Consider the following 55318-nt stretch of genomic DNA (forward strand, 5'->3'; position numbering starts at 1 on the left):
TTCCTGCAGAACGGCGCGGGCGCGGTACCGGGTCCATTCGACGCCTATCTGACCTACCGCGGCCTAAAGACCCTGTCGCTGCGCATGCAGCGGCACAGCGAGAACGGGGCCAAGGTGGCCGAGTTCCTGGCCGAGCATCCCGCGATCGAGGCGGTGCTCTACCCGGGCCTGCCCAGCCACCCCGGCCACGCCGTCGCCGCGCGCCAGATGTCCGGCTTCGGGGGGATGGTCTCAGCCCGGCTCAAGGACGGTCGGGATGCCGCCAAGCGACTGTGCGCGCGGACGGAGATCTTCATCCTCGCCGAGTCGCTGGGAGGCGTGGAGTCGCTGATCGAGCATCCCGGCGCCATGACGCACGCCTCGACTGCGGGTTCCCAGCTCGAAGTGCCCGATGACCTGGTCCGGCTGTCCGTCGGCATCGAGGACGTCGCCGACCTGCTCGGCGATCTGGAACAGGCCCTAGCCCAGCGTTGAGCGCAGCGCGGACGCGGTCACCGCGAGGTTGATCTCGGGCAGCCCCGTCGAGTATTCGTCGACCCAGCTTCCGCTGGCGATCTCGGTGGCCCGGGAGTGCACCCACCGCCAGCCGCGGTCGTTGAGGCTCAGCAGGACGCCGAGGCCGTCCGCGGCGTGCAGCACCGTGACGATGGCCGCCGTCGCGGGCGTGGGCGGACGCCGGTCGAACAGCGCCGCCAGCAGATCGGTGCGGGCCGACGCCACCCGATCGCGATGGAGCAGCGGCCAGGCGTAGACCGGTGTGAACCGCTTCGCCGGAAGCCGCACCCGACTGATCAGCCCCAACCGCTCCAGGCGCACGGCCAGGTTCTCCTGGACGTCCTTGCCGACCTTTGCGACCGCAAGAGCCGGTGTTAGCGGTTGCTGCGCGAGCAATCGAAACGCAGGTTCGACGACGGCATCCATCGGGCCGCTGCCGATCAGGGCGACGAGTCGACCCGGGGCGACCGCGTCACCCGGCGCCGACGGCCGGACTCGACAGGCGTACGCCAGGTCGAGCAGGGTGGCGGCCGCGAGCACGCGTTGCCGCCGGTCGCGGTCGAGAGCCGGTCGGGCCGACGCGTTGTCCAGCAGGAGGAGGAAGAGGTCTTCGGCGATCTGCGCCATGCACGGACCGTAGAGCACCCGGCCCCGTCACCCGCTACGAGTGGTAGGGCTCCGCGCTGATGAGCTCGACCTCGACGGTGCTGCCGTTGGGCACCACGTACGAGCGCTTGTCGCCGACCTTGGCGTCGATGATCGCGCCGCCGAGTGGGGACTTGGGGGAATAGACCTCGAGCTTGCCGTCGGTCACGCCCTCCTGGCGCGTCCCGATCAGGAACGTCTCGGTGTCTCCGCCGTCGATGAACTTGACCTTGACGACCGAGCCGGGGAGCGCCACGCCGGACTGCTTGGGGGCCTCGCCGACCTTGGCGTTGTTCAGCAACTCCTGGAGCTGGCGGATCCGGGCCTCTTGCTGACCCTGGTCCTCGCGGGCCTGGTGGTAGCCGCCGTTTTCGCGGAGATCGCCCTCTTCGCGACGGTCGTTGATCTCGGCCGCGATGATCGGGCGGTTGGCGATGAGCTGGTCGAGTTCGGCCTTCAGCCGGTCGAATGCCTCTTCGGTCAGCCAGGTGACCTGGGTATCGGTCATGTCGTCACGCTCCTGTCTTCGTCTCGCGTTGTCAGCGGGAAAGTCGTTCGTATTGCCGCGGTCGCAAGCGCTGAGGAGCGCATTAAAGCAGCAATACACGGCTCCGTCAGGAACCGTGTACGTGGTCCAGTCTAGCACCGCGAGGACGACCGGTTTTCATGTATTGGCTGTTCGGAGTTCTCCGGCTAGTTGCCCGACGGGACCCTCGGTCAAACTTCGTCAGGGCGCTACGAGGTAACTCGGCACGTCGGTGCCGCAGCCGTAGACGTCGCCGACGACCGGCTGTCGGGTCGCCTCCACCAGCGCCGTCACCTGCACGGTGTCCGCGGTCGAGGGCGGGACGAGGAGCTCGCGGCGCCCCACTTCGGCGCCGTCGACCGACCGGGCGCGGATGATGCACACCACCGGACGCGACGGGTCCCCGCGGGTAACGCTGATCGTGACCCGAACCGTGTCGGTGTCGACCAGTTCGTAGCCGCCGAGCTCACCCTTGACCTCGCTGGTGCCCAGTCGCTGGTAGGCCACCAGCGCGAGCGTCACGGCGGCCGCCACGATGGCGACCGTGAGGACCACCGCCAGCCGCCGGCGGGCGCGGCGGCTCAGCCGCTGCTGCCCGTAGCGGGAGGTGGGGCGCTCGATCACGAGTGGGGAAAGTCCGTCCTGGGGAAGGCCTGCGTGGGTCTGAGTTCGGATGGTTCGGCTAGGACTGGAACTATAGGGGCATCCGAAGTGGTTGAACCGTGACGACCATGGCTGAAGCGACCAGGTAAGGCATACGTGAGCGAACTGCGTTTGATGGCGGTCCACGCCCACCCCGACGACGAGTCGAGCAAGGGCGCGGCCACGATGGCGCGTTACGTCGACGAGGGCGTCCGCGTGAAGGTCGTGACGCTGACCGGTGGCGAGCGGGGCGACATCCTCAACCCGGCGATGGACCTGCCCGAGGTGCACGGCCGGATCCACGAGATCCGGATCGACGAGATGGCCCGGGCCGCCGAGATCCTCGGCGTCGAGCAGGAATGGCTCGGGTTCGTCGACTCCGGGCTGCCGGAGGGTGACCCGCTGCCGCCGCTTCCCGAGGGATGCTTCGCGCTGGTGCCGCTTGCCGAGGCGACCGAGCGGCTGGTCCGGTCGATCCGCGCGTTCAGACCGCACGTGCTGACCACCTACGACGAGAACGGCGGCTACCCGCACCCCGACCACATCCGTTGCCATGAGGTCTCGATGGCCGCGTACGAGGCGGCGGGCGACTACCGGCTGTTCCCGGACGCCGGCCAGCCGTGGACCGTGTCGAAGCTGTATTACAACCACGGGTTCCTGCGGAAGCGGATGCAGCTGTTCCAGGACGAGTTCGCCAAACACGGCGAGGTGGGTCCGTTCGAGAAGTGGCTCAAGGACTGGGATCCGGAGCTCGACGTCGTCGCCTCGCGGATCACCACCAGCGTCGAGTGCTCGAAGTACTTCGCCCAGCGGGACGACGCGCTTCGTGCGCACGCAACGCAGATCGATCCGAAGAGCTTCTTCTTCACGACGCCGATGGAGTGGCAGCAGCGGCTGTGGCCCACCGAGGAGTTCGAACTCGCCCGTTCCCGCGTGCCCGTGACGCTGCCCGAGGACGACCTGTTCGCCGGGATCGACTCGTGACCGACACGTTCCTCGTGCTCGCCGGCCTGCTCGCCGACGAGGCGCCGCGCGACACCGGACCCGACTTCGGCAAGGCCAGCCCGTTCGGCCTCGTCGTCGTGGTGGTCCTCCTGATCGGCACGTTCCTGCTGGTGTGGTCGATGAACAAGCACCTCAAACGACTTCCCGACTCGTTCGACCCCGAGCACCCCGAGCCCGACCAAGCCGTCGACGACGGCACCGTCGGTGAGCCTGGTGACCCGGGCCTGGCCACCGGTGGGCGTCCGGACGGTGGCGGCTAACACCCTGGGCGCGGCCACCAGCCCCTACCTGCGCCAGCACGCCGACAACCCGGTGCACTGGCAGCAGTGGACGCCGGAGGCGCTCGCCGAGGCCGCCGCCCGCGATGTGCCCATCCTGCTGTCGATCGGGTACGCGGCCTGCCACTGGTGCCACGTGATGGCGCACGAGTGCTTCGCCGACGACGACGTCGCGGCGGCGATGAACGATGGCTTCGTCTGCATCAAGGTCGACCGCGAGGAGCGCCCCGATCTCGACGCCGTCTACATGAACGCCACGGTCGCGCTGACCGGGCAGGGCGGCTGGCCGATGACGTGCTTCCTGACCCCGGACGGGCGACCGTTCTTCTGCGGCACGTACTACCCGAAGACTGGCTTCCTTCAATTGATGGACGCCGTCGTCGACACGTGGCGTCACCGCCGTGCCGAGGTCGAGCAGGCGTCCGACGACATCGCCGGCGAGCTGCGGTCGATGGCGGCCGGCCTGCCCGGTGGTGGGCCCGCGCTGGAACCCGCGGTGTGCGACCACGCGGTCGCGGGCGTGCTCGGGGACGAGGACGTCACCCGCGGGGGATTCGGTCGTGCACCGAAGTTTCCGCCGTCCGCGCTGCTGGAGGCCCTACTGCGGAACCACGAACGCACGGGTGCCGACGCGGTGCTCGCGACCGTGAAGCGGACGTGCGGCGCCATGGCCCGCGGCGGGATCTACGACCAACTCGCGGGCGGCTTCGCGCGCTACAGCGTCGACGATTCGTGGGTGGTGCCGCACTTCGAGAAGATGCTCTACGACAACGCCCTGTTGTTGCGGGTGTACGCCCACTGGGCCCGTCGCTCCGGAGAAGCGTTGGCGCGCAAGGTGACTGATGAGACCGCCGACTTCCTGCTGCGCGATCTCGGCGACGGTGACATGTTCACCTCGTCGCTGGACGCCGATGCCGACGGCATCGAGGGGCTCACCTACGCGTGGACCCCCGCACAGCTGCGCGAGGTGCTGGGCGATGACGACGGTGCCTGGGCGGCAGGACTCTTCGCGGTCACCGACACCGGGACGTTCGAGTCCGGCGCCTCGGTGCTGCAACTGCCCGTCGACCCCGACTCGCGGATGCGCTTCGACCGGGTGCGCACCGCGTTGTTGGCCGCCCGGCTCGAGCGACCGCAGCCCGGGCGCGACGACAAGGTGGTGACCGCCTGGAACGGGTTCGCAATCACCGCGCTCGCCGAGGCAGCCGTCGCCGTCGGTCGGCCTGAATTGCTCATCGCCGCAACGCATTGCGCGCGCTCGATCGTCGACCTGCACGTCGTCGACGGCCGGCTGCGGCGCGCGAGCCTCGGCGGCCGGGTCGGCGACAGTGCGGCCATCCTCGAGGACCATGCCGCGCTGGCGACCGCGCTGCTGACGCTGTACCAGTCGACCGGCGACGAGGAGTGGTTGACGACGGCGACCGGGCTGCTCGACATCGCCCTCGAGCACTTCGCCGATCCCGATCGAGACGGTCGCTGGTTCGATACCGCGGACGATGCCGAGCAGCTGATGGTGCGTCCGTCGGACCCGATCGACGGCGCCACCCCGTCGGGTGCGGCGTTGATCACCGAGGCGCTGACGCTCGGTGCGCATCTGGCGCCGGCCGATCGGGCTGCTGCCTACTCCGCGGCCGCCGCGGCGTCACTGGCCTCGGCGACGCCGATCCTGCTGAAGCTGCCACGCTCGGGCGGTCACTGGCTGGCCGTCGCGGAGGCCGCCGTCCGTGGGCCCATCCAGATCGCCGTGTCGTGTACGGACCCTGATTCGGAGTTGTTAACGGCGGCAAGGGTTCTCGCGCCGGGTGGGGCGATCGTCGTCGGGGGAGCAGTCGATTCCTCGGAGTTGCTGAGCGGGCGCGATCTGGTGGGTGGGCGTGACGCGGCGTACGTGTGCCGTGGCCACGTGTGTGACCTGCCGGTCACGACCGCCGGAGATCTCGCTGCCGCCCTGAGTGGCGCCGTGTAGCGTGCCGCTCATGCCGAGCGCCGAGCTGATCACGCAGACCGTCCACCGCTACCTGGAGCTCGTCGCCGACGGCCGCGTCGACGACATCGCGGAGTTGTACACCGACGATGCGACCGTCGAGGACCCGGTCGGCGGCGAGGTGCACATCGGTCGCCAGGCCATCCACGGCTTCTACGCCAACGCCCTGAACGGCAAGGCGGAGACGGAAGTGTCGACGCTGCGGGCGCTCGGCCACGAGGCGGCGTTCTTCTGGGCCTTGACGATCGATCTCGGAGAGGGCGGCAAGATCCGCATCGAGATCATTAGCACCATGTCGTTCGACAGCGAGGGGCACATCACCTCGATGAAGGCCTACTGGGGCCCGGACAACATCAGCCAGTCCTAGCCAGTCCTAGCGATTTCGGCGCGTAAACGTTCGCTCAGCGACGGTTAGCGCGCCGAGATCGCGCGGCGGATCTCGGCGATGACCCGCTCCGGATACTCCGTCAGGTCCAACCACGTGAAGCGGAGCACCAGCCACCCCGCCAGGGTGATGGCGTTCTGGCGCACTCGATCGCGGTGGAAGTCGTCTGAATCGCTGTGGAATGCCAGGCCATCGGTCTCCAGTGCGATTTGGGTTGCGGGGAAAGCGAAGTCGACGACGTAGCCGGCCACCGGATGGTTGGGTAGCCAACCCGTGATGCCCGCGTCCACGAGCAGCCGGAGCAGCAGCCGCTCCGCAGCCGAGCGCGCACCGTCCTCCGCGGCCTGCAACAGTTGGCGGGCGGCGGGCGATCCATACCGTCCCTTATTGCGGAGGTGCGCGGTCCACAGCGACGTCAGGTCTACGTGCCGCTGCAGCGCGGAGTCCATCAGCTTGGGCCCGCCTCCCCGTCGTACGGCGGCCTCGAGGACGGTCAGTTCGACAGCGGTCACGCGTAGGCGGCGCCGCTCGACGACGTCTGCCGTCTCGAGGTCGCGCCGTCGTACGCGGGATCCGGTGTGGCAACGACCGTGGCTGTTGCGGGGCACCGTCACCTCGACGACGTCGGGTGCGAACTTCGTGACTCCGAGCCACCACGCGGCGGCCAGACCGCTAGCTACGGCGTCCTCACCGTGACCCCACACCGCCGCCCGGATTCGCGAGGCGTCGGTGAACGGACGGTCGTCCACGAAGTAGACGCGTGGTGCGCACCGGCGCCAGCGGCCCTGCCGCACCCGCCGGCGAACGGCCTGATCGCTGAGCCCCGCACGGCGGGCCTGGGCCAGGGTGATGACGCCGTCGCTATCGCGTAAGTGGTTGGCGAGCACGAAGGAATTGACGTGTGCAACTCGTCAGCGGTTCCACCCAAGGCGGTTTTGGCGCGCACACCGTCGCTGAGCGAACGTATGCGCGCCGAAATCGCCTGGGGCTAGGTGCTGAAGACCGCGAACCACATCGCGATGTAGTGGCATAGCGCCGCGGCGGCCGTGCAGGCATGGAAGAATTCGTGGTGCCCGAAGGTCGTCGGCCACGGGTTGGGCCACTTGAGCGCGTAGAGCACGCCGCCGACGCTGTACAGCGCCCCGCCAACGATCAGCAGCACCAGCGCCGCCACCCCGGCGCCATGCATGATCGGCACGATGAAGAACGCTGCCACCCACCCGAGCAGCAGATACAGCGGTACCCCGACCCAAGCCGGCGCCGAGGGCCAGCACATCTTCAACAGCACGCCCGCCAGTGCGCCGCCCCAGACGATCCAGAACAACATCATGCCCTGATTCGCCGGCAGCGCCAGCAATGCAAACGGTGTGTAGCTGCCTGCGATGAAGACGAAGATCATCGAGTGGTCGAGGCGCTTCATCCACTTCCGGGCGTCCGGCGACGTCCAGGTCACGCGGTGATAGGTGGCGCTGACCGCGAACATCGCGACGATGGTGAACGCGTACAGCAGCGTGGCCAGTCCCGCGCGGGTGCCGACCAGCGCCCACGACACCGACACCAGGGCCGTCCCCGCCACGGCGGCGACCAGCGCCGAGTAGAGATGAATCCAGCCGCGGGCGCGTGGCCGACCGAAGTACTGCGCCACCGCCTCCGGCAGATCTTCTGCGTCTTGGCGCGTGGCGTCCGGCGGATCCGAGTCCGTCGTTTCAATCGAAGTAGCCATGTCGCCTCCGCTATCTGGCATGGGTTCCGCCCAACGCCACAGTAGTCTTGATCCTCGTGGAACTCATTCCCCCGCGACTGAAGGAACCGGCCTACCGGGTCTACGAAGCGCGGCTGCGTCACCAGTTGGCGCGATCGAAATCCCAACTGCCGAGGCACATCGCGGTGCTGTGCGACGGCAACCGGCGCTGGGCCCGTGACGAGGGTCACGCAGACGTGAGCTACGGCTACCTGATGGGTGCCGCGAAGATCGCCGAGATGCTCCGCTGGTGTCAGGAAGCCGGCGTCGAGATGGCGACGGTGTATCTCCTGTCGACCGAGAACCTGCAACGCGACCCCGTCGAGCTGGCATCGCTCATCGGCATCATCACCGACGTCGTCGAGGAGATCTGCGCGCCCGTCAACCATTGGAGCGTGCGGACGGTCGGCGACCTGGAGCTGCTCGGCGAGGAGTCGGCGCGACGCCTGCGCGACGCCGTCGAGAGCACTGTCGGCACCACGCCTGCGGGAGCCTTCCACGTCAACGTGGCGGTGGGATACGGCGGACGGCAGGAGATCGCCGACGCCGTGCGTGCCCTGCTGAGCAAGGAACTCGCCAACGGGGCGACGGCCGAGCAGCTCGTCGAATCGGTCACGGTCGACGCCATCTCCGAGAATCTCTACACATCCGGGCAACCCGACCCGGATCTGGTGATCAGGACCTCGGGCGAACAACGGCTCTCGGGTTTCCTGCTGTGGCAGAGCGCGTATTCGGAGATGTGGTTCACCGAAGCGCACTGGCCCGCCTTCCGCCGGGTGGACTTCCTGCGTGCCCTGCGCGACTACACGCTGCGCGATCGGCGCTACGGCAGCTAGCCCGCATGGAACACTGAACACATGGCTGCGATGTCCGCAGTGGTGTTCGCCTTGAGCTGGTGGCTCGGGCTGTACCTGCTGGCGCGCGATCCCCGAAAGCACGTGCTGCTGCTCGCCGCAATCGGGTTGACCAGTTTCGCCGCGGTGGTGGCCCTCGATGCCGTCCGCCACCTGGCTCCGTCGCTCGCGGACACGCTCAGCCGGGTCGAGGTATACCTCGTCGTCGTCCCCGGGGTGGCGTGGTTCGCGGTGCTGCTGGAGCTCTCGCGGCCCGGCGACACGTGGCGTAGCCGGGCCGGCGAGCTGCTGCTCGTCGTGGTCGTCGCAGCGCTGGCCTTGGCGGGCGCTGCGATGGCGGGGTCGGTCGACGGCCCGCTTCGCGCCGGCCACTGGGTGATGTTCGCGGTGATCTCGCTGGCGACCCTCGGGGCCATGGCCAAGGCGCTGACCGGCGATCGCAGGCCCCATTCGGTGACTGGTGTCGCGGTGGTCGCCACCCTGTTCTTCGCGCTCGGCAACGCCATCGTGGTGATCCCGCTGGGGCTGGTCCCGAGCTGGCTTGCGTTGGCGTCCACCGGTTTCGACGTGCTGCTGCTCGGGGTGGCGGTCGCGCTGTGGGATTCGTTCGACGAGGGGCAGGCGCTGCGCGCCGACATGTTGCGATCCTTCGCCGGCAGCGTTGTCGTCGCGGTGCTCTTCGGTGGTCAGGTGCTGGTCGGCATGGCGATCACCGACGAACGCGCCGCGCTGTCGGTGCTGCTGTTCACCAGCCTCGCCGTCGCCATCGGCATCAACGTCATGGCGGACCCGCTGGCGGGCCTGCTGGACCGGCTTGCGTTCTCCAACTCGCCGCGGCTGCGGGCCGACCGCGCGACGCTGCGTCGCACCGAGGCCGCGCTGCCACTGCGGTCGGCCAACCCCCTCGACGACGTCGACGACGAGACGTTCGTCCGGCTGACGCGTCGGGCGCTCGGGCATTACGGCGACCTGTCCAAGCTCGTCGCCAGCCCGCTGACGGCGCTGCCCCTCGTCGACGAGAGGCTGGCCCGCCGCGGGGCGCCCGATCAGCCGCTGGAACGGGCCAATGAGCTCAGGGCGCTGCTCGGCGACCGCATCGCGGCGTTGAGGCCCCGCGAGAGCGGCGACTTCGGCGTCACCGAGCAGTGGCGCCACTACAACTCGCTGTACTTCCCCTACGTCGTCGGGGTGCGGGCCTACGCCCAGAATGCGACGGCCGCAGGGCTCGATCCCGTCGCCAAGCAGGCGTGGCAGTGGTTCGTCACCGAGGTGCCGCAGCGCTCGCTGCACAACTGGCAGAACGCGGCCGCCCGCGTCATCGCGGCGGACCTCCGCGGCACGCCGGTGACGGCAGCCCGCCAACCGTCCTGAGCTGCCGCTGGCAGTGATTGGCAGCGATCGGCGTCGATCTGGCAGTGCTTGTCGAGCAGTGTCGTTGGTGTTCGACCACGACCTCAACGACGAGGAGCCCGCCATGACCGCCACGATCACGACCCGCCCGCTGTCCGACAGTTCGGACTCGCTGTTGCGCTTCGCCATGCGCACCGACGCCACTGTGTGCGCGGGTCTCGGACTGCTCGTGGCGATGGCCGCCGACCCGCTGTCTCGACTGTCGGGTCTCTCCGCCGAATCGGAGTGGATCGCGGGCGCCGCACTCGCCGCCTACGGGGTGGCCCTGTACGTGATGGCTGCGGCACCGTTCGTCCGTCACATCGGGGTCGGCGTCGTCGTCGCCAACGTGGTGTTCGCAGTCATCGCCATCGCGGTCGTTGTGGCCGGGGTCCTCCCGCTCACCGATGCGGGTGTCGCCATGATGCTCGCCGTCGTCGCCGCCACTCTCTGCGTGGCGTACGTCCAATACCTCGGAGTGCGCCGCCTGGCGTGACTCCCTGGAGAACCGGTGCGTGGTCGCCCGACGCAAGAGGTTACGGCGAGCGACCCACACCGCCCCTTCGAAAACCCCACCAGGAAGGAAGGTCTCGTGACCACTGTCAACGTTTCTGCCACCCGCACCGCCCCCAAGGACGCATTCCTGCGATTCGCGCTGCGGCTCGACGCCGTGGTCAGTGGCATCGTCGGCGTCGGGGGGCTCGCGCTGGCTCCCCGGATCGCCGAGATGTCGGGCACCACATCGGCGTTCGAGTATTCGCTGGCCGCCTTCTTCGTTGCCTACGGGATCGCCGTGTACGGCTTGTCACGGATGGCGCACGTCCGCACGATCGGCATCGTCATCGCCCTGGCCAACGCCGTCTTCACGCTGGCTGCCGTCGCGGCGGTCGTCGCGGGCATCTGGCCGCTGACGACCGTCGGGATCGTGCTGACGCTGGCGTGCGGCGTCTTCACACTGGTGATGGCGGACCTGCAGTATCTCGGCGTGCGCCGGATGAGCTAGAGCTTGCGCAGGCGGAGCCGGTTGATCGAATGGTCGGAATCCTTGCGCAGCACCAGGGTGGCGCGCGGCCGCGTCGGCAGGATGTTGTCGATCAGATTCGGCCGGTTGATCGAGTGCCAGATGTCGCGGGCCGCGAACACGGCCTGCTCGTCGGTCAGCGTCGAGTAGTGATGGAAGTGCGACTGCGGGTCGGCGAAGGCGCCGGCCCGCATCGCCAGGAAGCGTGAGACGTACCAGCCCTCGATGTCCTCGATGCGGGCGTCGACGTAGACCGAGAAGTCGAAGAGGTCCGACACCATCAGCGCCGGGCCGGTCTGCAACACGTTGAGGCCCTCGAGGATGAGGATGTCCGGGTGCTTGGTGACCATGTTCTCGCCGGGCACGATGTCGTACAACAGATGCGAGTAGACCGGCGCGCACACCTGATCCGATCCCGACTTCACCGCCGTCACGAATCGCATCAGTGCGCGGCGGTCGTAGCTCTCCGGAAAACCCTTGCGGTGCATCAGGTTTCGACGCAACAACTCCGCGTTCGAATAGAGGAAGCCGTCGGTGGTGACGAGATCGACGCGGGGGTGATGCTCCCAGCGGGCCAGCAGTGCCTGCAGGACGCGGGCCGTGGTCGACTTCCCGACCGCGACGCTGCCCGCGACGCCGATCACGAACGGCACCGGACGGTCGGGGTTCTGATGCGGCTCGCCAAGGAATTCGGCCGTGGTGGCGAAGAGTCGCTGACGGGCGGCGACCTGAAGGTGGATCAACCGCGCCAGCGGGAGGTAGACCTCCTCGACCTCCAGGAGATCGAGTTGCTCGCCGAGGCCGCGCAGACCCAGGAGTTCGTCCTCGGTCAGCTTCAACGGGGTCGACATGCGCAATGAACGCCACTGACTGCGGTCGAACTCGACGTAAGGACTCGGCTCGCTCGTCCGCGCCATGCATGCAGTCTTGCACCTACGGTTGACGCCATGGACAAGGGGATGGACGCCACCGCCGTCATTCGCGAGTATCTGCTTCTCGGTCTGAGGTTCGACCGGGTCGAGGAGGGTTACGTCGACTCGTTCACCGGGGACCCGGCGCTGCGGGCCGTCGTCGCGGCCGAGCCTGCCCCGGACCCCGCCGACCTCGCGAGACAGGCGGACCGGCTGATCGCCGAACTGCCCGGCGTCGACGGGCTGGATGCCCAGCGATCGGACTACGTCGCGGCACACCTGCGGGCGCTGGCATGCGCCGGCCGCAAGTTCGCGGGCGAGGACGTCGGCTTCGTCCAGGAGGTGCACGACTACTTCGACGTCGACATCGTCAAGGGTGATCCCGACACCTACCGCGAGGCACACCGCAAGCTCGACGATTCGCTCGGCGGCACGGGCGACTTGGCCGACCGGATGCAGGCCTACCGCAGTGGCGAGGAGATTCCACCGGAGCGGCTCGAGGAGTGCATCCACGCATTCTCGAGCGCCCTGCGCGACCGGGTCCGCGCCGACTTCGCGCTGCCGGACTCGGAGACGATCAACTACGAGATCGTCACAGACAAGCCATGGTCGGGCTTCAATTACTACGAGGGCGACTTCAGGTCGACGGTGGCCGTCAACGCCGACCTCAAGCAGCAGATGTCGGGCCTGCCGCGGCTGGTCGCCCACGAGTCGTATCCCGGTCATCACACCGAGCACTGCCGCAAGGAGGCCGGCCTCGTGCACCGCGATGGCCAGACCGAGCAGACGATCTTCCTGGTGAACACCCCTCAGTGCCTGATGGCCGAGGGGCTGGCCGATCTGGCGCTGTACGCGGCGATCGGGCCGAATTGGGGCGCCTGGGCGGCGGAGATCTACGCCGACCTCGGCCTGCGCTTCGACGGGGAACGCGCGGTGGCCGTCTCGCAGGCCGCGGCAGCGCTGGCCGACGTCCGGCAGGACGCGGCCCTGATGCTGCACGACGAGCACCGCGACGTCGACGAGGTCGCCGCCTACCTCCAGCGCTGGCAGCTCACCACCGAGGCGCGGGCCCGTCAGTCGCTGCGGTTCCTGTCGTCGCCGCTGTGGCGGGCCTACACCAGCACCTACGTCGAGGGTTACCGACTGTTGCGCGGTTGGCTCGATGCGCGCCCGGCGGAGATGTCGCTGACCGAACGGTTCGGAAGGTTGCTCGACGAGCCACTGGTGCCATCGGCTTTGCGCGCGTGACGGTAGCCGCCGACTGTGCGATTTCATCCGCGACGCGCCGCTTGCAGCGGATGAGTTCGCACACTCGCGGCGGTATCCGTGAGCAGGTGGGTGGCGGCGCAGATTACCCTGGGCACCATGACCGCTGACGCCGTGACCAACCCTGCTCCCGCACTCGGTGCCGAGTATGCCGAGACGGCGAGCGCCGCCTACGCCGCCGCCCTGAAGGTCATCGAATCCGTCGAACCGCGCATCGCCGACGCGACCCGCAAAGAGCTTGCCGACCAACGCGATTCGCTGAAGCTGATCGCCAGCGAGAACTACGCGTCACCGGCCGTGCTGCTGACCATGGGGACGTGGTTCTCCGACAAGTACGCCGAAGGCACCATCGGCCACCGCTTCTACGCCGCGTGCCAGAACGTCGACACCGTCGAGTCGCTGGCCGCCGAGCACGCCCGCGAGCTATTCGGAGCCCCCTACGCCTACGCGCAGCCGCACTCCGGGATCGACGCCAACCTCGTCGCGTTCTGGGCGATTCTGGCCACCCGGATCGAGGCCCCCGAGCTCGCCGAACTCGGCGCGAAGAACGTCAACGACCTGTCCGAGGCGGACTGGGAGAAGCTGCGCGCCAAGCTCGGCAACCAGCGGCTGATGGGCATGTCGCTCGACGCGGGCGGTCACCTGACCCACGGCTTCCGGCCCAACATCTCCGGCAAGATGTTCCACCAGCGCAGCTACGGCACCGATCCGGAGACGGGCTTGCTCGACTACGCCAAGGTCGCTGCCGCCGCGCGCGAGTTCAAGCCGCTCATCCTCGTCGCCGGTTACTCCGCGTACCCGCGCCGGGTGAACTTCGCGAAGATGCGCGAGATCGCCGATGAGGTCGGCGCCACCTTCATGGTCGACATGGCCCACTTCGCCGGCCTGGTCGCGGGCAAGGTGTTCACCGGCGACGAGGATCCGGTGCCGTTTGCGCACGTCACCACTACGACGACGCACAAGTCACTGCGCGGCCCGCGCGGCGGCCTGGTGCTGGCGACCGAGGAGTACTCGGCCGCGGTCGACAAGGGTTGTCCGATGGTGCTCGGCGGCCCCATGGCGCACGTCATGGCGGCCAAGGCCGTCGCGTTCGCCGAGGCTCGCCAGCCGTCGTTCCAGGAGTACGCGCAGCGCATCGCCGACAACGCGAAGGCGCTGGCCGACGGGTTCCTCCGGCGCGGGGCCCGCCTGGTCACCGGCGGCACCGACAACCACATCGTGCTGCTCGACGTCACGTCGTTCGGACTCACCGGCCGGCAGGCGGAGTCCGCGCTGCTCGACGCCGGCGTCGTCACCAACCGCAATTCGATTCCCGCCGACCCGAACGGGGCCTGGTACACGAGCGGAATCCGCTTCGGCACCCCGGCGCTGACCACCCGCGGCTTCGGTCCCGACGACTTCGACCGCGTGTCCGAACTCGTCGTCGACGTGCTGAAGAACACCCAGCCCGACGGGTCCTCGAAGGCGAAGTACGTCGTGGCCGACGGCACCACCGACCGCGTGCTGGCGGCGTCGAACGAGCTGCTCGCCGCGAACCCGCTGTACCCGGGCCTGACGCTGTAGCCCAGCGCACGGGAACGACACGCCGTTCCCCCCGATTTCAAGGAACGTGTGTCCAGAGGTTACAGTTAGTTTCATGGCAGACAAGCCCGTAGCCAACGCGCTGACCCTGGAGCTGGAACCGGTCGTAGAGCAGAATCTGTCGCGCCACATCGCGACCGAGGAGCTGTGGTACGCCCACGACTACGTGCCGTTCGAGAAGGGCGAGAACTTCGCCTTCCTCGGCGGCAAGGACTGGGACCCGTCGTCGGTCACGCTTCCCAAGCCCGTCACCGATGCCCTCGAGATCCTGCTCATCACGAAGGACAACCTCGCCGGGTACCACCGCGAGCTCGTCGAGCACTTCATCCTCGACGACAAGTGGGGTCGCTGGCTGGGTCGCTGGACCGCCGAGGAGCATCTCCACGCCGTCGCGCTGCGCAACTACCTGGTGGTCACCCGCGAGATCGATCCGGCGGCCAACGAGGACGTCCGCGTCGAGCACGTGATGAAGGGTTACCGCGCCGACTCGTTATCGCAGATCGAGACGCTGGTGTTCATGGCGTTCTTCGAGCGCGCCCACGCCGTGTTCTGCCGTAACCTCGCGACGCAGATCCCCGAGCCGGTGCTGCAGAAGATGGTCGGCCGCATCGCCAAGGACGAGGAACGTCACGAGGAGTTCTTCGCCAACCTCGTCGCGCACTGCCTGACCACGCAGCGGGACGAGACGATCGCCGCGATCACCAGCCGCGCCACCGCCCTCGAGCCGGTCGGCGCTGACATCGACGCCTATCAGGACAAGGTCCGAGTCGTGGCCGAGGCGGGCATCTTCGACGACGCCGCGCTGCGGAAGGTGATCTCCGATCGCCTCGCGGCCTGGGGTGTCGCGGACACTCCCGCATTGGCGGAGTTCGCCGCTCAGTAGTTAACCGAGTGGTCACATCTCGGCCACGGCGCGCCTGCGCGGCGCAATCCTCGCGACGGGGGTAGCGTCGTTTTCGATGGCTGACATGCTCTGCTATCCGGGCGGTACCCGTCGTTTCGACGAAGAGGGGGCCGGCCCCGGTCCTGGTACCGCGGTATTCCGCCGAGGGAGTTCGTGCGGTGCCGCACGGACCTAGGAGCGCCACGTGACCGATTCGTCCGTTCGGACCTATGTGTTGGACACCTCTGTGTTGCTGTCCGATCCCTGGGCGTGCAGCCGCTTCGCCGAACACGAGGTGGTCGTCCCGCTCGTGGTCATCAGCGAACTAGAAGCCAAACGACACCATCACGAGCTGGGCTGGTTCGCGCGGCAGGCACTGCGGATGTTCGACGATCTGCGCCTCGAACACGGACGTCTCGATCTCCCCATTCCCATTGGCACCCAAGGCGGCACGCTGCAGATCGAGCTCAACCACAGCGATCCGACGGTGCTTCCCGCTGGCTTCCGCACCGGCACCAACGACGCGCGGATCCTCACTTGTGCGGCCAACCTCGCCGCCGAGGGCAAGCTCGTCACCCTGGTCAGCAAGGACATCCCGCTCCGCGTCAAGGCGGGTGCGGTCGGGCTGCCCGCCGACGAGTACCACGCCCAAGACGTCGTGACGTCGGGCTGGACGGGGATGGCCGAGGTCGACGTCGCCGCCGACGAGATCGACGCGCTGTTCGCCGACGGCGAGATCGACCTCGAGGAAGCCCGAAACCTGCCGTGCCACACCGGTGTTCGGCTTCTGGGCGGCAACTCGCACGCCCTGGGTCGGGTCAACGCCGAGAAGCGGGTGCAGTTGGTCCGTGGTGATCGCGAGGTGTTCGGCCTCCGGGGAAGGTCAGCCGAACAACGCGTGGCACTCGATCTCCTGCTCGACGAGTCGGTGGGCATCGTCTCGCTCGGCGGCAAGGCGGGCACCGGAAAGTCGGCACTCGCGCTGTGTGCCGGTCTCGAGGCCGTGCTGGAGCGCCGCACGCAGCGCAAGGTCGTCGTCTTCCGGCCGCTGTACGCCGTCGGCGGCCAGGATCTGGGCTATCTGCCGGGTAGCGAGAGCGAGAAGATGGGGCCCTGGGCGCAAGCCGTCTTCGACACCCTGGAGGGGCTCGCCAGTCCCGCCGTGCTGGACGAGGTGCACGCCCGCGGCATGCTCGAGGTGTTGCCGCTGACCCACATCCGCGGTCGCTCCCTGCACGATTCGTTCGTGATCGTGGACGAGGCGCAATCGCTGGAACGCAACGTCCTGCTGACCGTGCTGTCGCGGTTGGGTGCCGGCTCGCGGGTGGTCCTCACCCATGACGTCGCCCAGCGCGACAACCTGCGCGTCGGCAGGCACGACGGTGTCGCAGCCGTCATCGAGAAGCTGAAGGGACACCCGCTGTTCGCCCACATCACGCTGCTGCGCAGCGAGCGGTCGCCGATCGCCGCGCTGGTCACCGAGATGTTGGAGGAATTCAGCCCCGGCGCGCTGCCGTGAACGGGTGACCGCCAGGTTCGGTCGGTAAACTCCGTCCGTGCGTAAGCGGCCACACTCGTCCTGGACGTACTGGCGCGTCGTCATCGGCGTCTGTGCGGGCGTTGTCATCGTCGTCGTGGGCGGCTTGACCGGACACGTCCGGATCACCACTCCCGCCGAAGCGGCCGAGGACGTCGACTGTGCAGTGGTCAGGTGCGTGGCGCTGACGTTCGACGACGGACCGAGCCCATACACCGACCGCTTGCTGCAGGTCTTGAAGGACAACGACGCGAAGGCGACGTTCTTCCAGATCGGCAACAAGGTCGCGGCCAACCCCGCGGGTGCCAAGCGCGTGGTCGAGGCGGGCATGGAGCTGGGCAGCCACACCTGGGAACACCCCAACATGACGACGATCCCGCCCGAGGACATCGCCGCGCAGTTCAGCAAGGCCAGCGATGCAATCGAGGCGGCGACGGGTCAGCGTCCCACCTTGGTGCGCACCGCCGGCGGTCTGATCGACGAGCGGGTGCTTGCCGAGGCAGGCAACCAGGGGTTGGCCGACATCAACTGGGACGTCATCCCGTTCGACTGGGCCAACGACGCCAACACGGCTGCCACCCGCTACATGCTGATGACCCAGATCAAGCCGAACTCCGTGGTGTTGTTCCACGACACGTACTCGTCGACCGTCGATCTGGTCGAGCAGTTCCTTCCGGTGTTGAAGGCCAACGGGTATCACATGGTGACCGTGACGCAGATGCTCGGGCCGCGGGCGCCGGGCACCACGTATGGCACCCGAGACAACGGTCCGCCGGCCAACCAACTCCTCGACATTCCGCCCGCCGACATCCCGTCGCTGCCGAACACCCCGTCGCCTCCGCCGATGCCCAATCTTCCGATCACCGACATCCCGGACCAGAACTCCGGTGGTCCCAACAATGGGGCGTGACGGCACGCCGTGACGACGGACACCGCGTTCGTCCTGACGCTGTTGGTGTTGTGTTATTCGGTCGTCTCGGGGCTGGTCAAGCAGTGGTACCTGGCGCCCGCGCTGATCTTCGTCGCGATCGGAATGGCGTTGGGGCCGTTCGGCTTCAACGTGCTCGAGGGTGACCCGAGCACGTCGACGTTCACGGTGCTGGCCCAGCTGGCACTGACGGTGATCCTGTTCAACCAGGCCGCCGACCTCGACGTCTCGGCGGTGGTGCGGCGCCGCGAGGTGACGTTCCGGCTGCTGGTCGTCGGCATCCCGCTGGCCATCGGCCTCGGTGTGGTGACCGCGCTGCTGCTGTTCCCCGTGATGCCGGTGTGGGAGGCGGTGTGCCTCGCCGCGATCGTGGCGCCCACCGAGGTGGCGCTCATCGACGCATTACTCGACAACGAGCGCATCCCCGAACGGATTCGCCATGCGCTGTCCGCCGAGAGTGGCTTCTACGACGGCTTCGCCCTGGCAGCGCTCTTGGCGGCGCTGGCGCTGGCGTCCGAACGCAAGGACGCCGCGCTGAACTGGGGCGCGTTCTTCCTGCGCACCGAGGTGGTGTCCGTGCTCGTCGGCCTCGTCATCGGCGCGGCCAGCGGTTGGGTGATCGGCAGATCGCGGGAACACGGTTGGATGAGCGACACCTGGGCTCAGCTCGCCACACTCGCCGCTGCGCTGGTGTGCTTCCAAGTGGGAGAGATGTTGCACGGCAGCGGTTTCGTGGCGGCCTTCGCGGGCGGTCTCGCGTTCGCGTTCGCCGCCCGGCGCGCGGGTTCGCGTCCGGACACCCACGTGTCCGACGCCGCCGGGCAGCTTCTCGAGCTGATGGTGTTCGCGATGTTCGGTGCCTACGCGGTGGTGGTCGGCTGGCGTGACGCGAACTGGCGGGTGGTGGTCTTCGCCATCGTCGCGCTGTTCGCGGTGCGGCTCATCGCGGTGTCGGTGGCCCTCGTCCGCAGCGATCTGCCCGCGCGCGAGCGGATGTTCATCGGTTGGTTCGGGCCTCGGGGCATCGGCACGCTCGTCCTCGGCCTGCTCGTCGTCGAGCGCGGCCAGATCGAGCAGGAAGCGTTGATCGTCCAGGTCGTCGCCGTAACCGTCTCGCTGAGCTTGGTGGTGCACAGCCTCACGGCGTGGCCCGGGATCAGGTGGATGCTCGCGGGGGCGGGGGACCGCACCCACTCCGCCGAGCAGACGTAAAGGGCCCTGAATCCGGAAGATTCAGGGCCCTTTATGTCTGCTCGCGCGGTGGGCGGGGGAGGGGAGGGGCGCTAGTCGCCGTCCTTGACCTTCGCCATCTTCAGCACGTCGAGGCGCCTGTCCAGCTCCTCCTCCGACAGCTTGTCGCCGATGAGGCCACGGTCGAGCACCGTCTGCCGAATCGTCTTGCGCTCCTTGAGGGCTTCCTTGGCGACCTTGGCGGCCTCCTCGTAACCGATCGCAGAGTTGAGTGGCGTCACGATCGACGGCGAGGACTCGGCCAGCTCACGCAGGTGCGCCTCGTTGGCGATCAGGCCGTCGATGCACCTCTCGGCGAACAGCTTCGAGACGTTCGACAGCAGCGTGAACGACTCGAGCACGTTGCGCGCCATCATCGGGATGTACACGTTCAGCTCAAAGGCGCCCGACAGGCCGCCGACGGTGACGGCAGCGTCGTTGCCGATCACCTGCGCGGCGACCTGCGTTACCGCCTCGGGGAGAACGGGATTGACCTTGCCCGGCATGATCGAGCTGCCCGGCTGCAGGTCCGGCAGCTGCAGTTCGCCGAGACCGGTGAGCGGTCCGGACCCCATCCAGCGGACGTCGTTGGCGATCTTGGTCAGCGAAACGGCAATGGTCTTGAGGGCGCCGGACGCCTCGACGAGACCGTCGCGCGCCGCCTGCGCCTCGAATGAGTCGGCTGCGGTACGCAATTCGGCGATACCCGTGCGCTCGACCAGGACGTCGACGACCTTCGCTCCGAAACCGTCGGGCGCGTTCAGGCCGGTGCCGACGGCGGTGCCGCCGATGGCCAACTCGCCAAGCCGGGGCAGGGTCGCCTTGACGCGCTCGATCCCGGCCTCTATCTGACGGGCGTACCCACCGAACTCCTGGCCCAGTGTCACCGGCACGGCGTCCATCAGGTGCGTACGACCGGACTTGACGACGGTGCGCCACTGCCTTGCCTTGTTGCCGAGAGATTCGTGCAGCACCTCGAGGGCCGGAATCAGATGACGCACAGCGGCTTCCGTCGCGGCGATGTGAGTGGCCGTCGGGAACGTGTCGTTGGAGCTCTGCGACATGTTGACGTGGTCGTTGGGATGCACCTCGACGCCGTTGGCCTTGGCGATCGACGCGATCACCTCGTTGGCGTTCATGTTGGAGCTGGTGCCCGAGCCGGTCTGGAAGACGTCGATGGGGAACTGGTCGTCGTGCAGCCCGTCGGCGATCTCGGCGGCCGCGGCGATGATCGCATCGGCATTCTCCGGTGCCAGCAGGCCGAGATCCTTGTTCACCTGGGCACAGGCGCCCTTCAACAGGCCCAGGGCACGAATCTGCGTGCGCTCCAACGGCCGGAAAGAGATCGGGAAGTTCTCGACGGCCCGCTGGGTCTGGGCCCGCCACAGCGCGGCAATCGGCACGCGGACCTCACCCATGGTGTCGTGCTCGATGCGGTATTCGGCTTCGACTGCGCTGTCGGCGGACATCTGCTCCCTGTTCTTCGGTGGTGTGAGGGGTGTAGCGGGGTCTACGGCAACGGGTACGCGGCGGTCACGTCACCCGTGAAGTCCACTGCGGAGTACTCGTTGAGCTTCGTCAGCCGGTGATAGGCCTCGATCATCCGGACCGTTCCGGACTTGCTGCGCATGACGATCGACTGCGTCGTGCAGCCGCCGCCGAAGTAGCGAACGCCTTGCAGCAGGTCGCCGTCGGTCACGCCGGTGGCGGAGAAGAACACGTTCTCGCCCGACACCAGATCCTCGGTGTGCAGCACCTTGTCGAGGTCGTGTCCGGCGTCGAGCGCCTTCTGGCGTTCGGCGTCGTCGGTGGGCGCGAGCACGGCCTGGATGGCACCGCCCATGCAGCGGATGGCCGCGGCGGTGATGATGCCCTCCGGCGTGCCGCCGATGCCCGCCAGCATGTCGGTGCCCGAACCGGGGCGACAGGCCGCGATGGCACCCGCCACGTCACCGTCGGAGATCAGCCGGATTCGGGCGCCGGCATCGCGGACGTCGGCCATGAGCTGGTTGTGCCGGGGCCGGTCGAGCACGCACACCGTGATGTCGGCGACCGAGGACTTGCGCACCTTGGCGACGCGGCGGATGTTCTCCCCGATCGGTGCGGTGATGTCGAGAACGTCGACGCAGTCCGGTCCCACGGCGATCTTGTTCATGTAGAACACCGCCGACGGGTCGAACATCGCGCCGCGTTCGGCCACCGCGAGCACGGCGATGGCGTTCGGCATGCCCTTGGCCATCAGCGTCGTTCCGTCGACCGGATCGACGGCGAAGTCGCAGTCCGGCCCGTCGCCGTTGCCGACCTCCTCGCCGTTGTAGAGCATGGGGGCGTTGTCCTTCTCGCCCTCGCCGATCACCACGACGCCACGCATCGACACGGAGTTGACCAGCTCGCGCATGGCGTCGACGGCCGCTCCGTCACCGCCCTCCTTGTCGCCGCGGCCGACCCAGCGACCTGCCGCCATCGCACCCGCCTCGGTGACGCGCACCAACTCGAGTGCGAGGTTGCGATCGGGGGCTTCGCGTCGGGAGGATGAGCCGCTTGCGCGAAGACCATCGGGTGAGGATGAGCCGCTTGCACGAAGATCGTCAGAAGGCGTCATGGCTGCAGATTCTCCCATTAGTGGTTCTGCGTTTGGGAGCTGGGATACTGGCAATGTGACCACACCCCAGGCGGCTCCGGAGCCGAAGCCGGCCAAGTCGCGGCTGTTGCAGGACGGCCGCGACATGTTCTGGTCCATGGCGCCGCTCGTACTGGTGTGCATCGTGCTCGCAGGCGTGCTGGGAATGTGTTCGTTCGCGCCCAACGGGCCAGGTCAGGCGCCGGTCCTGCCGTACGACACCTCGGCGGCGTTGCAGGCCGACGCCGACGCGCTCGAGATTTCCATCCGCATGCCGCGGCTGCCCGAAGGCTGGCGGGCCAACTCGGGCTCGCGGGCCAGCATCGACGGCGGCCGGACCGATGCAGCGGGTAAGCCGGCTCGCGCCGTGGTCTCCCGTACGGGGTTCCTCGCGCCGACGGGCATGTTCATCAGCCTGATCCAGAGCGACGCCGACGAGCCGAGCCTCGTCAGGTACATCGACAACGACCTGGCCCCGACGGGCACGCAGGACGTCAACGGCGTGCGGTGGATCGTCTACGAGGGTGGCGAGGACTCCCAGCCGGTCTGGACGACGCGGCTCAAGGGGCCGACGGGTCCGGCGCAGATCGCCGTGACGGGGCCCGCGGGTACTGACGAGTACCGTACGCTGGCAGCGGCCACGCAGTCGCAGCCGCCGTTGCCCGTCCGCTAGGAGCCACGATGCCCGGACCAGAAGCCGACCTGACCGGATGGGCTGCCGCGCCCTTCACCGCCGAGGGATTGACCTATGACGTGTACCGCAAGGGCGAAGGCCCCGGCGTGGTGCTCATCCCCGAGATGCCCGGACTCCATCCCGGCGTCCTGGCGCTCGGTAATCACCTGGTGGACAACGGGTTCACCGTCGCGGCGCCGTCGCTGTACGGCACGCCCGGAAAGCCGGGAATCAGGCCGGGTGCGGTGCCGGTGATGGTGCGAGGTTGCGTGGCAAAGGAATTCGCCGCGTTCGCCACCAATGCCGACCGCCCGATCGCCCACTATCTGCGCGCGCTGGCCCGTGACCTCAACGAGCGGACACCGGGTAAGGGTGTCGGCGTCATCGGCGAGTGCTGGAGCGGTGGCTTCGCGCTGGCCGCCGCCGTCGACGACAGCGTGCTGGCGCCGGTGCTCAGCCAGCCGTCGCTGCCCATCGGTCTGACGGCCAAGCAGAAGGCCGACCCTGGGCTGTCCGAGGAAGAGCTGAAGATCGTCGAACGTCGGGCGGCCGAAGACGGCCTGTGTGCACTCGGTCTGCGATTCAGTGAGGATCCGATGTCACCCGGCGCCCGCTTCACGACGCTGAAGGCGCGACTCGGTGACGCCTTCGAGGTAATCGAGATCAACTCGAAGAAGGGCAACCCGTACGGCTTTGGCAAGATGGCCCATTCGGTGCTCACGCTGGAGGTCCGCGAAGTCGACGGCCATCCGGCCTACGAGGCGCGCAAGCGAGTCGTCGAGTTCCTCACCGAGCGGCTTGCCGCGACATAGTCACCGAGCGGTTGTTCGCGACGCCGTAGCCTCCTGCGCGCGCCGACGTGCTTCGTCGCGTCGAGCCCAAAGTCGTTCCCGGGCCTTGGTGATCAGTGTGGCGATGCGGCCCGGCGCCTTCGGCTCGTCGTCCTCGTCGTCGGGGTCGTCGGGGTCGTCGATCGGGACGTCCTTGAAGACCGCGAGATAGACGCTGACGGTCGTGACGATCACGATCATCAGCACCGGGCCGATGATGATGCCCAGGAACCCGAACATCGTGATGCCTGCGAACACGGCCAACAGCATCAACGCGGAATCAAGGCGCGCCGCCCGGGGGATCAGGATCGGACGCAGCACGTTGTCGATGTTGGTGACGACGATGAGATGCCAGGCGATGACGAAGATGCCACCGAAGACGTTGCCGAACAGCATCATTCCGACGCCGAACGGGATGCTGATGACTCCGCCGCCGAGCGGTATCACCGACATCGCCGACAGCAGGATCGCGAAGATGAAGAATCCCTCGTGAAAGCCGCCCAGGTAGATCGAGATCGCGCCCGCGAAGCCCTGGGCGAGCGCGATGACGAACTGACCGAAGACCGCGCCGCGCACCATCGCCCCCATCTTCTCGAGATAGAGGTCGGTGACGTCCTCGCCCAGCGGATTGAGCTTTCGGATGAGGAATTGCACGCGTTCGCGGTTGGTCAGTAGCGAGATGAACACGTAGATGAAGAGGACGGCCGCGGTGAGGCCACCGGCGAGCCCGCCCACGGCGCCCTGCAGGAACCCCAGCGCCCACTCGCCGGCGCTTTGGGCGACGGTACTCATCCGCTCCTGCAACAGTTCCGGCGTCACGTTGACGTCGGCGAGGAACGGGATCCTGTCGACCGTGTCGTTGACGAACGCCAGCGCCCGATCGCCGAGCGAGCTCAGGTCGGTCCGCGACGCCCAGGCCGAGATGCTGCGGACCATTGCGCTGATCTGCACCACCGCGAGCAGGACGAGCAGGCTCAACGGGATGATCACCGCGAAGAGCGCGGCCAGGAGCGTGAACGTCACCGAGAGGCCCCGGCCGAAGCGACGGAGGAATAGGTCGAACAGGGGATTGAACAGATAGGTCGCGACGGCAGCCACGACGATCAGCATGAAGAAGCCGCGCAGGAAGTACGCGGCGAAGACGAGGGCGAGGACGGTCGCGACCGCCAGGGCCCGCTTCTGCGTCTGGGTGAACTCCGTATTCATGGCCACGGCAATGCGCTTATTGCGCAGACAGTTTCATGATGTGACCCATGATGTCGGGGTAGCGCATCATGTGGGCACCGCCGTTGAGGTCGAGTACCTCACCGGTCAGCCACGCCGCCTTGGTCAGGTACAGCACGGCCTCGGCGACGTCCTCGGCCGTGCCTGCCCGGCCCAGTGGCGTGTTCTCCACGTACTCCTCGACCACGCCCGGGACCATGGCGGCGCCCTCGGTGAGGGGGGTGTGCACGAAGCCGGGAGCGACGGCGTTCACTCGGATGCCGCGCGGTGCGAGTTCGAGTGCCGCCACCTGAGTCAGCATCGAGAGACCCGCCTTCGCAGAGCAGTAGGCCACCATGCCGACGGCGGGCTGGCGGCCGTTGAGCGATGAGATCGACACCAGCGATCCGCCGTCTACGAGGTGGCGGCCCGCGTACTTCGCGACGATGAACGCACCGGTGAGGCAGACGTCGATGACGGACCGGAATTGCTCGACCGCCATGTCGACGATCAGGCCGATGGTCGAGAACCCGGCGCAGCTAACCACGGCGTCGACGGGGCCGGTCTGCTCGAATAGCGTTGCGACGGAGTCCTCGTCGGCCACGTCGACGAATTCGCCGCGGTGCGGTTCGCCCAGCTCCGCCGCCCGGTTCCTGGCGCCCTCGAGGTTGAGGTCGGCGATGACGACCCGGTACCCGTCGGCGGCGAGGGCCCGAGCCGATGCCCAACCGATGCCCGACGCTCCGCCGACGATGATCGCGTTCTTCATGGCTCGACTCCCACTCGCTCCGGTCCTCGCTCGTTCCTCGCTGCGATCCTCACTCGCGGTCGTCTTCAGTCTTCATGGCGTGCCTCCGTCTGGTCGTGGATCGGCCCACTTCTCGGTGATCGCCCCCCACGGATCGGCGTACGGCGCGGTCCGACCGTGGTAGGCGGCGCGGCGGGTGAAGATCGCCTTGGTCAGTGGCGCGGCGACGCGCAGCAGATGGCGCCTGGCGCCCGCCTTGTTGGCCGTCTCGATCAGCATCTCGGGCCACGAATGGTGTTGGTGGTGGAGCACTTCCTGCGCACGGGTGGTGTCCATCCAGTCGGTGTTGAACCAGTCCTCGGCACTGTTCGGGTCACCCTTCAGTCCGGTGGGCATGCCGCCGACGAGACCCATCGCCGCCGCCATGGCCGGGGCGACGTCACCCTGAATCAGCCGGTGGGTGTCGTCGCCACCGATGAGCAGTGTCTCGCCGACCGCGTCCGCGGTGGTGGCCGCGGCGAACGCCCTCGCGACGTCGCGCACGTCGACGGTCTGCAACCTGCCGTCGGTCGGCAGCAGTCCCTCGAAGTAGAGGTTGTCCAGCTTCATGTACGCCGCCGGATCGACGGTGAGTACGCCACCGAGTCGCAGGATCACCCAGTCCAGGGACGACGCGCGAACCAGCTTCTCCGCCGCGGCCTTGTGGGCGCCGTAGACGTCCGCGGGGTTCAGTGGCGTCTCGGCGGTCAGCAGGTCGGGGTGCGTGTACGGGTTGCGCGCGCCGTAGACCGCGATGCTGGAGGCCAGGACGAAGCGGGGCGGGCTGGGCAGCGCCTCGGCGGCCGCCAACAGGGATGCCGTCGCGCCGACGTTCACCTTCTCGGCCAGCGCACGGCGCGTATAGATGAACGGCGGAATGATCGCGGCGAGGTGGATGATGGCCGCGGGCGCGATGCCCGCGATCAGTGCGTCGACGGCGGCGGGATCGGTCAGGTCGGCGTACTGCACTTCGACCCCGGCCGGCAGCTTTTGGGCCGCCTTCTGGTTCGCCGCAATGTCGAGGTCGGTGGCCACCACCCGGCGGCCATCGGCGGCGAGCCGCTTCACCGTCGACGATCCCACCAGCCCGAAGGCGCCCGTCACGAGTACGGCGTCCGTCATCTAACTCCCTCGTCGTCACTAGAACGTGTTGCAGGCATCATTGCCTAGACCGTTGGTCTTCACCAGGGTCAGACGCCCGGATGCAGCGGAAGCCGATGTGGCTCATCCCGGTGTCGACCATCTGCGGACGCCGGGCGGCGGGGCGGTAGCGCAGGCAGTAGCTGTCCGCGCACAGGAACGAGCCGCCCTTGACGACTCTGCGGCCGATCCTGAACTGTGGCTGCGCTGGATCGTAACTGTCTGCCGCGCAGCATGATTCGATGGCCTTGTCATCGGTCCACCAGTCGGTGGTCCACTCCCAGACGTTGCCTGCCATGTCGAAGAGGCCGTAATCGTTGGGCGCGAAGGTGCCCACCGGCTGGGTGGTGCCGTAGCCGGTGTCGGGTAGATACGGGAACTCGCCGTGCCAGTAGTTGGCGCGCTTCTGGCCGGGTCCCTCTGGGGTGTCGCCCCAGGTGTAGGTCGTGCCGTCGAGGCCACCGCGGGCTCCGACCTCCCACTGCGCTTCCGTCGGCAGGGCAAGGTCCGCCCATTCCGCGTAGGCCGCTGCGTCGTCGTAGGCGACGTGGACGACGGGGTGCCGCTCGCGACCGCGCACCGACGACCGTGGCCCCCGGGGCCGGTTCCAACAGGCGCCGGGTGTCCACGTCCACCATTGGCTCAGGTGCCGAAGGTCGACCGGACCCGGGGTCCGGTGAAAGACCATCGATCCGGGTTGAAGATTCTCCGGCGGTGCGTCGGGATAGTCCTGCGGATCGGGCGGGCGCTCCGCGACGGTCTGGTAGCCGGTGGCTTCGACGAAGGAGGCGAAGTCGGCGTTGGTGACCTGGCGGGTCTGCAGCCAGAACCCGTCGACGGTGACCGCGCGGACGGGCGCCTCCTCGGTGTAGTGGACGTCGGAGCCCAGGCGTGCGGTCTGCGGTGGGATCCAGGCGAAGTCGGCGTTCATTCTGGGCCTAGTGTGCGATGAGATCGCGATATCGTTCCGCTACGGGTGTTTTCACGATCTGAGCGCACACTAGCGGCCCTCAAAGACGGTCGTCCAGTCATCGCGCATGCTGGCGACCGTCCAGTCGTGCGTATCGGCGCGCTCGAGTGCCCTCTCCGCCCCGGCGACGTAGGCGAATTCGCGGTCTGCGTCGTCGTGTAGCAGGAGCAGTCGGAGCCCGGCGGTGAACTCCAGCATCTCGATGTCGCCGTTCGAGTTTCCCGCCGCGAAGATCGGTCGGCGGCCGATGCGGCTCCACAGTCGCACGGGCTTGATCGGTCCGTCGTCGAGGAATTCGGGCTCGGCGGTGGTGTAGACGTTGGCGTCTCGGTAGGTCAACCCCACCGAACTGCCGACCACGCGTTCCGGTGCGATGCCGTACATCGGACCGGTGATCGGGCGCATGAAGTCACGGCCGCCACCGGAGACGATGTAGTTCGTGAACCCGTTGGCCTCGAGGTACCGCAGCAGCTCGACCATCGGCGCATACCCGCACGACGTGTATGGCCGCCCCAGCGTCGGATGTTCGGCCTCGGCGAAGAACGCAGCGATCCGGCCCGCGTGCTCCTCGACGGTGATCGCGTGGTGTGCGGTGAGGACCGCTCCCAGAAGGACTTTGAAGTCGGCGTCGTCGCCCTGGTAGTGCTTGGTGACGGCGTCGCCCAGCCACGTCAGGTCCCCGGTGTAGGCGGCCTGGTAGGGCTGCCTCGAGCGGAGTGAGGCGTCCGCCTCGGCCTGCTCCTTGAAGCGGCGCAGGAGAAAGTCGAGTTGGATGTACATCGGCTTCTCGCACCACAGCGTGCCGTCGTTGTCGAAAACCGCGACCCGGGCCTCCGGCGCGACGTGATCAGGACCGGGTGTGGTCACGCGGCCGACGAACTCGACGATCGCCGACTTCGTCGGACCGTCCCGCCAAGAATCCAGCATCTAACCGCCTTCTCGTCGAATCCTGCGGGTGTCACGCTAGGCGGAGGGCGGGCGGATTGTCAGGGCTTGCGCCAAAGTGTCACGCGGGTGCGGGCACGGGTGACGCGACGGCCTTCATCTCGGCGTACAGCTTCGTGTAGTACGGCAGACAGTCCGCCATCGCGGCCTCGGTGGTGTAGAGCGGACGGTACCCGAGGTCCCGCTCGGCCTTCGCGGTGGAAAAGTAGTTGTCGAGGTAAACCCGTTCCACGGCAAGCGGTTCGAGCGGCGGCTGCGGCAGGCCAAAGCGGAAGTGCAGCCACTGCCAGGCCGACATCACCACGTGGACGAACCGTCCCGAGATGCGCAACCTCGGCCAGCGGTGTCCGCATGCCTCGATCACCGGTCGCGAGAACTCGAACATGTTGATCGGCTCGCCGTCGTTGATGAAGTATGCCTGGCCGGGCGCCGACCCGCCGGGCACCAGATGTTCACCGGCGAGCAGGAAACCGTGAATGAGGTTGTGCACGTAGGAGTTGTCGAGTTTGACGTCCTTACTCCCCACGAGGACCTTGACGTGTCCGGCGAGCACGCTCTCGAACAACTTGCGGAACATCGTCTGGTCGCCGCGGCCCCAGATGCCGCTGGGCCGGATGCTGCAGGTGAGCATCCCGGTGCCGTCGGCGCTGTTTTCGGACAGCACGAACTTCTCGGCCGCAACCTTGGTCTCGGTGTACAGGTCGGCGAATCGCGCCGTGTAGGGCAGTGTCTCGTCACCTCCGGTGATGCGCTGACCGCCCATGACGACGCTGTTGGACGCGGTGTAGACGAACCGCTTCACACCTGCGGCCTGCGCTGCCCGCACCAGGGTCTGGGTGCCGCCGACGTTGACGGCGAAACTGCGCTCGCGAGCCGGTGCGGAACCGCCGCCCATCAGGTCGATGACGGCAGCGGTGTGGATGACGGTGTCGATGCCCTCGACGGCGCGTGCCACGTCGGTGGCAGCGGTGATGTCCCCGACGGCCGTCTGAAGCCCGTCACGTGGGGACAACGGAGACGGCACCCGGTCGAAGGAACGGACCGCGTGACCCCGGTCGAGCAACTCAGTCACCAGGTTGGTGCCGACGAAACCGGAACCGCCGGTCACCAGCACGCGGCCCAGATCGGTTGTCAGTGTTGGATCACCCATGCGATGAGGATAACTGAAACGTGTTGCAGTTTCGACCTGCCGAGCGTCAGGTGGGTTCGTTCTCAAGCTTCTTCGTCATCGCGGGCGGCCAGCGCCTTCTCCACTTTCTCCCGCGCGCCGGCGAGGTGTTCCTCACACCGTTTGGCCAGCTCTTCGCCCCTTTCCCAGAGCTTGAGAGAGGCATCGAGGTCCAGTCCGCCCTGCTCGAGTTGGCGCACCACCTCGATCAGCTCGTCGCGGGATTCTTCGTACCCCATGTGACTAATGGGCTTCATCTGATCCCTCGCTGATCGTGGTGATGGCGCCGTCGGTGACGCGGATCCGGAGTCGGGTGCCCGCGGGCGCGTCGTTCGTCGACCTGAGCACGGCCCGGTCGCCCGACGCGACCTGGACCACGGCGTACCCCCGCGCCAGCGTGGCCGCCGGTCCCAGTGTCACGAGCCGGGCGGACAGGTGCGCGACGCTACGGCCCTCGGCCTCCACGAGCCGGACGACGTCGCGGCGGGCGGTCGCTCTGGCGCGGTGAATCTCGTCCGCCCGGGCGGCGAGCGCCGCCAGCGGTTGCGCCAACACGGGACGGGTCCGCAGCTGGCTGACTGTGTGCTGTTCCCGGTGCACCCAGTTGCGGAGAGCTCGGGCGCTGCGGCCGCACAGCTCCGCCACCAGCGCCTGCTCCGCCGCGGCGTCCGGCACCACCCGCTTGGCCGCGTCGGTCGGGGTGGCGGCCCGCACGTCGGCGACGAGGTCGCAGAGCGGGTTGTCGGGTTCGTGTCCGATCGCGCTGATCACCGGTGTCGAGCACTTGGCGATCTCGCGGCACAATGTCTCGTCGGAGAAGGGCAGCAGATCCTCGACGCTGCCGCCGCCGCGGGCGAGCACGATGACGTCGACGTCGGGATCTGCGTCGAGCTCGCGGAGTGCGCCGACGATCTGCGCGACCGCGCTGGGTCCCTGCACGATGGTGTTGCGGACGGCGAAACGAACCGCAGGCCAACGTGTTTCGGCGACGGACATGACGTCGCGTTCGGCGGCCGAGGCGCGCCCCGTGATGAGGCCGACGGTGGCGGGCAGGAACGGGATCGGGCGCTTGAGGCGGGGATCGAACAGGCCCTCGGCGTCGAGCAGCTTGCGCAGCCGATCGATGCGGGCCAGCAGTTCGCCGATGCCGACGGCCCGGATCTGATTCACCCGCAGCGAGAAGGACCCGCGACCGACGAAGAAGGTCGGCCTGCCGTGCATGATCACCTGGGTGCCTTCTGCGAGCTTCACCGGCGCGTTGTGCACCAGATCGCGCGGGCAGGTGATCTGCAGCGACATGTCCGCGGCCGGATCACGGAGCGTGATGTAGGCGGTCGAGGAGTTGGGCCTGACGTTCATCTGGGCGATCTGCCCCTCGACCCACACCGTGCCGAGGCGATCGATCCAGTCCTTGACCATCATCGCGACGGAGCGGACCGGCCACGGATTGTCGGGAGACTTGCCCTGGGCGGGTTCGGTCACAGCGGGGTGGTCACTTGGCGGTCGCGCGGGTGATCCTGTTGGCCAGCAGCGTCTGGTAGGGCGCGCGCGACTTGGTGGATTCCTCGAACGCCAGGAGCGCCTCGAGATCGCCGACCTTCAGCGACGGCAACCGGGCCCGCAACTGGGCCAGCGTCAACGACTCGTAGTCCAGCTCGGCCACGACGCCGGGTACGGCCGCCGCTGTGACCTTGCTCGGGGGCCGATCCTCGCGGGTCTCGGGCTCGCCGGTGCTGTACAGCGCGAACCTGCCCTCGGTCAGGCGTTCACCGTTGCGGGGTGACTGATCGTCGTCGACATCGGAGTCTCCGTCGGCGTCGGCGTCGTCCTCGTCGAAGATCGCCCACTCCGGCTGCTCATCCTTCGGTGGGAATAGCTGGTCCAGCGTCTCATCACCCCTGATGACCAGGTCGGCGACGTCCTGCTGCATCTTCATGACGAGGTGCGCGACCTGGCTGACGATGGTCATCGGGTAGGTGATGATGGTCTGCGGCAGCCTGCGCGTTTCATCGAGCGCGGTCACGGCCGCTCCCAGCAGCAGGCGGACTCCATAAGGTGCGGTAGCCATGGGTGCCAGAGTACGGGCGCGCGCCTCGGGTGGTCCCGCAAGTGGTATCGGAAGGCCTCGGGTACGTACCCTGGGAGTCATGCCGCCGACGATCAACATGGGTATGCCGGGCGCCACCCGCACCGTCGTGGCGCCCACCGAGGGCAAGCGGGTCCTGCTCGCCGAGCCGCGTGGCTACTGCGCCGGCGTCGACCGCGCCGTCGAGACCGTGGAGAAGGCCCTCGAGCAACACGGGGCTCCCGTCTACGTCCGGCACGAGATCGTCCACAACCGCTACGTCGTGGAGACGCTGGCCAAGGCGGGCGCCGTGTTCGTCGAGCAGACCGACGAGGTGCCCGAGGGGTCCATCGTCGTGTTCTCCGCCCACGGTGTCGCCCCGACCGTGCACGTCGAGGCTGCCGAGCGGAACCTGACCACCATCGACGCCACCTGCCCACTCGTGACCAAGGTGCACAACGAGGCCAAGCGCTTCGCCCGCGACGACTACGACATCCTGCTCGTCGGCCATGAAGGCCATGAGGAGGTCGTCGGCACCGCGGGTGAGGCCCCCGACCACGTCCAGCTGGTCGACGGCCCCGAGTCGGTCGACAAGGTCGTCGTGCGTGACGAGGACAAGGTCATCTGGCTCTCGCAGACCACGCTGAGCGTCGACGAGACCATGGAGACGGTCAAGCGGCTACGGGAGCGCTTCCCCAAGTTGCAGGATCCGCCCAGCGACGACATCTGCTACGCCACCCAGAACCGGCAGGTCGCCGTCAAGGCGATGGCGCCGGAGTGCGAGCTGGTGATCGTGGTCGGATCGCGCAACTCGTCGAACTCGGTGCGGCTGGTGGAGGTGGCGCTCGGCGCGGGCGCGAACGCTTCGCACCTAGTCGACTACGCCGAGGACATCGATCCGACGTGGCTCGACGGCGTGACGACCGTCGGGGTGACCTCCGGCGCCTCGGTGCCCGAGGTGCTGGTGCGCGGGGTGCTGGATCGGCTCGCCGAGTACGGCTACGGCACGGTGCAGCCCGTGACGACCGCCAACGAGACGTTGGTGTTCACGCTGCCGCGCGCGATCCGCCCCAAGCGCAACGCGTAGACGCCGCCGCTCTAGACGTCGTACTCCCAGGAGTCGGGCGCCGAGTGGCGGGGCCGACGCGGCGTCGTGCGGTGCTCGGTCCGCGACTCGCCTTCGTCTGCCCCGCGGTAACGCACGCGCGACACCGGGTGGTGTGTGCCATTGCTGCCGTTGGTCCGGTTGCTCGGCGGGGGATCGTAGGCTTCGTAGTCCGCTGACCGAGGCCGCCGCGGTGCGCGTTCCGGCCGGTCGTAGCGCTCCTGCGGTCGCTCGCGCGGGCCATTCCTACGGTCGAGCGGAGGCAAGGGCCGACGATCCCGAGGTTCGCGATCACGATCGCGGTCGCGGTCGCGATCGCGGGGGTCACGGTCGCGCGGTTCGCCCGAGCGTGGGCGTGGGCGGCGCCGCGGCTCGGCGGGTGGATCGACCGGAGGGGTGTTGCGCCGTCGCGGCCGGCTGCCCGCGGGCTCGTCGAGTTCGGTCTCCGGTGGACGGGAATGCCGCGAGCGTCGCGAACCCGTACCCGTACCCGTACCCGCTGCCGCGCCCGCCGACCGTTGCGCGCCGGAGCCCGGCGGGCGCGGGTTCCGACGTGGTGCGCGTGGCGACTCGTCGTCCATGGCGCTGGCTGCCGCCTTCCCCGCGGTAGCGGCCGTCGCGGCGGCGCGTGTGGTCGCGGTGCGGCTGCTGCGGCGCGGCTTGGTGCCCGCGCCGCTCTCCTTGGGGGTTGCGGTTGCGGGTACCTCTTCGGGCGCGTCGAGCGTCGCGTCGGTGTCCTTCGGTGTCGCCCGACGCGCCGCGGCGCCCAGGTACCACCGGATCATGCCGATCAGCAGCACCGTCGCGGAGGTGAAGAACATCAGCGGGAACCGCTCGATCAGCGGGTAGCCGCAGTTGATCAGCGTGTCCTTGATGCCGGTGAACGTGCTGCCGGTAATGACGAAGTACGCGAACGGCACGGCCACGAACAGAATCAGCGGCGGCTGAATCACCGCGGTGAAGATTCCCGACTGCCGCACCGCGACGACCGCGGCCACGCAACCGAGGACGTAGCACGTTGCGAACACCGCACCGAGTGCGTCGCTGCCGCTTCCAGCGTCGTAGGCGACGCCCAGGGCGGTGACGACGACTGCCACGATCGCGGCCGCCCACCAGGGGATTCCGGGGACGCGAGGCAGCGCCGATCGATGGTCGGCGGCCACCGCCGACCGTCCGCGCAGTCCTGACACACGTCGACCGTACCGGCAATCGCGCGAAGCGCGGTGACAGCACGCGCCGTCGTGCCCGAGCGAGGCGCCTAGACTATCCAATCCGTGGGCCTCAACCTCGGAATCGTCGGATTACCCAATGTCGGCAAGTCAACGCTCTTCAACGCGTTGACGCGCAATGACGTACTCGCCGCCAACTACCCGTTCGCCACCATCGAGCCGAACGAGGGCGTGGTCGCGCTGCCCGATCCGCGGCTCGACAAGCTGGCCAAGATCTTCTCGTCGGAGAAGACGGTGCCCGCACCGGTGACGTTCGTGGACATCGCGGGCATCGTGAAGGGGGCGTCGGAGGGGGCGGGGCTCGGCAACAAGTTCCTGGCCAATATCCGCGAATGCGACGCCATCTGCCAGGTGGTCCGGGTGTTCGCCGATGACGACGTCGTGCACGTCGACGGCAAGGTCGACCCCAAGTCCGACATCGAGGTCATCGAGACCGAGCTGATCCTGGCTGATCTGCAGACGCTGGAGAAGGCCGTGCCCCGCCTGGAGAAGGAGGCGCGAAACAACAAGGATCGCAAGCCGATTCACGAGGCGGCGGTGGCTGCGCAGGCGACGCTCGACGGGGGCACCACGCTGTTCGCGGCGGGTGTCGACGTCTCGGTGCTGCGCGAGTTGAACCTGATGACCACCAAGCCGTTCCTGTACGTCTTCAACGCCGACGAGTCGGTGCTCACCGACGAGGCCCGCAAGGCCGAACTACGCGATCTGGTCGCGCCCGCCGATGCGGTGTTCCTCGACGCGAAGATCGAAGCCGAGCTTCAGGAACTCGACGACGAGTCGGCGGCCGAGCTGCTGGAGTCGATCGGTCAGACCGAGAAGGGGTTGGATGCGCTGGCGCGGGCCGGCTTCCATACGCTCGCGCTGCAGACCTATCTCACTGCAGGGCCCAAGGAGTCGCGCGCCTGGACCATTCATCGCGGGGACACCGCACCCAAGGCCGCCGGGGTCATCCACACCGACTTCGAGAAGGGCTTCATCAAGGCCGAGATCGTCTCCTTCGACGACCTGGTGGCCGCCGGGTCGATGGCCGCGGCGAAGTCGGCGGGCAAGGTGCGCATGGAGGGCAAGGACTACGTGATGGCCGACGGTGACGTGGTGGAGTTCCGGTTCAACGTCTAGGCGAATTCCCGTTCAACGTCTCGGCGTCACCGGGCGCGCAGGGCGAGAGCGGCGTGCGGTCTGACTTCATCTGTACCTGGTCGTCGTAGGCGATCTACCACTACGAACCCCGCCGCTGACAGCGTCGCTGACATCTCGTCGACGGGCCAGCGATAGGCGGTTGTGACCTTGTGCTCGAAGGGCTCGACGTCCTCGCCTTCGAAGAAGCCGACCACGAGAGTTCCGTTGTCGGACAACGCCGTATGGAATGTGCGGAGAACGTCTCCGACGATGCCGGGTTCACAGTGGATCAGGGAGTACCAAGCGAGGATCCCGCCGAGGGAACCGTCCGGCAGGTCGAGCGAGCACATCGAGCCGACAGAGAACTCGACCTCGGGCCAGTTCGCGCGGGCGCTTTCGATGAACGCAGGTACCAGATCGATCCCGATTGTCTTGAGCCCGAGATCCGTCAAGTATCCGGTCAGGTGGCCAGGTCCGCAGCCGGCATCGAGAATCGTCCCGGCACATCGTCCGAAGTGCCGTTCGAGGAACCGGAGATCGTCAGGATGGACGTGAGTGACGGCGCAGAACATCCGTGTGTACGCGTCGGACACCTCCGTGTAGCGGCGCCTGACGACGGCGTGCGTCATGAAGGCAACCTTAGACGTCGCGTCCGCTCGTGCATGACTGGTGACGTTCATCGACACGGTGACGTAGTGGAGTTCCGCTTCAACGTGTAGGTAGGCCCGTCAGCGCCTGATTCGCTCTCCCCGGTGCGCAAGGGGTACGCGCTGAATTCTGCGTAGAGGTCGCTTGCTGCCTGTCGCGTACGGTCATTGGCGTCGGGCCACGGAACGAGGGCCACGGCCGGTCAAACTGGGCCGCACGGTGGGGGGCCGCGAGGCCACTGCGACGGCGCTACGCGAGCTGGTGGACGCAGGGTGGCGAAGGTCGGATCTTCGACGAGTAACACGTTGACGTTTCCCGAATGTTCAGTGAGGACGCGTCTCGGCGGTCAGGCTAGTTCGGCTCGACGACCGCTTTGATTCGTTCCAAGGTTGTCGTCATGTCGCGGATGTTTCGCCTGCGACGTAGCTCGCCGAGTAAGAACTGGAGGATATGCGGCATCCCAAAGTCCTTGACCCAGAACGACTCCGTGACGTCCGTGCCAGTCGGCGTGGGACTGAATCGGTAGTGCCAGTTGTTGACTGGTTTGTTGCCGAGCAGTACTTGGAAGCCGAACTCTCGCCCTGGCTCGCAGGCGGTCACCCGACAAGTCGTCCAGTACACGGGGCCGATTTCGTTTCGTTTGACGTGTCCTCGAAAACGCGCCCCGACAGCGGGTCCGGTTGCTCCGTCTAGCCATTCGGCCTCGAACGTCTCTGGGGAGAACCGGCCGGTGTTGCGGACATCGGCAACCACATTCCAGATGTCCTCCGCCGGTGCGTCCATGTGCACCGTTACTGATTCTCGCATCGGCGAAGCATAGCCAGCCTAGGTATACTTACCGCCACTGACACCCAGAGTTGGCGCGTCGACTAGCTACCGACTGAGCCGTTGGTGTCGACCGCGTAGGACGGCCCAAGGAACCGCCGCACCATCTGAAACTGGCGTTCACATGACACCTCAGTCGAAGGGCGGCCGAACGGCGGCGATCTCGTAGGCTTGCACGTCGTCCGCAACCATGGGTATCCCGATGTCAGGCGCATGTGCCACTGCTCGCCACGCCTGTACGTGGTCCCACGATTCCCAGCGCTCGTAGTTGTACACCCGGCAGGGGTCCGAGGGGTCGGGGGTGATGGCTACGTCGAGGCAGCCCGGCGCCCGTCGTGCACGTGCAATCAGATCTTGCATTCCGGTTACGAAGGCGTCGCGCTGGCCGCTTGGCACTTCGACGTGGCCTGCGATGATGAGCATGTTCATGTCAGTTCAGACCGGCTGGCGGGCGACATCTCATCGCGGAGTACGCATTGCATCGCGACGTGGTGGAGTACCACTTCGACGTGTAGTCAAGGGCAAGCCGACTGCTCCGCAGCGCGGCAGTCGATGGCCGACATGTCATCCTCGCGCGAGATCTTGGGCGGCCGCCGCGAGGATCTCGTCGGCGTGACTTACGGCAATGAAGTGGCCACCACCGGTGACCGGATGCCAGACGGCTCCCGGCGTCTCGTCCGCCACACGCCGGTTGATGATCTCGGGAACCAGGGTGTCCGCGCTGCCTTGCCAGAAGTGCACCGGGCGCTGCACCACGGTCATGTCGAAAGGCCATGCGGCGTAGAGCATCGTGGCATCGAGCACCAGTCCATCTGCGCCCTGCCGGAAGCACTCTTGGCTCGCCGCCAAGAATGCGTCGAACACCCTCTCGTCGGCCAGCACGTCTCGATCCGAGGCGCTGACGGCTTTCTGGATCGCCTCCGCGTAGCGCCTCCCGAAGTGTTTGGCGCTCATGCCAACAACTTCGTACATGAGACGGAAGCCCGCGTGGAAGTGAAGCGCAAGCCGACCGCCCAGCGCGTCGGCGCCATTCAGGTGCTTCGCGGCCCAGTTCGGGCCAAACGTTCCATAGTTGCCGCCCGCGATGCAGGCGACATGGACTAGGCGCGCGGGCTCCAGATAGGCCGCCGCGGCGAGTGCCCACGGCCCACCCACGGACCACCCGGTCACCGCGAACATTCGCGCTTCGAAGTAGCCGGCCAACACCGCTAGGTCCGCCGCCCACGACTCGAAGGTGCGGTGGGCCCCGCCGGGGGTCCCCGACTTCCAAATAGGCGACCGTCCGGTCGTCGATGCGGGTGCTTCCCTCGGTGGGCGGTCCATGGGGCCCACAGTCGAGCGCATGTGGTCGTCGGCGGGCCGGCTGCCGCGGCGCATCGCCCGACGGAATTCCCCGGAGGCCATTAGTGGCCGAGGTGAGGCTCCGCCGTGACCTCGACGCGACTGCGACGAGGAACGCTCGTCGTTATGGCCGCAATCGAGGTGATCTATCTGTTGGCGGCAACTCTCTGGATCGCCGTGGTGCTGGCCGCCGTGTGCATCGGGTACCGCTTCTTCACGAGGTATCGCGGTAGGCGTCGGCAGATCAGCCGAGTGCTCGACATCATGCTGATGCCCGTCCGGTTGCGCACCTGGCGGGGCCCACGCTCGGGCTTCCGCTGGCACGTCGAGCAGGTATTGGCCGGCGTCTTGCCCGGTGCTCTCGACGCGCCGCCGCGGCGGACCGGGCGCGGGTCCAGGCAGGCCTATCGGTGGCAGCGTCCGTGGTGAGCGGGACCACCCGGGTCGTTGCCTTTCCTGCAATTGAAAGATGAAGTCCCTGGACCGGTGGCCTGGCGAGCGAAGGTCGGTCCGTAGCTAGACGATGGCGAAAGTGCTGCGCGGGTCTCCAAAAGATGGTCCAATGATGCATCCGTCACGGCTGGGGCTGACTACCAAGTCCGCCTTCCGTTGAGATTGCGGAGCCGTTCGACGATGCCCATCGGGGGTATTGCACACCCGTCGGCGGCGACGCCCCGGCTGTGACGGTTCCGCTGCCCGGTCTAGGGGTCTGCTCATCGTCCGGTCACGTCAGCAGCCTTGCCCACGATCCATCGTTGGCTGAATTCAGCATTGGCTGTACTATCCTTCTCGTGCAGAGTTTGGTGGAACGCGACGCGCTGGCGCGCTTCGGTTACGCATTGTCCGATGCGACACGTGCCCTGATCCTGTTGCGACTTCGCGACGGTGGACACTATCCGTCCGAGCTGGCTGAGAGCATGGGTGTCTCGCGGCAAATCGTGTCAAATCACCTTGCCTGCCTTCGTGGTTGCGGTCTCGTCGTGGCGAAGCGCGATGGGCGTCGCAGTCGCTACGAGCTGGCCGATCCGCGCATCCGTCATGCGCTGGACGACCTCGTCGGGCTGGTGCTCGTGGTCGACCCGGCCTGCTGCGTCGAGCAGGGCTGTCCCTGATGGTCGTGAACCTCGGTCCGACGGCTGAGCGACGGCACGTGCTGTCCCGCCGGATCCGCCTGTTGGTCGCCGCGACGATTACCTACAACGTCATCGAGGCCGTCATCGCCCTAGGCGAGGGCACCCGCGTGTCCTCGACGGCGCTGATCGGTTTCGGGCTGGACTCGGTGATCGAGGTGTCGTCCGCGGCGGCGGTGGCATGGCAGTTCTCGGCCAAGGATCCAAAGGCGCGCGAGAAGGTCGCGCTGCGGGTCATCGCGCTGTCGTTCTTCGGACTGGCACTGTTCGTCTCGGTCGAGTCGGTCCGTTCGCTGGCGGGCCTCGGTGAGGCTCGGCACACGGCGGTCGGAATCACCCTTGCCGCAGTCAGTCTGGTGATCATGCCGGTGCTGTCTCTGGCGCAGCGCCGGACCGGTCGCGAACTGAGCTCGCTGTCGGCGGTGGCCGATTCGAGGCAGACCATGCTCTGCACCTACCTGTCGGCGGTGCTGCTGATCGGCCTGTTGCTCAATGGCTTGCTGGGCTGGGCGTGGGCAGACCCGGTTGCAGCCATCGTCATCGCGGGCATCGCCATGCGGGAAGGCGTAGGTGCCTGGCGAGGCGAAACATGTTGTCCGACGCCGCAGGCCGACTGCTGCGACGAATAGGCCGCGGCGACGCCGAGACCCTTGAGTCGCGAGGCCAACTCGACGGTTTGGTGATCTGCGTCACGGGTAGTCACGGACATGACAACCAGTGGAACCCCGGAATCCTTCACCGTCGAGGTCGAGCAGACCGATCGCGGATTCATGGTCGTGCACGTCGTCGACGGCGAGCGCAAGCAGATCGAACCGCCCCACCCCGATCGCGAGTCAGCCGAGGCGGCGGCCGCCATTCACACCGGCGCGAGCGATCGGTGGACGGGCGCAGCCGAAGTGGTATCACCGGATGAACGGCCAGCGGGTACCAGTTAGCGAGTCACTTTGCGTCACCGACGGGCTTGTCGAGATTGCCGTCCTTGCCGCAGAACGCCAAGGTGCGCTGCGCCGTCGCCTGTACTTCGGAGGTCGACGAGTTCAGACCGTTGCGTTCCTTCAGCATTCGGGCAACCGTCGCGGCCCGCTCGTCCTGACTCATGCCGACGAAGTCCCGGCAGGTGGAGGACCCGTCACCGTTTGCGGTGCAGCCGGCGAGCGCGACTGCAATGGCGGCCAACGCCGCAACGGTCCGGTACATGGTTCGACGCTACGGGATGCCCGGCCGTCACAGCACGACGGAGATCTCGTCGCTGAGCCTGTAGCCCGGCGCGAGGGGGAGCGTGTCGCCGCTCCAGAACTTTCCGGGGTCGAACCAGTTCATATCCTTGTCCGTGGCGAGCAGGCCCATCTCCTGATAGGTGACGGCGACGGTCTCGGCACAGTAGGCGGTCTCCAGTCCGACCTCGCGGCGCTCCGCCAGTTTCTTGCGGGCGGCCTTCTTCACCTGGTCGTCCAGGATGGGAATACCGCGCGTCCAGTCGGCCACCGTCGGCACCCGACCGCGAAACCATCGCGCCGTGAGCTTCGCGGTGGTGGGAAACGCGGTGCCGTCCATCCGCGCGATGACGCGCAGTAGCGCGTCCTCCTGTACGCGGCTGGCATACGGGGTCATCTGTCGCAACCAGCACCGCTGCCCGTAGGTGAGCATCCATCGTTCGACCGCTTGGCGCAGATCGTTGAGTTGCACACCTCGGTGGGTGCCACCACTCCAGAGGCACTCCAGCTTGTCGCCGAGCTCTGCGTGCCAAATCAGCGGCGGTAGGTCGTCGATCGCCACGGTCATCCCGACGTGATTGACGGGCGCGTTGGTCATGGTCTGAATGGCCCGGTCCGGTCCCGAGTCGCCGCGGAACAGCCAGATGTCGCCGGTCCGAGTTTCGGCCAGCGCGCGTTCGAGCGTCACCGTGTTCGCATTCACCAGGGCAGCTTAGGCAGACTAGGACCATGCGAGGCATCTGGAAGTGGGTCGGGCTGGCAGGCGTCGCCGGAGTCGTCGCGGGCGGTGCGCTGGTCGCGCGCGATCAACGCAAGCGAAATGCCTACACACCCGACGACATTCGGGCGAAGCTCCATCAGCGGCTGGCGGAGTCCGAGTCGGCCGAGTAGGCCATTCACGAGGTCACGGCATACAGGCGGTGAGTGCCGCTGAAACCCTTGAGCTCGAGGTCGCGGCCCTCGTCGAAGTCGATGTCGTCGCCGACCGCGTCGCGGACGGACTCGCTCACCAGGATCTGGCCGCCGTCGGCTGCTGCGGCGACCCGGGCCGCCATGGCGACATTGCGGCCGAACAGGTCATCGCCGCGACGGACGGACTTGCCCGCATGGATGCCGATCCGCACTCGAATTCCGTTGCGCTGCTTCGTCAGTTCGCGTTGGACGTCGACGCTGCAGTCGATGGCCTGCTCCGGTTGGGCGAAGGCGATCATGAAGCCGTCGCCCTGGCTCTTGACGATGTGGCCGGAATGGCGTCTGACGTGACGGCTGACCATCTTGCCGTGTCGGTCGATCAGTCGGACCCAGGCCCGGTCGCCGATGCGTTCGTTGAGTGCGGTCGACCCCTCGATGTCGGAGAAGACGATGGCGACCCGCCCGTTCGGTGCCAGCCGCGCCAGGTCGGGCCGTTCGACCGCCGCCCAGTCGGCGAGGTCCTCGATGTTCGACCGAACGGCTGCGCCCAACCCCTCCTTGCGCAGGATGTTGGCGGTCTGCCAGACGGTCTTGACGGCCTCACGCCCGCCGGAGATCAAATTGGTGCGCGTGTCGAGCCTGCGCTGAAGTTCGGCCAGCTCGTCGTCGCGCGCGGTGACCCGTCGGCGCATCAGCAGAATGACGACGGCCTCGGTCACGGCTACGGCGATGAGGACGTAGATCGCGATCGTGGTCAACGGCACGGCTCATTATGGCGGCAGGGAATCGGCCTCCGAGCCGGAGATCGAGGCTGAGAGCCCGACGACCGTGCGCAAACTCCGAATTTCATGCGGCGTGTCGGGGACAGACACGCGCGCTCGCGGGGGGAGGGGGACGGGAGGGGGAGGGGGCGGGGGTTACCAGCCCTCGGTGAGTACCCGGTCCAGCGTCGCGACGTAGAAGTCGGCGCCCGCGATGTCCAGGCACAGCGGCGGCTTGGTCTTGAGGATGTTCTGGCGCTCGCCGGTCGGCTGGATGACGACGCCGAGGTCGAGCATGCGGTTGCAGATAGCCGCGGTCTCCTCGGTGGCGGGCTCGAGCGTCACCTGATCGCGGACCATCTCGACGCCGAGGTAGAGGCCCATCCCGTGCACGGTGCCGATGATCGGATGCTTCTCGCGCAGGGCCAGCAGCTCGGCCTTGAGATGTCCGCCCACCCGCGACGCGTTGCCTTGGAGATCTTCGTCGCGCAGCACGTCGAGCACGGTCATGCCGATCGCGCACGACAGCGGACTGCCGCCGGTCGACGAGAAGAAGTACCCCTGCGTGCTGAACGCCTCGGCGATCGCCCGGCTGGTGATCACCGCGCCGAGCGGATAGCCGTTGCCCGTCGACTTGGCGACCGACACGATGTCGGGCACCACCTGCTGCTGGTCGAATCCCCAGAACCATTCGCCGAGACGGCCATAGCCGACCTGGACCTCGTCGGCGACGGCGAAGCCACCGGCCTCGCGGACGGCCGCGTACACCTGCTGCAGATACCCGTCGGGTAGGGCCATGCCACCGGCGTTGCCGTACACCGATTCGCAGATGAACCCCGCAGGTGGCCGACCGGCCGCGACCAGTTCGGCGACCTTGGCCACCGCGTCGGGTGCGTACCGGACCGCGTCGGCGCCCCGGTACGTTCCGCGAAAACTATTGGGCGACTCCACCGTATGGATCCAGTCCGGTCGGGTGCTGAGTGCATTCGGGTTGTCGGCGGTCGACGTCGACACCGCATCGGTCGCGTACGTCCACCCGTGGTACGCCTCGCCGACCGCGATCACATCGCGATGACCGGATACCGCGATCGCCAGGCGCAGCGCGAGATCGCTTGCCTCCGAACCGCTATTGACCAGGAAGACGGTGTCCAACGGGTCGGGCAGCGTGGCCGCGAGACGCTCGCTGTACTCGACGACCGCCTCGTAGTTGAACCTCGAGTTGGTGTTCAGCCTGCGCAGCTGACGGCTGGCGGCCTCGGCTATCCGGGGATGCGCATGGCCGAGCACCGCGACGTTGTTGACCATGTCGAGGTACACCCGGCCTGCGGTGGACATCAGGTAGTGGCGGCGACCGCGCTCGATCTGCGGCGGATCGGCGTAGTAGTGCTCCTGCACCCTGGCGAAGCTTTCATCGCGACGTGCCAACAGATCTCGGGCCGCGGTATCCGCAACCTCCGGCAGACCGAGCAACGGTCGCGGGTCCCGCGACAGCGCCAGCCATCCGGGTGCCAGCTCGGCCGTCGTGAACACGGGTGCCACCGGGGCGCCGACCGGCCGCACGCTCACCGTGCTCCACGTTCCCGCGGCCAGCGTCGTAAGCGGCGCACCCGCCTCGAGTCGATCGGCGTTCGGCGCACCGCTGACGGTCAACTCGTATTCGGCGCCACGCAGCGTGAATCCGTCATCCGAGGGAAGAGACTCTCCCGACCACGGCGCCACCAACGTGACGGCCTCACGTGGCCACAGGGACAGACCGGTCGCGACGACGTCGGGCGAATCCATGCTCAGCAGCGGCGCGCGGGTCAGGTTCGGTTCACCGAAGCGGGTGACGACGAGCGACGCGCCCCCGGCGATCGCCGACCGTGCCAGATCGTCCTGAAACGACGGCACGCCAACACCTTTCACATCGGTGTCGTAGGCGTCGGAGGTGGCGGACAGGTCGAGGGTCCGCACCGACGCCGCATCCAGCCCGGGGATCAGGACACCGCGCACGGGGGCGGCGTCGTCCGGGAAGCCGAGCTCGGCGCGGATGAGGGCCGTCATCACGTCGAGCGGCACCGAGGTGGCCTGCTCGAACATCCGAACCTCGTCATCGGATTGGTCGGTCAGGTACTCGTTGTCGGGATCGAGGACGACCTGCTGCGCTCCGCTGACGATGAGCACGGCGGTGCGCAGCACCAGCAGCGGCCAAAGCGCATCGGCCTCGGCGACACTCAGCGGCCGTACTTCGTGAAAGGCCTTGATACCCGGCAAGATCGACGTCGGTCCGGCACCAGGGTGGCCCAGCACCGACGACAGCGTGATGGCGGCCTCGGAGACCGCCCAGGTGTCCGAGAGGTCGCCGAAGTCGATGATCCCATCCGGGCGCCGCGGCCTACCGGAGGCGACGACGTTGGCATCGGTCAGATCGAGATGCACGGCCTGGCAGGGCAGTTCGTCGGTCAGCGGAGCGATCCGGGCCCAGGCGTCGTCGGCGACGGTGAGAAGCCGGTCGCGTTCAGCTGGGTCCTCGACGTGCGCGACGAGGTGGTGCACGACGTCGTTGCCGTACCGAAGGTCCCATTGTAGTGCGCGGTCCAGGCCCGCATGCCGGAAGTCGGCCAGCGCACGGCTCACCCGGCCAGCCAGCGCGCCCATCCCCGCGACGACCGCGGGCGCCAGGTAGCCCGCGTCGACGAGCGTCCCGCCGGACAGGAACTGCAGCAGCCGGACGTGGACGGTCCCGACCAGCAGATCGTCGACGGCCGTGGACACGTCGCCCGCGAGGTTCGGCAGTGGCACCGCCACCCGCAGCGTCGGGTCCGCCTCGGCGATCGCGACGGCCGCAGCGTCCTGCGCCGCGAGTTCGACCGCGGTGAACGCGGGGTTGGCGATCTTGAGGACGCCGAGCAGTCGCTCCTCGGCGTCGTACACGAGGAAGTTCTTGTCCTGGTTGCTTCCCAGCGATTCCGTCCGCGCGGTGAGGCCGTAGTGCGTCGACAGCAGCTGTTGGGCCTGAGCCTCGGTCACCTGGGGAGCCGGCAGCTCGGGCTGGTCGAGGAAGTTGAATCCCATGGTGCTGCTCAGCGATTCACGAAGCCGACGACGACTTCGGTGAAGGCGTCGTTGTCGTCACCCGCCGCGGTATGACCGGCGTCGGACAGTTCGACGAACTCCGCGCGCGGCACCTTGGAGAGGAAGTCCCGCACGCCTTCTTCGCTCACCACGTCGGACAGCTTGCCGCGGATCAACAGAATCGGGATGTCGAGGTTGATGGCGGCCTGCTCGAGCATGTCCATCCGCACGAACGGATCGTCGGCCGGCTTGGTGAGGAACGCCGGATCCCAGTGCCAGTACCAACGGCCGTCGCGCAGTCGCAGGTTCTTCTTCAGTCCCTCGGGACTACGCGGCTTCGGGCGGTGCGGCAGGTAGGCCGAGACCGCCTCGGCGGCCTGCTCGAGCGATTCGAAGCCGTCGACGCCGCTGAACATGAAGTCGCGGATGCGGGCGCTGCCGTCCTTCTCGAAGCGTGGCACGACGTCGACCAGCACCAGTTTGGTGACCAGCTCGGCGCCGGCCTCGTGCGCGGCCAGGATGCCGGTGAGGCCGCCCATGCTCGCGCCGATCAGCACCGTCCGCTTGCCGATCTGGTAGAGCACCTGTTGGGTGTCGGCGCACAGCGCCTCCACCGAGTAGTTCGCCGTCGGCGAGCGGTCGCTGTCCCCGTGGCCGCGGCTGTCCAGCGCCACGACGTGGAAACCGTCGTCGGCGAGGATCTGGCCGGTGTTCTTCCAGGAGTGCCGGTTCTGGCCGCCGCCGTGCAGCATCAGGATCGCCGGCCGCCCGTCAGCCTCGCCATCACGGTTCCACTCGTCGGCGACCAGCGCGAGGTCGTCCATGCCGCGGAACTCAACGGTCGTCGATGTGCTGTTCGCCTCGCTAATGGACATCACCGCACGTTACCCAGGCCAAGATCGGTCGCCGACGCGGGCCTCGTGATGACGATGAGTTTGGCCGCGACGGCGGGTCTGACCTCTTGACACACCCGATGAAGGAGGCCATGACTCATGCCATCGATCACGCCAGCGCTCTGGTTCGATCACGAACTCGAAGACGCCGCGGAGTTCTACGCGTCGGTGTTCCCCAACTCGTCGATCGAGGGCTACCAGCGCTACTCCGAAGCGGGACCCGGTACGCCCGGTGAGGTGGTCTCCGGCACATTCGTGCTCGACGGCCAGCGCTTCGTCGGCATCAACGGCGGACCGCAGTTCCCGTTCACCGAGGCCGTGGGGTTCATGGTGCGGTGCGTCGACCAGGCCGAGGTCGACTACTACTGGCACCGGCTCGTCGACGGCGGCGTCGAGTCGCAGTGCGGTTGGCTGAAGGACCGCTTCGGGCTCAGCTGGCAGGTCATCCCCGAGCGGTTGTTCGAGCTCATCGGTGATAGCGTTCCCGCCCGTGCCACGGCCGCGACCAAGGCGATGCTCGGCATGCGGCGGATCGTGATCGCTGATTTGGAGGCCGCCGTGCGGGACGCCTGATTTGCGGGGGGCACCCGCGCCGACCCGCGGCCGCCGGAGACCTCCCAGGTGGCGGCACGTACGTTGGACCGCACGATCACGTCCACACCGGGCCCGACCAGGCCGAAGTGCCCCCGAGGAGCAACCATGGCAGACGACGACGCTGCCCCCTCCGCGCCGCTCGAACCGGCGTCGACGGTCGACGAGGTGGATTCCGAGGTCGACGAGAGCGACGAGGTCGATGAGAGCGACGAGTCCGACGAGGGCGCCGTGTTGGAGAGCGATGTCGTCGAAAGCGATGAGGCCGACGAGCCTGCCCCGCCCCGTGCGATCTCGCACGTCCGGCTTGGGCTCATCGCCGGACTGGTCGCCGTGCTGGTGCTGGGCGGACTGACCGGGTGGCTCGGCTACCGGGCCAATGAGTCCAGGCACCTCGAGCAGCAGCGGCTGACGTTCCTCGAAGTCGGACGCCAGGGCGCGATCAACCTGACCACGCTCGACTACGAGAACATCGACGGTGACGTGCAGCGCATCCTGGACTCCGCGACGGGAACGTTCTACGACGACTTCCAGAAGCGCGCACCCGCGTTCGCCGACGTCGTCAGGCAGGTCAGGTCGAAGTCGGTCGGCGAGGTGACCGAGGCGGCGATCGAACTCGGTGACACCGGAACCCAGGCGGAGGTGCTGGTGGCCGTCACCGTGAAGTCGGAGATCGCGGGCCAGCCCGAACAGCAGCCGCGCGCCTGGCGGATGCGCATCTTGGTGCAGAAGGTCCAGGATGACACCAAGGTGTCCAACGTGGAGTTCGTGGCATGACCGATCCCAGCGAAGAGAAGAGCGAAGAGACGACGGACGCGGTGGTCGAGCCGGTCGTCGACGAGCCGGACGTGACCCCGGAGTTGCGCTCGCGAATCGACTGGACCAGGGTCGCGGCGTACGGGCTGCTTCCCGCTCTGGCGCTGATCCTGGCCATGGCCGCGGGATACCTGAAGTACGTGGACAATTCGGTGCGCGAGAGTGCCACGGCCCGCGCCGAGTCCGTGCGCGCGGCGACCGAGGGCACGATCTCGCTGTTGTCCTACACGCCGGACGAGGTCGAGCGGCAACTCAACGACGCACGCGGTCTGCTCACCGGTGAGTTCCTCGAGTCGTACACGTCGCTGATCAACCAGGTCGTGATCCCCGGGGCGAAGCAGCAGCAGATCTCCGCGACGGCAACGGTTCCCAAGGCGGGATCGGTCTCTGCGGACGCCGACGAGGCCGTCGTCCTGGTGTTCGTCAACCAGGCGGTGACTGTCGGTGCGGCTGCGCCGACCAGTTCGGCCTCCAGTGTCCAGGTCACACTGGTGAAGACCGGCGGCAAGTGGCTGATCTCCGAGTTCACTCCGGTCTAGGCGGCGTGCATGAGTGAACCTCGCTGGCTCGACGTCCCCACCCCCGACGTGCACCTGCGAGCACTGTCCTGGGGGCCGGATGACGCGCCGATTGCGTTGTGTCTGCACGGCTTTCCCGACACCGCCCATGGCTGGCGCAAGGTGGCGCCCCGGCTCGTCGACGCGGGCTGGCGGGTCGTCGCGCCGTTCATGCGCGGTTACGCGCCGTCATCGACGTCGACCGACGGCAGCTATCACGTCGGCGCCCTGATGGACGATGCGTTGCGCGTTCTCGAGGCGGCCGGCCCGACCGGTCGCGACGTGCTCATCGGACACGACTGGGGAGCGATCGCGGGGTCGGGTCTGGCGGCGATGCCCGACAGCCCGTTCGCCAAGGCCGTCATCATGTCGGTGCCGCCCGCCGCGACGTTCCGCGGCAAGGTGCCGCACGCCGGCGGTCTGCTTGCGCAACTGCCCCGCCAGCTGCTCCGGAGCTGGTACATCATGTACTTCCAATTGCCAGCGCTCCCAGAGCGTTCCGCGTCGTGGGTGGTGCCGCGACTGTGGCGGCAGTGGTCACCGTCCTACGACGCGGTGGAGGACGTGGCGCTGGTGCTCGATGCGATCGGCGCTCCGGGGAATTGGCGCGCGGCTCTGGGCTACTACCGGGCGACCATCCGCGGTAGCAAACCACCGGTGCGCTACGCCGAGCTACACGAGCACTGGCTCTCGCCGCTGCGGTTGCCCACGCTGTACCTTCACGGTGCCGACGACGGTTGCGCCTCGGCCGCCTACACGCGATGGGTGGAGCCCGGGCTGCCGCCGGGCAGCCGCGCCGAGATCATCGACGGTGCAGGGCATTTCATGCAGCTGGAGCAGCCTGTCGACGTCGCGCGCGCGATCGTCGACTTCATCGGTGGACGGGACTAGCCCTTCTTCAGGGCGGGATGGCTGCGCGCCAGGATGGGCAGCAACAGCCGCCGCGGAAGGATCTTGAAGGCGGCCGCACCGACCCTGTTGAAGACGCCGGGAATGATCACCGTCTTGCCGGCGGCCAGCCCGTCGACCGCCGCCGAGGCGACGTCGGCGGCACTGACCCACATCGGCTTCGGCAGGGCCGCCTCGGCGTCCGCGTCGGAGATCCCCGCCGCCGCACCGAATTCCGTCTTCACCGGGCCTGGGCAGAGCGTCGCGGCGACGACGCCGGTGCCCTGCAGTTCCTGCCCGAGCGACTGGGTGTAGGACAGCACGAATGCCTTCGCCGCGCCGTACGCCGCCTGTCCCGGGACCGGTCCGAACGCCCCGACCGAGGCGACGTTGAGCACGGCGCCACGGCCGCGGGACACCATCCCCGGCACGAAACGACTGCACAGATCGGCCACGGCGGCGACGTCGACCTCGACGAGGTTGAGCTCGGCCACCGGATCCGACGTAGCGACGGGGCCGGACGTGCCCAGCCCCGCGTTGTTGACCAGGACGTCGACGACGAGGCCGAGGTCGGCCACCCGGTCGGGCAGGGCGGCGCGGTCGTCGGCCTTGGAGAGGTCGGCGGCCAGCACGTCGGCTGAGCCGAGCGACGCGGCCAGGGCCTGCAGCTTGTCGGCTCGACGGGCCACCAGCACCACGTGGCGACCGCGCCGATCGAACTCCCTGGCGATCTCCTCGCCGATACCGGATGAGGCGCCGGTGACGAGCACGGTCCCGTTGACACTCGCCGCTGGAAGCATGCCGGCAGCCTAGCCTTGGGCGCATGACGCAGGAGCGACTGACGCCGATCGATGCGCAGACCTTCTGGTTCGCGGACAAGATCCCCAACGACACGTTCCTGATGTTCGGATTCGCCGGCGGTCCGACCGACCTGGCGCAGACACTCGGCGACCTCGAGGCGCGCGCCCGCGGCTGGCCCGACCTGTCGGTGCGCATCGACGATCGGGGCGGGTGGGGATATCCCTCCTGGGTGCGCCGCGACGCCGACCGGTCGCAGTTCGTGGTGCACGACCTCGACGACCGCACGTGGGCGGCCTGCTTAGACGCGGTCTGCACGCTGATCGCCGACCAGGTGGACGCCGGGGACACCGCATGGCGGCTACACGTGTTCACCGGCATCGTCGGGGTGCCGGGCGTCGATGGGTCGGGAACCGTTGCGGTGTTTCAGATCTCTCACGCGCTGGGTGGCGGGGGTCGCACGTTGGCGCTTGCGGCTCTGATGTTCGGCAGGCCCGGTGTCGTGCTGCCCGAGATCCATCCGCCCTCGAACGGACCACTTGCCATGCCGTTGGCGGGCTTTCGCGCCGCCAGGGCTCACCGACGGTTGATGGCCGACGTCGAGGCCGGTGTCGTGCCCGCGCAGGCGGAGCTTCGGCCACTGCAGCGCACCAATGACCGACCGTCGGGACCGCGCCGCCTGCGCACCGTCGTGCGGCGACGGGCGGATCTGTCGGGTGCGACGGTGACGGTGGCGGTGCTGTCCGCCGTGTCGACGGCATTGTCCGGTCGGTTGGCCGCACTCGGCGACGATCCGTCGGCGCTCGGTGCCGAGGTGCCGATGGCCAAGGCGCCACCGCATCTGGCGTACAACCACTTCGGCAACGTCGGCGTGGGCCTGCACCCGGGCTTGCCTGCGGACGTGCGGGCGGCCCGCATCGCCGACGACCTGGCCGCCAGACGGTCGCGGGCCGGGCATCCGGGGCTGCGTGCGGCCGACGTGGCCTTCGCCGTGACGCCGGCACCGCTGTTGCGTTGGGGGATGGACAGATTCGACCCCGGTGTCCGACCCGCGGCGGTCACCGGCAACACGGTGGTCTCCAGCGTGAACTGCGGCGCTGCCGACTTCAGCTTCGGCGGCGCGCCCGTGGTGCTGGCCACGGCGTTCGCGGGACTTTCGCCGATGATGGGCCTGACGCACGTCGTCTTCGGCGTCGGCGGCACGATCTGCCTCGGCGTGCACGCCGCCGATTCGGCGCTCGGTGGGCCGGACGGGATGGATGACTACGTCGCCCGTCTCGAGGCGGCGCTGCCGGGGACCGGAGGGCGTGGGGTGGGCACCGGTTAACAGATGCCCTAGATTCTGTCACGTGACTGCCTACGATTTCGCTCTCCTCGTGTTGCGCCTGGTGCTCGGCCTCACGATGGCTGCACACGGCTACAACAAGTTCTTCGGCAAGGGCGGCATCGCCGGCACCGCCGGGTGGTTCGACAGCATGGGCATGAAGCCCGGCATCTTCCACGCTCGCGTCGCCGCGACCACCGAGATGGGGGCGGGACTGGGGCTGGCGGTCGGACTGCTCACCCCGGTGCCCGCCGCGGGCTTCGTCGCCCTGATGCTGGTGGCCGCCTGGACGGTGCATCGCCACAACGGCTTCTTCATCGTCAAGGAGGGCTGGGAGTACAACCTGATGCTGGCGGTCGCGGCCGTCGCGCTCGCCGGTACGGGCGCGGGCAAGGTCAGCCTGGACTACGTGCTGTTCCACACCAGCGGCCTGTACGACTACCTGCACGGCTGGTATGGCCTGCTCATCGCGGTTGGACTCGGGCTGGCCGGCGGAATCGGCCAGTTGGCGATCTTCTACCGGCCGCCGGCGCCGAAGGAAGCCTGACCCGGCTCCCCGCCGACTGTGCGTCTTCATCCGTCCACGGCGGCGCGTCGCGTATGAAACTGCACGCTCGGCGACGTGCAGGACGGTGAAGCGCGGCTCGCGGAGGGGAAACCCACCCAGCGAAACAGGAACACGTTCTAGTCTTCCCGCATGGCCTTCCTCAAGCCCGACCTACCGGTGGTCGACTTCGCCGAATGGAGCAGGGGCACCCGTGCCGAGCGCATCCGACCGCTGACCCGCCACTGGGCCGAGGTCGGGTTCGGCACACCGGTGGTGCTGCACCTCTTCTACGTCGTGAAGATCTTGCTGTACGTCCTCGGCGGGGCCCTGTTCGCGCTGTCCACCACGGGCATTGATGGGTTCACTGACGTCACCGCCTGGTACGACGAGCCGATCGTCTTCCAGAAGGTCGTGCTCTTCACGATGCTCTTCGAGGTGATCGGCCTGGGATGTGGCTTCGGTCCCTTGAACAACCGCTTCTTCCCGCCGATGGGGTCGATCCTCTACTGGCTGCGCCCCGGGACGATCCGACTGCCGCCGTGGCCGACCCGCGTCCCGCTGACCCGCGGCAGTGCCCGCACGCCGGCGGACGTCCTGCTCTATGCCGCGCTGCTGGTGATTCTGCTGTTCGCTCTCCTGTCAGATGGCACCGGACCCATTGCCGCACTGGGCACGACGGTCGGCATCCTGCCGATGTGGCAGATCTGGACGATCCTCGGCCTGCTCGCCGTCGCGGGCCTGCGCGACAAGGTGATCTTCCTGGCCGCCCGCGGCGAGGTATATGCGTCGTTCACGGTGGCCTTCCTGTTCGGCGGGGTCGACATGATCATCGCCGCGAAGCTGGTGTGCCTGGTCATCTGGATCGGCGCGGCCACCTCGAAACTGAACAAGCACTTCCCGTTCGTGATCTCCACGATGATGTCGAACAGTCCGATGGTGCGGACCAAGGCCTTCAAGCGGGCCTTCTTCGAGAAGTTCCCCGACGATCTGCGACCGGGCCGGGTGTCGCGGGTCGTCGCCCACTTCAGCACGGCGGTCGAGGGTTTGGTGCCGCTCGTGCTGTTCTTCTCCCACGGTGGCTGGCCGACGGCGATCGCCGCCCTCGTGATGCTCGTCTTCCACTTCGGCATCCTCTCGGCGATACCGATGGGGGTGCCGCTGGAGTGGAACGTGTTCATGATGTTCAGCGTGCTGGCACTGTTCGTCGGGCACTCGGGCATCGGGCTGAGCGATCTGACCAGCCCGCTGCCGATCCTGCTGTTCGCCGTCGTCGCGGGCACCGTCGCGCTCGGAAACCTGTTCCCGCGCAAGATCTCCTTCCTCCCCGGCATGCGCTACTACGCGGGCAACTGGGACACCACGCAGTGGTGCATGAAGCCCTCGGCCGAGGCGAAGATCAACGCCGGGCTGGTCGCGATCGCGAGCATGCCGCAGTCGCAGGTGGAGCGCATCTACGGCAGCCCGGAGCAGGCGTTGGTCATGCTGCACTCCGGCTATGCATTCCGGGCGATGAACACCCACGGCCGGGCGCTGTTCACCCTCGTCCACCGCGCCATGGCGGACGGCGACGAAGCCGACTACGTCGTCACCGAGGGCGAGCGACTCTGCAGCACCGCGATCGGATGGAACTTCGGCGACGGCCACATGCACAACGAGCAGCTGATCACCGCGATGCAGGAGCGGTGCCACTTCGACCCGGGCGAGGTGCGGGTGGTGCTGCTCGATGCGCAGCCCATCCACAAACAGCAGCAGGAGTACCGGTTGGTCGACGCCGCGACCGGTGAGTTCGAGCGCGGGTACGTGCGAGTCGCCGACATGGTCACCCGTCAGCCGTGGGCCGACGACGTGCCCGTCCACGTCACCTGGTCGGTCAACGGCACTACTACTGCATGACGTCGCGGACCTTGACGTCCTCGAAGCCCTCCAGCAGTAGGTCCCGCGCGGTATCGAGGTGTTTGCGCCAGTGCGTCTCCGCGCCTGCGCCGTCACCCGCTCGCAGCAGGGTCATCAGTCGCCGGTAGGACCGCGTCAGCTTGTCGTAGTCGGCCTTCGAGACTTCGCGGTTCTGCTTGATGGCGAATGCCGTGTGCCGCACGGTGATCTCGTGCAGCATGCCCGCGACGATCGTCAGGGTGGCGTTGCCCGACAGCTCCACCATCCGGCGGTGGAACTCACCGGTCGCCTCCGCCAGACGACCCGACTGCCAGCCTGCCGGGATGTCGTCGGCCAGCATGGCGTCCAGCTCGTCGAGAGCTGCGGCTGACGCCGTCTCGGCCAGGAGTCGCACGGCAAGCGGCTCGATGCCCGACCGCGCGACGAGGACGTCGGCGATCGTGGCACCGGACAGTTCCAGGAGCAGTCCCGCGGGCCGCGCGACGATCTCCGGGCCCGGCACGCGGACCCTGGCACCCGTGCGGGAACCACGGCGCACCTCGACCAGCCGTTCGGACTCCAGCACGCGGACCGCTTCGCGCAGGGTGGGGCGACTGACGCCGAAGTGCGTCATCAGCTCCGCCTCGTTGGGCAGGAAGTCGCCGTCCTTCAGCTGGCCGTCGACGACCATGCGGCGCAGCGTGCCTGCCACCAGTTCGGCGGTCTTCGGTGAGCGGATCGCCGTGCCGCCCCGCTGCGCGATGGCATCCGCCCCCATCATGGGCGCCAAGGGCGTGGTGCGTGGCAACGGTTCTCCCCGGTCGATCCGGCCGGCTCACGCCGGTTGTTCAACTCAGTAAACCATGTGGAGCCGAGGAGAGCCGTCGATCCTGGGCAGAGCCTACCAAACCACTAGGTTGACCTAGTAAACTTGCTGTTCTAGGTTCGGTGGTAACCATCGTCCGGTTGCTGAACTATCTCAGCGCCGATTCAACCGCACCCAAAGGAGATGTTCCATGGCTGAAGCCGTCATCGTAGAGGCGGTCCGATCGCCGGTCGGCAAGCGCAACGGCGGACTGTCCGGTGTCCACGCCGGCGACCTCTCGGCGCAGGTGCTCAACGGGTTGGTCGAACGAACGGGTCTCGATCCGGCGCTCGTCGACGACGTCATCTGGGGCTGCGTCATGCAGGCCGGCGAGCAGGCCCTCGACATCGCCCGCACCGCCGTCTTGGCGGCCGGTTGGCCCGAGAGCGTGCCCGGTGTGACCGTGGACCGGCAGTGCGGGTCCAGTCAGCAGTCGGTGCACTTCGCCGCCGCGGGTGTCGTTGCGGGCCACTACGACGTCGTCGTCGCCGGTGGCGTCGAGTCGATGTCGCGCACTCCGATGGGCTCCTCGCTGGCCAACGGCGGGCACCCGTACCCGGAGGCCTTCCGCGCCCGCTACACCCAGACTCCGAACCAGGGCGTCGGCGCCGAGATGATCGCCGAGCAGTGGGGCTTCGACCGCACCGCGCTCGACCAGTTCTCCCTCGGATCGCACGAAAAGGCAGCCGCCGCACAGGATTCTGGCGCGTTCGATGACCAGATCGTCGCGATCAAGGATCAGGACGGTACTCCGGTACTCAAGGATGAGGGCATTCGCCGCGGCGGCACGGTCGAGAAGATGGCGGCCATCAAGCCGGCGTTCAAGGAGGACGGTGTGATCCACGCCGGCAATGCCTCCCAGATCTCGGACGGCTCGGCCGCGCTGCTGATCATGTCGGCGGAGAAGGCGAAGTCGTTGGGCCTCAAGCCACTCGCCAGGGTGCACACCGCGGTGCTGGCGGGTGCTGACCCGGTCATCATGCTGACCGCTCCGATCCCGGCCACGCAGAAGGCGCTCAAGCGCTCCGGTCTGTCAGTCGAGGAGATCGGCGTGTTCGAGGTGAACGAGGCGTTCGCGCCAGTCCCGCTGGCGTGGCTCAAGGACATCGGCGCCGACGAGAAGAAGC

The 55318-nt window shown here is 67.8% G+C and carries 61 protein-coding genes (2 of these 61 cut by a window edge); 32 read left to right on the forward strand and 29 right to left on the reverse strand.

Annotated features, from left to right (window positions below):
* Window positions 1-474, forward strand: the 3' end of a protein-coding gene (locus QUE68_RS06160) for a cystathionine gamma-synthase (RefSeq protein WP_284225073.1). The gene continues 705 nt to the left of window position 1, outside the view; only the last 474 of its 1179 coding nucleotides appear in the window; its start codon lies beyond the left edge, outside the window; its stop codon occupies window positions 472-474.
* Here QUE68_RS06160 and QUE68_RS06165 read toward each other — a convergent pair.
* The 3 genes from QUE68_RS06165 to QUE68_RS06175 all read right to left on the reverse strand — a co-directional run bounded on the left by QUE68_RS06165 (window position 460) and on the right by QUE68_RS06175 (window position 2290).
* Window positions 460-1122 (reverse strand): GOLPH3/VPS74 family protein, encoded by a 663-nt coding sequence (locus QUE68_RS06165; protein ID WP_284225075.1) that lies wholly within the window; start codon window positions 1120-1122, stop codon window positions 460-462. The two genes, QUE68_RS06160 and QUE68_RS06165, sit on opposite strands and share 15 nt — an antisense overlap.
* A gap of 34 nt (window positions 1123-1156) precedes the next feature.
* The gene (gene greA, locus QUE68_RS06170) at window positions 1157-1648 is read right to left on the reverse strand and encodes a transcription elongation factor GreA (RefSeq protein WP_284225076.1); all 492 of its coding nucleotides are present in this window, start codon (window positions 1646-1648) and stop codon (window positions 1157-1159) included.
* Between the two features lie 219 nt (window positions 1649-1867).
* Window positions 1868-2290: a DUF4307 domain-containing protein gene (locus QUE68_RS06175; protein ID WP_284225077.1), complete on the reverse strand. Its 423-nt coding sequence runs from the start codon at window positions 2288-2290 to the stop codon at window positions 1868-1870.
* Window positions 2291-2425: 135 nt separating this feature from the next.
* Between QUE68_RS06175 and mca the strand changes: the two genes are divergently transcribed.
* From mca to QUE68_RS06195, 4 genes are read left to right on the forward strand one after another with little or no spacing between them, the layout of a single operon-like run.
* Window positions 2426-3292 carry a mycothiol conjugate amidase Mca gene (mca, locus tag QUE68_RS06180; RefSeq protein ID WP_284225078.1) on the forward strand — a complete coding sequence of 289 codons (867 nt, stop codon included), beginning with the start codon at window positions 2426-2428 and terminating at the stop codon, window positions 3290-3292.
* The gene (locus tag QUE68_RS06185; RefSeq protein ID WP_284225079.1) at window positions 3289-3573 is read left to right on the forward strand and encodes a hypothetical protein; all 285 of its coding nucleotides are present in this window, start codon (window positions 3289-3291) and stop codon (window positions 3571-3573) included. Before mca ends, QUE68_RS06185 begins: the two co-directional genes overlap by 4 nt.
* Window positions 3527-5557 (forward strand): thioredoxin domain-containing protein, encoded by a 2031-nt coding sequence (locus tag QUE68_RS06190; protein ID WP_286275299.1) that lies wholly within the window; start codon window positions 3527-3529, stop codon window positions 5555-5557. The genes QUE68_RS06185 and QUE68_RS06190 overlap by 47 nt, the downstream gene beginning before the upstream one ends.
* Window positions 5558-5567: 10 nt before the next feature.
* Window positions 5568-5942 (forward strand): nuclear transport factor 2 family protein, encoded by a 375-nt coding sequence (locus QUE68_RS06195; RefSeq protein ID WP_284225080.1) that lies wholly within the window; start codon window positions 5568-5570, stop codon window positions 5940-5942.
* A 44-nt stretch (window positions 5943-5986) separates the two neighbouring features.
* Here QUE68_RS06195 and QUE68_RS06200 read toward each other — a convergent pair whose 3' ends face one another.
* Together QUE68_RS06200 and trhA are read right to left on the reverse strand one after the other, a co-directional pair.
* The gene (locus QUE68_RS06200; protein WP_286275300.1) at window positions 5987-6847 is read right to left on the reverse strand and encodes a DUF559 domain-containing protein; all 861 of its coding nucleotides are present in this window, start codon (window positions 6845-6847) and stop codon (window positions 5987-5989) included.
* A gap of 101 nt (window positions 6848-6948) precedes the next feature.
* The gene (gene trhA / locus QUE68_RS06205; protein ID WP_284225082.1) at window positions 6949-7683 is read right to left on the reverse strand and encodes a PAQR family membrane homeostasis protein TrhA; all 735 of its coding nucleotides are present in this window, start codon (window positions 7681-7683) and stop codon (window positions 6949-6951) included.
* Window positions 7684-7739: 56 nt separating this feature from the next.
* Between trhA and QUE68_RS06210 the strand changes: the two genes are divergently transcribed.
* The 4 genes from QUE68_RS06210 to QUE68_RS06225 all read left to right on the forward strand — a co-directional run bounded on the left by QUE68_RS06210 (window position 7740) and on the right by QUE68_RS06225 (window position 10947).
* The gene (locus QUE68_RS06210) at window positions 7740-8537 is read left to right on the forward strand and encodes a (2Z,6E)-farnesyl diphosphate synthase (RefSeq protein ID WP_284225083.1); all 798 of its coding nucleotides are present in this window, start codon (window positions 7740-7742) and stop codon (window positions 8535-8537) included.
* Window positions 8538-8558: 21 nt separating this feature from the next.
* Window positions 8559-9926 (forward strand): hypothetical protein, encoded by a 1368-nt coding sequence (locus tag QUE68_RS06215; RefSeq protein WP_284233158.1) that lies wholly within the window; start codon window positions 8559-8561, stop codon window positions 9924-9926.
* Window positions 9927-10029: 103 nt separating this feature from the next.
* Complete coding sequence (locus QUE68_RS06220) at window positions 10030-10440, forward strand: hypothetical protein (RefSeq protein ID WP_284233159.1); 411 nt, start codon at window positions 10030-10032, stop codon at window positions 10438-10440.
* Window positions 10441-10536: 96 nt separating this feature from the next.
* Window positions 10537-10947: a hypothetical protein gene (locus tag QUE68_RS06225; protein ID WP_284233160.1), complete on the forward strand. Its 411-nt coding sequence runs from the start codon at window positions 10537-10539 to the stop codon at window positions 10945-10947.
* On the opposite strand, the gene coaA is transcribed toward QUE68_RS06225, so the two are convergent.
* Window positions 10944-11882: a type I pantothenate kinase gene (gene coaA, locus QUE68_RS06230; RefSeq protein ID WP_284225086.1), complete on the reverse strand. Its 939-nt coding sequence runs from the start codon at window positions 11880-11882 to the stop codon at window positions 10944-10946. The two genes, QUE68_RS06225 and coaA, sit on opposite strands and share 4 nt — an antisense overlap.
* Window positions 11883-11912: 30 nt before the next feature.
* On the opposite strand from coaA, the gene QUE68_RS06235 reads away from it, so the two are divergent.
* The 6 genes from QUE68_RS06235 (at window position 11913) to QUE68_RS06260 (ending at window position 19283) form a co-directional block, all read left to right on the forward strand.
* A complete protein-coding gene (locus QUE68_RS06235; protein WP_284233161.1) occupies window positions 11913-13124 on the forward strand; it encodes a DUF885 domain-containing protein in 1212 nt (403 codons plus the stop codon).
* Window positions 13125-13241: 117 nt separating this feature from the next.
* Window positions 13242-14705 (forward strand): glycine hydroxymethyltransferase, encoded by a 1464-nt coding sequence (locus tag QUE68_RS06240; protein WP_284225088.1) that lies wholly within the window; start codon window positions 13242-13244, stop codon window positions 14703-14705.
* A 73-nt stretch (window positions 14706-14778) separates the two neighbouring features.
* Entirely contained in the window at window positions 14779-15606 is an 828-nt protein-coding gene (locus tag QUE68_RS06245) for an acyl-ACP desaturase (RefSeq protein ID WP_284233163.1), read from the forward strand.
* A 205-nt stretch (window positions 15607-15811) separates the two neighbouring features.
* Window positions 15812-17125: a PhoH family protein gene (locus QUE68_RS06250; RefSeq protein ID WP_284233167.1), complete on the forward strand. Its 1314-nt coding sequence runs from the start codon at window positions 15812-15814 to the stop codon at window positions 17123-17125.
* A 37-nt stretch (window positions 17126-17162) separates the two neighbouring features.
* Window positions 17163-18053 (forward strand): polysaccharide deacetylase family protein, encoded by an 891-nt coding sequence (locus QUE68_RS06255; protein ID WP_284233169.1) that lies wholly within the window; start codon window positions 17163-17165, stop codon window positions 18051-18053.
* A gap of 9 nt (window positions 18054-18062) precedes the next feature.
* Entirely contained in the window at window positions 18063-19283 is a 1221-nt protein-coding gene (locus tag QUE68_RS06260) for a cation:proton antiporter (protein ID WP_284233171.1), read from the forward strand.
* 71 nt (window positions 19284-19354) lie between these two features.
* Here the strand turns inward: QUE68_RS06260 and QUE68_RS06265 are convergent, their stop codons facing one another.
* Both QUE68_RS06265 and glpX read right to left on the reverse strand, forming a co-directional pair.
* Window positions 19355-20770 carry a class II fumarate hydratase gene (locus QUE68_RS06265; protein ID WP_284233173.1) on the reverse strand — a complete coding sequence of 472 codons (1416 nt, stop codon included), beginning with the start codon at window positions 20768-20770 and terminating at the stop codon, window positions 19355-19357.
* A gap of 41 nt (window positions 20771-20811) precedes the next feature.
* On the reverse strand, window positions 20812-21903 hold the full coding sequence (glpX, locus tag QUE68_RS06270) for a class II fructose-bisphosphatase (protein ID WP_284225094.1): 1092 nt from the start codon (window positions 21901-21903) through the stop codon (window positions 20812-20814).
* Between glpX and QUE68_RS06275 the strand changes: the two genes are divergently transcribed.
* Together QUE68_RS06275 and QUE68_RS06280 are read left to right on the forward strand one after the other, a co-directional pair.
* Window positions 21902-22594, forward strand: a complete 693-nt coding sequence (locus tag QUE68_RS06275; RefSeq protein ID WP_454786428.1) for a DUF4245 domain-containing protein — start codon at window positions 21902-21904, stop codon at window positions 22592-22594. The genes glpX and QUE68_RS06275 overlap by 2 nt on opposite strands.
* Window positions 22595-22602: 8 nt before the next feature.
* Window positions 22603-23406 carry a dienelactone hydrolase family protein gene (locus QUE68_RS06280; protein ID WP_284225096.1) on the forward strand — a complete coding sequence of 268 codons (804 nt, stop codon included), beginning with the start codon at window positions 22603-22605 and terminating at the stop codon, window positions 23404-23406.
* On the opposite strand, the gene QUE68_RS06285 is transcribed toward QUE68_RS06280, so the two are convergent.
* From QUE68_RS06285 to QUE68_RS06325, 9 genes are all read right to left on the reverse strand, one after another.
* Window positions 23407-24630 carry an AI-2E family transporter gene (locus QUE68_RS06285; protein WP_284234685.1) on the reverse strand — a complete coding sequence of 408 codons (1224 nt, stop codon included), beginning with the start codon at window positions 24628-24630 and terminating at the stop codon, window positions 23407-23409.
* A 16-nt stretch (window positions 24631-24646) separates the two neighbouring features.
* The gene (locus tag QUE68_RS06290; protein ID WP_284225097.1) at window positions 24647-25396 is read right to left on the reverse strand and encodes an SDR family NAD(P)-dependent oxidoreductase; all 750 of its coding nucleotides are present in this window, start codon (window positions 25394-25396) and stop codon (window positions 24647-24649) included.
* A gap of 72 nt (window positions 25397-25468) precedes the next feature.
* Complete coding sequence (locus QUE68_RS06295; RefSeq protein WP_284233176.1) at window positions 25469-26536, reverse strand: NAD-dependent epimerase/dehydratase family protein; 1068 nt, start codon at window positions 26534-26536, stop codon at window positions 25469-25471.
* A gap of 37 nt (window positions 26537-26573) precedes the next feature.
* Window positions 26574-27485 (reverse strand): formylglycine-generating enzyme family protein, encoded by a 912-nt coding sequence (locus tag QUE68_RS06300; protein WP_284233178.1) that lies wholly within the window; start codon window positions 27483-27485, stop codon window positions 26574-26576.
* Window positions 27486-27554: 69 nt separating this feature from the next.
* Window positions 27555-28451, reverse strand: coding sequence for an HAD family hydrolase (locus QUE68_RS06305; protein WP_284233180.1), 897 nt, complete (start codon window positions 28449-28451; stop codon window positions 27555-27557).
* A 79-nt stretch (window positions 28452-28530) separates the two neighbouring features.
* The gene (locus QUE68_RS06310) at window positions 28531-29619 is read right to left on the reverse strand and encodes a 3-beta-hydroxysteroid dehydrogenase (protein WP_284233182.1); all 1089 of its coding nucleotides are present in this window, start codon (window positions 29617-29619) and stop codon (window positions 28531-28533) included.
* A 62-nt stretch (window positions 29620-29681) separates the two neighbouring features.
* Entirely contained in the window at window positions 29682-29894 is a 213-nt protein-coding gene (locus tag QUE68_RS06315) for an exodeoxyribonuclease VII small subunit (RefSeq protein WP_284225103.1), read from the reverse strand.
* Window positions 29881-31119 (reverse strand): exodeoxyribonuclease VII large subunit, encoded by a 1239-nt coding sequence (gene xseA, locus QUE68_RS06320; protein ID WP_284233184.1) that lies wholly within the window; start codon window positions 31117-31119, stop codon window positions 29881-29883. The genes QUE68_RS06315 and xseA overlap by 14 nt, the downstream gene beginning before the upstream one ends.
* Window positions 31120-31129: 10 nt before the next feature.
* A complete protein-coding gene (locus QUE68_RS06325; RefSeq protein ID WP_284233186.1) occupies window positions 31130-31705 on the reverse strand; it encodes a lipid droplet-associated protein in 576 nt (191 codons plus the stop codon).
* 79 nt (window positions 31706-31784) lie between these two features.
* Between QUE68_RS06325 and QUE68_RS06330 the strand changes: the two genes are divergently transcribed.
* Window positions 31785-32789, forward strand: a complete 1005-nt coding sequence (locus QUE68_RS06330) for a 4-hydroxy-3-methylbut-2-enyl diphosphate reductase (RefSeq protein WP_284233187.1) — start codon at window positions 31785-31787, stop codon at window positions 32787-32789.
* A gap of 11 nt (window positions 32790-32800) precedes the next feature.
* On the opposite strand, the gene QUE68_RS06335 is transcribed toward QUE68_RS06330, so the two are convergent.
* Window positions 32801-33997 carry a DUF6542 domain-containing protein gene (locus QUE68_RS06335; RefSeq protein ID WP_284233189.1) on the reverse strand — a complete coding sequence of 399 codons (1197 nt, stop codon included), beginning with the start codon at window positions 33995-33997 and terminating at the stop codon, window positions 32801-32803.
* Between the two features lie 84 nt (window positions 33998-34081).
* Here QUE68_RS06335 and ychF point away from each other — a divergent pair, with 84 nt between their 5' ends.
* The gene (gene ychF, locus QUE68_RS06340) at window positions 34082-35155 is read left to right on the forward strand and encodes a redox-regulated ATPase YchF (RefSeq protein WP_284225108.1); all 1074 of its coding nucleotides are present in this window, start codon (window positions 34082-34084) and stop codon (window positions 35153-35155) included.
* Between the two features lie 26 nt (window positions 35156-35181).
* Here the strand turns inward: ychF and QUE68_RS06345 are convergent, their stop codons facing one another.
* From QUE68_RS06345 to QUE68_RS06360, 4 genes are all read right to left on the reverse strand, one after another.
* Window positions 35182-35784 carry a class I SAM-dependent DNA methyltransferase gene (locus QUE68_RS06345; RefSeq protein ID WP_286275308.1) on the reverse strand — a complete coding sequence of 201 codons (603 nt, stop codon included), beginning with the start codon at window positions 35782-35784 and terminating at the stop codon, window positions 35182-35184.
* Between the two features lie 370 nt (window positions 35785-36154).
* Window positions 36155-36610, reverse strand: coding sequence for an SRPBCC family protein (locus QUE68_RS06350; protein ID WP_286275310.1), 456 nt, complete (start codon window positions 36608-36610; stop codon window positions 36155-36157).
* 150 nt (window positions 36611-36760) lie between these two features.
* Window positions 36761-37051 (reverse strand): putative quinol monooxygenase, encoded by a 291-nt coding sequence (locus tag QUE68_RS06355; RefSeq protein ID WP_286275311.1) that lies wholly within the window; start codon window positions 37049-37051, stop codon window positions 36761-36763.
* Window positions 37052-37192: 141 nt separating this feature from the next.
* Window positions 37193-37807, reverse strand: coding sequence for an alpha/beta fold hydrolase (locus QUE68_RS06360; RefSeq protein ID WP_286275312.1), 615 nt, complete (start codon window positions 37805-37807; stop codon window positions 37193-37195).
* 288 nt (window positions 37808-38095) lie between these two features.
* Between QUE68_RS06360 and QUE68_RS06365 the strand changes: the two genes are divergently transcribed.
* From QUE68_RS06365 to QUE68_RS06380, 4 genes are all read left to right on the forward strand, one after another.
* A complete protein-coding gene (locus QUE68_RS06365) occupies window positions 38096-38398 on the forward strand; it encodes a hypothetical protein (RefSeq protein ID WP_284225112.1) in 303 nt (100 codons plus the stop codon).
* A gap of 362 nt (window positions 38399-38760) precedes the next feature.
* Complete coding sequence (locus tag QUE68_RS06370; RefSeq protein ID WP_284230710.1) at window positions 38761-39081, forward strand: ArsR/SmtB family transcription factor; 321 nt, start codon at window positions 38761-38763, stop codon at window positions 39079-39081.
* A complete protein-coding gene (locus QUE68_RS06375) occupies window positions 39081-39728 on the forward strand; it encodes a cation transporter (protein WP_284225114.1) in 648 nt (215 codons plus the stop codon). The genes QUE68_RS06370 and QUE68_RS06375 overlap by 1 nt, the downstream gene beginning before the upstream one ends.
* Window positions 39729-39806: 78 nt before the next feature.
* Complete coding sequence (locus QUE68_RS06380) at window positions 39807-40034, forward strand: hypothetical protein (protein WP_284225115.1); 228 nt, start codon at window positions 39807-39809, stop codon at window positions 40032-40034.
* Window positions 40035-40038: 4 nt separating this feature from the next.
* On the opposite strand, the gene QUE68_RS06385 is transcribed toward QUE68_RS06380, so the two are convergent.
* Together QUE68_RS06385 and QUE68_RS06390 are read right to left on the reverse strand one after the other, a co-directional pair.
* Window positions 40039-40296: a hypothetical protein gene (locus tag QUE68_RS06385; RefSeq protein WP_284225116.1), complete on the reverse strand. Its 258-nt coding sequence runs from the start codon at window positions 40294-40296 to the stop codon at window positions 40039-40041.
* 27 nt (window positions 40297-40323) lie between these two features.
* A complete protein-coding gene (locus QUE68_RS06390; RefSeq protein WP_284233199.1) occupies window positions 40324-41016 on the reverse strand; it encodes a guanylate cyclase in 693 nt (230 codons plus the stop codon).
* A gap of 26 nt (window positions 41017-41042) precedes the next feature.
* Here QUE68_RS06390 and QUE68_RS06395 point away from each other — a divergent pair, with 26 nt between their 5' ends.
* Entirely contained in the window at window positions 41043-41204 is a 162-nt protein-coding gene (locus tag QUE68_RS06395; RefSeq protein ID WP_284225119.1) for a hypothetical protein, read from the forward strand.
* A 5-nt stretch (window positions 41205-41209) separates the two neighbouring features.
* Here QUE68_RS06395 and QUE68_RS06400 read toward each other — a convergent pair whose 3' ends face one another.
* The 3 genes from QUE68_RS06400 to QUE68_RS06410 form a co-directional block, all read right to left on the reverse strand.
* Window positions 41210-41917, reverse strand: a complete 708-nt coding sequence (locus QUE68_RS06400) for an adenylate/guanylate cyclase domain-containing protein (RefSeq protein ID WP_284234686.1) — start codon at window positions 41915-41917, stop codon at window positions 41210-41212.
* Window positions 41918-42142: 225 nt separating this feature from the next.
* Window positions 42143-45040, reverse strand: a complete 2898-nt coding sequence (locus QUE68_RS06405) for an aminotransferase (RefSeq protein ID WP_284233201.1) — start codon at window positions 45038-45040, stop codon at window positions 42143-42145.
* Window positions 45041-45048: 8 nt separating this feature from the next.
* Window positions 45049-45915, reverse strand: coding sequence for an alpha/beta fold hydrolase (locus QUE68_RS06410; RefSeq protein WP_454786429.1), 867 nt, complete (start codon window positions 45913-45915; stop codon window positions 45049-45051).
* Window positions 45916-46032: 117 nt separating this feature from the next.
* On the opposite strand from QUE68_RS06410, the gene QUE68_RS06415 reads away from it, so the two are divergent.
* The 4 genes from QUE68_RS06415 (at window position 46033) to QUE68_RS06430 (ending at window position 48788) form a co-directional block, all read left to right on the forward strand.
* Window positions 46033-46506: a VOC family protein gene (locus QUE68_RS06415; protein ID WP_284233203.1), complete on the forward strand. Its 474-nt coding sequence runs from the start codon at window positions 46033-46035 to the stop codon at window positions 46504-46506.
* 126 nt (window positions 46507-46632) lie between these two features.
* Window positions 46633-47301: an Mce protein gene (locus QUE68_RS06420; RefSeq protein WP_284233205.1), complete on the forward strand. Its 669-nt coding sequence runs from the start codon at window positions 46633-46635 to the stop codon at window positions 47299-47301.
* Between the two features lie 95 nt (window positions 47302-47396).
* Window positions 47397-47879, forward strand: a complete 483-nt coding sequence (locus tag QUE68_RS06425) for a hypothetical protein (RefSeq protein WP_349816894.1) — start codon at window positions 47397-47399, stop codon at window positions 47877-47879.
* A 9-nt stretch (window positions 47880-47888) separates the two neighbouring features.
* Window positions 47889-48788 (forward strand): alpha/beta fold hydrolase, encoded by a 900-nt coding sequence (locus tag QUE68_RS06430; RefSeq protein ID WP_284233208.1) that lies wholly within the window; start codon window positions 47889-47891, stop codon window positions 48786-48788.
* Here QUE68_RS06430 and QUE68_RS06435 read toward each other — a convergent pair.
* Window positions 48785-49585 carry an SDR family NAD(P)-dependent oxidoreductase gene (locus QUE68_RS06435; protein WP_284225125.1) on the reverse strand — a complete coding sequence of 267 codons (801 nt, stop codon included), beginning with the start codon at window positions 49583-49585 and terminating at the stop codon, window positions 48785-48787. The two genes, QUE68_RS06430 and QUE68_RS06435, sit on opposite strands and share 4 nt — an antisense overlap.
* A 23-nt stretch (window positions 49586-49608) precedes the next feature.
* Between QUE68_RS06435 and QUE68_RS06440 the strand changes: the two genes are divergently transcribed.
* The 3 genes from QUE68_RS06440 (at window position 49609) to QUE68_RS06450 (ending at window position 53347) form a co-directional block, all read left to right on the forward strand.
* Window positions 49609-50910 (forward strand): DUF1298 domain-containing protein, encoded by a 1302-nt coding sequence (locus QUE68_RS06440; protein WP_284233210.1) that lies wholly within the window; start codon window positions 49609-49611, stop codon window positions 50908-50910.
* A gap of 22 nt (window positions 50911-50932) precedes the next feature.
* A complete protein-coding gene (locus tag QUE68_RS06445; RefSeq protein ID WP_284225127.1) occupies window positions 50933-51454 on the forward strand; it encodes a DoxX family protein in 522 nt (173 codons plus the stop codon).
* A gap of 150 nt (window positions 51455-51604) precedes the next feature.
* A complete protein-coding gene (locus QUE68_RS06450) occupies window positions 51605-53347 on the forward strand; it encodes a DUF3556 domain-containing protein (protein ID WP_284233212.1) in 1743 nt (580 codons plus the stop codon).
* On the opposite strand, the gene QUE68_RS06455 is transcribed toward QUE68_RS06450, so the two are convergent.
* On the reverse strand, window positions 53337-54134 hold the full coding sequence (locus QUE68_RS06455; RefSeq protein ID WP_284225129.1) for a FadR/GntR family transcriptional regulator: 798 nt from the start codon (window positions 54132-54134) through the stop codon (window positions 53337-53339). The two genes, QUE68_RS06450 and QUE68_RS06455, sit on opposite strands and share 11 nt — an antisense overlap.
* Before the next feature lie 208 nt (window positions 54135-54342).
* Here QUE68_RS06455 and QUE68_RS06460 point away from each other — a divergent pair, with 208 nt between their 5' ends.
* Window positions 54343-55318, forward strand: the 5' portion of a protein-coding gene (locus QUE68_RS06460; RefSeq protein ID WP_284225130.1) for a thiolase family protein. The gene runs 170 nt beyond the window's last position; 976 of the gene's 1146 nt are visible here — the first part of the coding sequence; the start codon lies at window positions 54343-54345; the stop codon falls past the right edge of the window.

This window comes from Mycolicibacterium sp. TUM20985 (genome assembly GCF_030295745.1).
Taxonomy (GTDB): Bacteria; Actinomycetota; Actinomycetes; order Mycobacteriales; family Mycobacteriaceae; genus Mycobacterium.

Bases quoted from the DNA above. Each gene is read 5' to 3' on its own strand.
- QUE68_RS06165 (WP_284225075.1), bottom strand. From the start codon at position 1,122: ATGGCGCAGATCGCCGAAGACCTCTTCCTCCTCCTGCTGGACAACGCG.
- greA (WP_284225076.1), bottom strand. From the start codon at position 1,648: ATGACCGATACCCAGGTCACCTGGCTGACCGAAGAGGCATTCGACCGG.
- QUE68_RS06195 (WP_284225080.1), top strand. From the start codon at position 5,568: ATGCCGAGCGCCGAGCTGATCACGCAGACCGTCCACCGCTACCTGGAG.
- trhA (WP_284225082.1), bottom strand. From the start codon at position 7,683: ATGGCTACTTCGATTGAAACGACGGACTCGGATCCGCCGGACGCCACG.
- QUE68_RS06215 (WP_284233158.1), top strand. From the start codon at position 8,559: ATGGCTGCGATGTCCGCAGTGGTGTTCGCCTTGAGCTGGTGGCTCGGG.
- QUE68_RS06220 (WP_284233159.1), top strand. From the start codon at position 10,030: ATGACCGCCACGATCACGACCCGCCCGCTGTCCGACAGTTCGGACTCG.
- coaA (WP_284225086.1), bottom strand. From the start codon at position 11,882: ATGGCGCGGACGAGCGAGCCGAGTCCTTACGTCGAGTTCGACCGCAGT.
- QUE68_RS06235 (WP_284233161.1), top strand. From the start codon at position 11,913: ATGGACAAGGGGATGGACGCCACCGCCGTCATTCGCGAGTATCTGCTT.
- QUE68_RS06240 (WP_284225088.1), top strand. From the start codon at position 13,242: ATGACCGCTGACGCCGTGACCAACCCTGCTCCCGCACTCGGTGCCGAG.
- QUE68_RS06245 (WP_284233163.1), top strand. From the start codon at position 14,779: ATGGCAGACAAGCCCGTAGCCAACGCGCTGACCCTGGAGCTGGAACCG.
- QUE68_RS06265 (WP_284233173.1), bottom strand. From the start codon at position 20,770: ATGTCCGCCGACAGCGCAGTCGAAGCCGAATACCGCATCGAGCACGAC.
- QUE68_RS06275 (WP_454786428.1), top strand. From the start codon at position 21,902: ATGGCTGCAGATTCTCCCATTAGTGGTTCTGCGTTTGGGAGCTGGGAT.
- glpX (WP_284225094.1), bottom strand. From the start codon at position 21,903: ATGACGCCTTCTGACGATCTTCGTGCAAGCGGCTCATCCTCACCCGAT.
- QUE68_RS06280 (WP_284225096.1), top strand. From the start codon at position 22,603: ATGCCCGGACCAGAAGCCGACCTGACCGGATGGGCTGCCGCGCCCTTC.
- QUE68_RS06285 (WP_284234685.1), bottom strand. From the start codon at position 24,630: ATGAATACGGAGTTCACCCAGACGCAGAAGCGGGCCCTGGCGGTCGCG.
- QUE68_RS06290 (WP_284225097.1), bottom strand. From the start codon at position 25,396: ATGAAGAACGCGATCATCGTCGGCGGAGCGTCGGGCATCGGTTGGGCA.
- QUE68_RS06295 (WP_284233176.1), bottom strand. From the start codon at position 26,536: ATGACGGACGCCGTACTCGTGACGGGCGCCTTCGGGCTGGTGGGATCG.
- QUE68_RS06300 (WP_284233178.1), bottom strand. From the start codon at position 27,485: ATGAACGCCGACTTCGCCTGGATCCCACCGCAGACCGCACGCCTGGGC.
- QUE68_RS06305 (WP_284233180.1), bottom strand. From the start codon at position 28,451: ATGCTGGATTCTTGGCGGGACGGTCCGACGAAGTCGGCGATCGTCGAG.
- QUE68_RS06310 (WP_284233182.1), bottom strand. From the start codon at position 29,619: ATGGGTGATCCAACACTGACAACCGATCTGGGCCGCGTGCTGGTGACC.
- QUE68_RS06315 (WP_284225103.1), bottom strand. From the start codon at position 29,894: ATGAAGCCCATTAGTCACATGGGGTACGAAGAATCCCGCGACGAGCTG.
- QUE68_RS06325 (WP_284233186.1), bottom strand. From the start codon at position 31,705: ATGGCTACCGCACCTTATGGAGTCCGCCTGCTGCTGGGAGCGGCCGTG.
- QUE68_RS06330 (WP_284233187.1), top strand. From the start codon at position 31,785: ATGCCGCCGACGATCAACATGGGTATGCCGGGCGCCACCCGCACCGTC.
- QUE68_RS06345 (WP_286275308.1), bottom strand. From the start codon at position 35,784: ATGACGCACGCCGTCGTCAGGCGCCGCTACACGGAGGTGTCCGACGCG.
- QUE68_RS06350 (WP_286275310.1), bottom strand. From the start codon at position 36,610: ATGCGAGAATCAGTAACGGTGCACATGGACGCACCGGCGGAGGACATC.
- QUE68_RS06355 (WP_286275311.1), bottom strand. From the start codon at position 37,051: ATGCTCATCATCGCAGGCCACGTCGAAGTGCCAAGCGGCCAGCGCGAC.
- QUE68_RS06360 (WP_286275312.1), bottom strand. From the start codon at position 37,807: ATGTTCGCGGTGACCGGGTGGTCCGTGGGTGGGCCGTGGGCACTCGCC.
- QUE68_RS06365 (WP_284225112.1), top strand. From the start codon at position 38,096: ATGGCCGCAATCGAGGTGATCTATCTGTTGGCGGCAACTCTCTGGATC.
- QUE68_RS06375 (WP_284225114.1), top strand. From the start codon at position 39,081: ATGGTCGTGAACCTCGGTCCGACGGCTGAGCGACGGCACGTGCTGTCC.
- QUE68_RS06380 (WP_284225115.1), top strand. From the start codon at position 39,807: ATGACAACCAGTGGAACCCCGGAATCCTTCACCGTCGAGGTCGAGCAG.
- QUE68_RS06385 (WP_284225116.1), bottom strand. From the start codon at position 40,296: ATGTACCGGACCGTTGCGGCGTTGGCCGCCATTGCAGTCGCGCTCGCC.
- QUE68_RS06395 (WP_284225119.1), top strand. From the start codon at position 41,043: ATGCGAGGCATCTGGAAGTGGGTCGGGCTGGCAGGCGTCGCCGGAGTC.
- QUE68_RS06400 (WP_284234686.1), bottom strand. From the start codon at position 41,917: ATGCGCCGACGGGTCACCGCGCGCGACGACGAGCTGGCCGAACTTCAG.
- QUE68_RS06405 (WP_284233201.1), bottom strand. From the start codon at position 45,040: ATGGGATTCAACTTCCTCGACCAGCCCGAGCTGCCGGCTCCCCAGGTG.
- QUE68_RS06410 (WP_454786429.1), bottom strand. From the start codon at position 45,915: ATGTCCATTAGCGAGGCGAACAGCACATCGACGACCGTTGAGTTCCGC.
- QUE68_RS06415 (WP_284233203.1), top strand. From the start codon at position 46,033: ATGCCATCGATCACGCCAGCGCTCTGGTTCGATCACGAACTCGAAGAC.
- QUE68_RS06420 (WP_284233205.1), top strand. From the start codon at position 46,633: ATGGCAGACGACGACGCTGCCCCCTCCGCGCCGCTCGAACCGGCGTCG.
- QUE68_RS06430 (WP_284233208.1), top strand. From the start codon at position 47,889: ATGAGTGAACCTCGCTGGCTCGACGTCCCCACCCCCGACGTGCACCTG.
- QUE68_RS06435 (WP_284225125.1), bottom strand. From the start codon at position 49,585: ATGCTTCCAGCGGCGAGTGTCAACGGGACCGTGCTCGTCACCGGCGCC.
- QUE68_RS06440 (WP_284233210.1), top strand. From the start codon at position 49,609: ATGACGCAGGAGCGACTGACGCCGATCGATGCGCAGACCTTCTGGTTC.
- QUE68_RS06450 (WP_284233212.1), top strand. From the start codon at position 51,605: ATGGCCTTCCTCAAGCCCGACCTACCGGTGGTCGACTTCGCCGAATGG.